This is a genomic window from Mycobacterium sp. 2YAF39, assembly GCF_052114565.1.
Taxonomy (GTDB): domain Bacteria; phylum Actinomycetota; class Actinomycetes; order Mycobacteriales; family Mycobacteriaceae; genus Mycobacterium.
Map to the genome: position 1 here is coordinate 395,192 of NZ_JBFREZ010000005.1, position 56,821 is coordinate 452,012.

The 56,821-nt window shown below is 64.8% G+C and carries 54 protein-coding genes and 2 pseudogenes (2 of these 56 cut by a window edge); 24 read left to right on the top strand and 32 right to left on the bottom strand.

Translation table 11 applies throughout. The features are described 5' to 3' along the window. The 5 genes from AB4Z42_RS17345 to AB4Z42_RS17365 form a co-directional block, all read right to left on the bottom strand. Positions 1-229, bottom strand: partial view of a glycoside hydrolase family 71 protein gene (locus AB4Z42_RS17345; RefSeq protein WP_442010425.1) — the 5' end (the start) only. Its footprint begins 1,223 nt before the window's first position; 229 of the gene's 1,452 nt are visible here — the first part of the coding sequence; it begins with the start codon at positions 227-229; the stop codon falls past the left edge of the window. A gap of 87 nt (positions 230-316) precedes the next feature. Then, positions 317-1,609, bottom strand: a complete 1,293-nt coding sequence (locus tag AB4Z42_RS17350) for a Wzz/FepE/Etk N-terminal domain-containing protein (protein WP_442010426.1) — start codon at positions 1,607-1,609, stop codon at positions 317-319. Further along, complete coding sequence (locus tag AB4Z42_RS17355; protein ID WP_442010427.1) at positions 1,606-2,763, bottom strand: Wzz/FepE/Etk N-terminal domain-containing protein; 1,158 nt, start codon at positions 2,761-2,763, stop codon at positions 1,606-1,608. Before AB4Z42_RS17355 ends, AB4Z42_RS17350 begins: the two co-directional genes overlap by 4 nt. Further along, the gene (locus AB4Z42_RS17360) at positions 2,763-3,545 is read right to left on the bottom strand and encodes an SGNH/GDSL hydrolase family protein (RefSeq protein ID WP_442010428.1); all 783 of its coding nucleotides are present in this window, start codon (positions 3,543-3,545) and stop codon (positions 2,763-2,765) included. Before AB4Z42_RS17360 ends, AB4Z42_RS17355 begins: the two co-directional genes overlap by 1 nt. Then, positions 3,542-4,993, bottom strand: coding sequence for an oligosaccharide repeat unit polymerase (locus AB4Z42_RS17365; protein ID WP_442010429.1), 1,452 nt, complete (start codon positions 4,991-4,993; stop codon positions 3,542-3,544). Before AB4Z42_RS17365 ends, AB4Z42_RS17360 begins: the two co-directional genes overlap by 4 nt. Positions 4,994-5,408: 415 nt before the next feature. Between AB4Z42_RS17365 and AB4Z42_RS17370 the strand changes: the two genes are divergently transcribed. Then, positions 5,409-6,050 carry an SGNH/GDSL hydrolase family protein gene (locus AB4Z42_RS17370; RefSeq protein WP_442010430.1) on the top strand — a complete coding sequence of 214 codons (642 nt, stop codon included), beginning with the start codon at positions 5,409-5,411 and terminating at the stop codon, positions 6,048-6,050. Between the two features lie 13 nt (positions 6,051-6,063). Here the strand turns inward: AB4Z42_RS17370 and AB4Z42_RS17375 are convergent, their stop codons facing one another. From AB4Z42_RS17375 to AB4Z42_RS17415, 9 genes are all read right to left on the bottom strand, one after another. Further along, positions 6,064-7,371, bottom strand: coding sequence for a hypothetical protein (locus tag AB4Z42_RS17375; RefSeq protein ID WP_442010431.1), 1,308 nt, complete (start codon positions 7,369-7,371; stop codon positions 6,064-6,066). Between the two features lies 1 nt (position 7,372). Beyond that, positions 7,373-8,620, bottom strand: coding sequence for a hypothetical protein (locus AB4Z42_RS17380; protein WP_442010432.1), 1,248 nt, complete (start codon positions 8,618-8,620; stop codon positions 7,373-7,375). Further along, positions 8,617-9,795 (bottom strand): beta-ketoacyl synthase N-terminal-like domain-containing protein, encoded by a 1,179-nt coding sequence (locus AB4Z42_RS17385; RefSeq protein WP_442010433.1) that lies wholly within the window; start codon positions 9,793-9,795, stop codon positions 8,617-8,619. The genes AB4Z42_RS17380 and AB4Z42_RS17385 overlap by 4 nt, the downstream gene beginning before the upstream one ends. 81 nt (positions 9,796-9,876) lie before the next feature. Beyond that, positions 9,877-11,424: a sugar transferase gene (locus tag AB4Z42_RS17390; protein ID WP_442010434.1), complete on the bottom strand. Its 1,548-nt coding sequence runs from the start codon at positions 11,422-11,424 to the stop codon at positions 9,877-9,879. Positions 11,425-12,052: 628 nt separating this feature from the next. Then, the gene (locus AB4Z42_RS17395; protein ID WP_442010435.1) at positions 12,053-12,454 is read right to left on the bottom strand and encodes a cupredoxin domain-containing protein; all 402 of its coding nucleotides are present in this window, start codon (positions 12,452-12,454) and stop codon (positions 12,053-12,055) included. Between the two features lie 93 nt (positions 12,455-12,547). Further along, entirely contained in the window at positions 12,548-12,943 is a 396-nt protein-coding gene (locus AB4Z42_RS17400; RefSeq protein WP_442010436.1) for a hypothetical protein, read from the bottom strand. 14 nt (positions 12,944-12,957) lie between these two features. Next, on the bottom strand, positions 12,958-13,647 hold the full coding sequence (locus AB4Z42_RS17405) for a YoaK family protein (protein ID WP_442010437.1): 690 nt from the start codon (positions 13,645-13,647) through the stop codon (positions 12,958-12,960). 33 nt (positions 13,648-13,680) lie between these two features. Next, positions 13,681-14,787: a glycosyltransferase gene (locus AB4Z42_RS17410; RefSeq protein ID WP_442010438.1), complete on the bottom strand. Its 1,107-nt coding sequence runs from the start codon at positions 14,785-14,787 to the stop codon at positions 13,681-13,683. 101 nt (positions 14,788-14,888) lie between these two features. Beyond that, positions 14,889-15,800: a dienelactone hydrolase family protein gene (locus tag AB4Z42_RS17415; protein WP_442010439.1), complete on the bottom strand. Its 912-nt coding sequence runs from the start codon at positions 15,798-15,800 to the stop codon at positions 14,889-14,891. Positions 15,801-15,818: 18 nt separating this feature from the next. Between AB4Z42_RS17415 and AB4Z42_RS17420 the strand changes: the two genes are divergently transcribed. The 3 genes from AB4Z42_RS17420 (at position 15,819) to AB4Z42_RS17430 (ending at position 19,051) form a co-directional block, all read left to right on the top strand. Then, positions 15,819-16,736, top strand: coding sequence for an SDR family oxidoreductase (locus tag AB4Z42_RS17420; RefSeq protein WP_442010440.1), 918 nt, complete (start codon positions 15,819-15,821; stop codon positions 16,734-16,736). Positions 16,737-16,827: 91 nt separating this feature from the next. Continuing rightward, a complete protein-coding gene (locus AB4Z42_RS17425; protein WP_442010441.1) occupies positions 16,828-18,618 on the top strand; it encodes an N-acyl-D-amino-acid deacylase family protein in 1,791 nt (596 codons plus the stop codon). A gap of 16 nt (positions 18,619-18,634) precedes the next feature. Beyond that, complete coding sequence (locus AB4Z42_RS17430; RefSeq protein WP_442010442.1) at positions 18,635-19,051, top strand: nuclear transport factor 2 family protein; 417 nt, start codon at positions 18,635-18,637, stop codon at positions 19,049-19,051. 59 nt (positions 19,052-19,110) lie between these two features. On the opposite strand, the gene AB4Z42_RS17435 is transcribed toward AB4Z42_RS17430, so the two are convergent. The 4 genes from AB4Z42_RS17435 to AB4Z42_RS17450 all read right to left on the bottom strand — a co-directional run bounded on the left by AB4Z42_RS17435 (position 19,111) and on the right by AB4Z42_RS17450 (position 23,209). Next, a complete protein-coding gene (locus AB4Z42_RS17435) occupies positions 19,111-20,472 on the bottom strand; it encodes a glutamine synthetase family protein (protein ID WP_442010443.1) in 1,362 nt (453 codons plus the stop codon). A 30-nt stretch (positions 20,473-20,502) separates the two neighbouring features. Then, the gene (locus AB4Z42_RS17440; protein WP_442010444.1) at positions 20,503-20,985 is read right to left on the bottom strand and encodes a carboxymuconolactone decarboxylase family protein; all 483 of its coding nucleotides are present in this window, start codon (positions 20,983-20,985) and stop codon (positions 20,503-20,505) included. Between the two features lie 77 nt (positions 20,986-21,062). Next, entirely contained in the window at positions 21,063-22,550 is a 1,488-nt protein-coding gene (locus tag AB4Z42_RS17445; RefSeq protein ID WP_442010445.1) for a sugar transferase, read from the bottom strand. Then, positions 22,547-23,209 carry a GAF domain-containing protein gene (locus AB4Z42_RS17450; RefSeq protein ID WP_442010446.1) on the bottom strand — a complete coding sequence of 221 codons (663 nt, stop codon included), beginning with the start codon at positions 23,207-23,209 and terminating at the stop codon, positions 22,547-22,549. The genes AB4Z42_RS17445 and AB4Z42_RS17450 overlap by 4 nt, the downstream gene beginning before the upstream one ends. A 217-nt stretch (positions 23,210-23,426) precedes the next feature. Here AB4Z42_RS17450 and AB4Z42_RS17455 point away from each other — a divergent pair, with 217 nt between their 5' ends. The 4 genes from AB4Z42_RS17455 (at position 23,427) to AB4Z42_RS17470 (ending at position 28,140) form a co-directional block, all read left to right on the top strand. Beyond that, entirely contained in the window at positions 23,427-23,762 is a 336-nt protein-coding gene (locus tag AB4Z42_RS17455; protein ID WP_442010514.1) for an STAS domain-containing protein, read from the top strand. Beyond that, positions 23,755-24,156: an ATP-binding protein gene (locus tag AB4Z42_RS17460; RefSeq protein ID WP_442010447.1), complete on the top strand. Its 402-nt coding sequence runs from the start codon at positions 23,755-23,757 to the stop codon at positions 24,154-24,156. The genes AB4Z42_RS17455 and AB4Z42_RS17460 overlap by 8 nt, the downstream gene beginning before the upstream one ends. Before the next feature lie 51 nt (positions 24,157-24,207). Continuing rightward, the gene (locus AB4Z42_RS17465; RefSeq protein WP_442010448.1) at positions 24,208-26,178 is read left to right on the top strand and encodes a SpoIIE family protein phosphatase; all 1,971 of its coding nucleotides are present in this window, start codon (positions 24,208-24,210) and stop codon (positions 26,176-26,178) included. A gap of 141 nt (positions 26,179-26,319) precedes the next feature. Then, positions 26,320-28,140, top strand: a complete 1,821-nt coding sequence (locus AB4Z42_RS17470) for a CHASE3 domain-containing protein (protein WP_442010449.1) — start codon at positions 26,320-26,322, stop codon at positions 28,138-28,140. 24 nt (positions 28,141-28,164) lie between these two features. Here the strand turns inward: AB4Z42_RS17470 and AB4Z42_RS17475 are convergent, their stop codons facing one another. Further along, positions 28,165-30,219 carry an MDR family MFS transporter gene (locus AB4Z42_RS17475; protein ID WP_442010450.1) on the bottom strand — a complete coding sequence of 685 codons (2,055 nt, stop codon included), beginning with the start codon at positions 30,217-30,219 and terminating at the stop codon, positions 28,165-28,167. Positions 30,220-30,299: 80 nt separating this feature from the next. Further along, positions 30,300-30,785, bottom strand: a complete 486-nt coding sequence (gene bfr, locus AB4Z42_RS17480; protein ID WP_442010451.1) for a bacterioferritin — start codon at positions 30,783-30,785, stop codon at positions 30,300-30,302. A gap of 241 nt (positions 30,786-31,026) precedes the next feature. Here bfr and AB4Z42_RS17485 point away from each other — a divergent pair, with 241 nt between their 5' ends. Next, on the top strand, positions 31,027-31,659 hold the full coding sequence (locus AB4Z42_RS17485; protein WP_442010452.1) for a fatty-acid--CoA ligase: 633 nt from the start codon (positions 31,027-31,029) through the stop codon (positions 31,657-31,659). A 7-nt stretch (positions 31,660-31,666) separates the two neighbouring features. Next, positions 31,667-31,888 carry a (2Fe-2S)-binding protein gene (locus AB4Z42_RS17490; protein ID WP_442010453.1) on the top strand — a complete coding sequence of 74 codons (222 nt, stop codon included), beginning with the start codon at positions 31,667-31,669 and terminating at the stop codon, positions 31,886-31,888. Here AB4Z42_RS17490 and AB4Z42_RS17495 read toward each other — a convergent pair. From AB4Z42_RS17495 to AB4Z42_RS17520, 6 genes are all read right to left on the bottom strand, one after another. Then, positions 31,882-32,640 carry an enoyl-CoA hydratase/isomerase family protein gene (locus AB4Z42_RS17495; protein ID WP_442010454.1) on the bottom strand — a complete coding sequence of 253 codons (759 nt, stop codon included), beginning with the start codon at positions 32,638-32,640 and terminating at the stop codon, positions 31,882-31,884. The genes AB4Z42_RS17490 and AB4Z42_RS17495 overlap by 7 nt on opposite strands. Positions 32,641-32,656: 16 nt before the next feature. Further along, positions 32,657-33,100 (bottom strand): TIGR03618 family F420-dependent PPOX class oxidoreductase, encoded by a 444-nt coding sequence (locus AB4Z42_RS17500; RefSeq protein ID WP_442010455.1) that lies wholly within the window; start codon positions 33,098-33,100, stop codon positions 32,657-32,659. 5 nt (positions 33,101-33,105) lie between these two features. Next, positions 33,106-33,822: an EthD domain-containing protein gene (locus AB4Z42_RS17505; RefSeq protein WP_442010456.1), complete on the bottom strand. Its 717-nt coding sequence runs from the start codon at positions 33,820-33,822 to the stop codon at positions 33,106-33,108. Between the two features lie 26 nt (positions 33,823-33,848). Continuing rightward, positions 33,849-34,211, bottom strand: coding sequence for a thiocyanate hydrolase (locus AB4Z42_RS17510; protein WP_442010457.1), 363 nt, complete (start codon positions 34,209-34,211; stop codon positions 33,849-33,851). Next, positions 34,208-34,873, bottom strand: coding sequence for a thiocyanate hydrolase subunit gamma (gene scnC, locus AB4Z42_RS17515; RefSeq protein ID WP_442010515.1), 666 nt, complete (start codon positions 34,871-34,873; stop codon positions 34,208-34,210). Before scnC ends, AB4Z42_RS17510 begins: the two co-directional genes overlap by 4 nt. An 80-nt stretch (positions 34,874-34,953) precedes the next feature. Further along, the gene (locus tag AB4Z42_RS17520) at positions 34,954-35,790 is read right to left on the bottom strand and encodes an SH3-like domain-containing protein (RefSeq protein WP_442010458.1); all 837 of its coding nucleotides are present in this window, start codon (positions 35,788-35,790) and stop codon (positions 34,954-34,956) included. Between the two features lie 370 nt (positions 35,791-36,160). On the opposite strand from AB4Z42_RS17520, the gene AB4Z42_RS17525 reads away from it, so the two are divergent. Beyond that, positions 36,161-38,146 carry an FUSC family protein gene (locus AB4Z42_RS17525; RefSeq protein ID WP_442010459.1) on the top strand — a complete coding sequence of 662 codons (1,986 nt, stop codon included), beginning with the start codon at positions 36,161-36,163 and terminating at the stop codon, positions 38,144-38,146. Here AB4Z42_RS17525 and AB4Z42_RS17530 read toward each other — a convergent pair. Next, entirely contained in the window at positions 38,112-38,744 is a 633-nt protein-coding gene (locus AB4Z42_RS17530) for a PaaI family thioesterase (RefSeq protein WP_442010460.1), read from the bottom strand. The genes AB4Z42_RS17525 and AB4Z42_RS17530 overlap by 35 nt on opposite strands. 73 nt (positions 38,745-38,817) lie before the next feature. Next, positions 38,818-39,372, bottom strand: a complete 555-nt coding sequence (locus AB4Z42_RS17535; RefSeq protein ID WP_442010461.1) for a TetR/AcrR family transcriptional regulator — start codon at positions 39,370-39,372, stop codon at positions 38,818-38,820. Between the two features lie 78 nt (positions 39,373-39,450). Between AB4Z42_RS17535 and AB4Z42_RS17540 the strand changes: the two are divergent. Further along, positions 39,451-40,083, top strand: a pseudogene (locus tag AB4Z42_RS17540) (alpha/beta fold hydrolase); the annotation flags it as partial. Between the two features lie 93 nt (positions 40,084-40,176). On the opposite strand, the pseudogene AB4Z42_RS17545 reads toward AB4Z42_RS17540, so the two are convergent. Next, positions 40,177-40,737: pseudogene (locus AB4Z42_RS17545) on the bottom strand (DUF5701 family protein); the annotation flags it as partial. A gap of 47 nt (positions 40,738-40,784) precedes the next feature. Further along, positions 40,785-41,426 carry a hypothetical protein gene (locus tag AB4Z42_RS17550; RefSeq protein WP_442010462.1) on the bottom strand — a complete coding sequence of 214 codons (642 nt, stop codon included), beginning with the start codon at positions 41,424-41,426 and terminating at the stop codon, positions 40,785-40,787. 134 nt (positions 41,427-41,560) lie between these two features. Here AB4Z42_RS17550 and AB4Z42_RS17555 point away from each other — a divergent pair, with 134 nt between their 5' ends. The 4 genes from AB4Z42_RS17555 to AB4Z42_RS17570 all read left to right on the top strand — a co-directional run bounded on the left by AB4Z42_RS17555 (position 41,561) and on the right by AB4Z42_RS17570 (position 45,014). Further along, entirely contained in the window at positions 41,561-41,908 is a 348-nt protein-coding gene (locus AB4Z42_RS17555) for a DoxX family protein (RefSeq protein WP_442010463.1), read from the top strand. 95 nt (positions 41,909-42,003) lie between these two features. Next, positions 42,004-42,591 (top strand): TetR/AcrR family transcriptional regulator, encoded by a 588-nt coding sequence (locus AB4Z42_RS17560; RefSeq protein ID WP_442010464.1) that lies wholly within the window; start codon positions 42,004-42,006, stop codon positions 42,589-42,591. Between the two features lie 17 nt (positions 42,592-42,608). After that, complete coding sequence (locus tag AB4Z42_RS17565; protein WP_442010465.1) at positions 42,609-43,703, top strand: hypothetical protein; 1,095 nt, start codon at positions 42,609-42,611, stop codon at positions 43,701-43,703. Positions 43,704-43,721: 18 nt separating this feature from the next. After that, on the top strand, positions 43,722-45,014 hold the full coding sequence (locus AB4Z42_RS17570) for an alpha-amylase family glycosyl hydrolase (protein ID WP_442010466.1): 1,293 nt from the start codon (positions 43,722-43,724) through the stop codon (positions 45,012-45,014). Here the strand turns inward: AB4Z42_RS17570 and AB4Z42_RS17575 are convergent. Continuing rightward, the gene (locus AB4Z42_RS17575; RefSeq protein ID WP_442010467.1) at positions 44,989-45,447 is read right to left on the bottom strand and encodes a DUF1810 domain-containing protein; all 459 of its coding nucleotides are present in this window, start codon (positions 45,445-45,447) and stop codon (positions 44,989-44,991) included. The two genes, AB4Z42_RS17570 and AB4Z42_RS17575, sit on opposite strands and share 26 nt — an antisense overlap. 44 nt (positions 45,448-45,491) lie before the next feature. Here AB4Z42_RS17575 and AB4Z42_RS17580 point away from each other — a divergent pair, with 44 nt between their 5' ends. The 4 genes from AB4Z42_RS17580 (at position 45,492) to AB4Z42_RS17595 (ending at position 51,509) form a co-directional block, all read left to right on the top strand. Next, on the top strand, positions 45,492-47,654 hold the full coding sequence (locus tag AB4Z42_RS17580; protein ID WP_442010468.1) for an adenylate/guanylate cyclase domain-containing protein: 2,163 nt from the start codon (positions 45,492-45,494) through the stop codon (positions 47,652-47,654). Further along, on the top strand, positions 47,654-49,054 hold the full coding sequence (locus AB4Z42_RS17585; protein WP_442010469.1) for a mechanosensitive ion channel domain-containing protein: 1,401 nt from the start codon (positions 47,654-47,656) through the stop codon (positions 49,052-49,054). Before AB4Z42_RS17580 ends, AB4Z42_RS17585 begins: the two co-directional genes overlap by 1 nt. Positions 49,055-49,065: 11 nt before the next feature. Beyond that, on the top strand, positions 49,066-50,298 hold the full coding sequence (locus tag AB4Z42_RS17590; protein ID WP_442010470.1) for an alpha-hydroxy acid oxidase: 1,233 nt from the start codon (positions 49,066-49,068) through the stop codon (positions 50,296-50,298). 215 nt (positions 50,299-50,513) lie between these two features. Then, positions 50,514-51,509 (top strand): esterase family protein, encoded by a 996-nt coding sequence (locus tag AB4Z42_RS17595; protein ID WP_442010471.1) that lies wholly within the window; start codon positions 50,514-50,516, stop codon positions 51,507-51,509. Positions 51,510-51,573: 64 nt separating this feature from the next. Here AB4Z42_RS17595 and AB4Z42_RS17600 read toward each other — a convergent pair whose 3' ends face one another. After that, positions 51,574-52,305, bottom strand: a complete 732-nt coding sequence (locus AB4Z42_RS17600; protein WP_442010472.1) for an SDR family oxidoreductase — start codon at positions 52,303-52,305, stop codon at positions 51,574-51,576. A 95-nt stretch (positions 52,306-52,400) separates the two neighbouring features. On the opposite strand from AB4Z42_RS17600, the gene lon reads away from it, so the two are divergent. The 4 genes in view from lon to AB4Z42_RS17620 are tightly spaced (at most 36 nt apart) and all read left to right on the top strand, a layout consistent with a single transcriptional unit that may run on beyond the window. Next, on the top strand, positions 52,401-54,728 hold the full coding sequence (gene lon, locus AB4Z42_RS17605) for an endopeptidase La (protein ID WP_442010473.1): 2,328 nt from the start codon (positions 52,401-52,403) through the stop codon (positions 54,726-54,728). Positions 54,729-54,762: 34 nt separating this feature from the next. Continuing rightward, the gene (locus tag AB4Z42_RS17610) at positions 54,763-55,095 is read left to right on the top strand and encodes a TfoX/Sxy family protein (protein WP_442010474.1); all 333 of its coding nucleotides are present in this window, start codon (positions 54,763-54,765) and stop codon (positions 55,093-55,095) included. Continuing rightward, positions 55,061-55,819 carry a DUF72 domain-containing protein gene (locus tag AB4Z42_RS17615; RefSeq protein ID WP_442010475.1) on the top strand — a complete coding sequence of 253 codons (759 nt, stop codon included), beginning with the start codon at positions 55,061-55,063 and terminating at the stop codon, positions 55,817-55,819. The genes AB4Z42_RS17610 and AB4Z42_RS17615 overlap by 35 nt, the downstream gene beginning before the upstream one ends. A 36-nt stretch (positions 55,820-55,855) precedes the next feature. Next, on the top strand, positions 55,856-56,821 hold the 5' portion of the coding sequence (locus AB4Z42_RS17620; protein WP_442010476.1) for an NAD(P)/FAD-dependent oxidoreductase. The gene runs 240 nt beyond the window's last position; the window shows 966 of its 1,206 coding nt (coding positions 1-966); its start codon is at positions 55,856-55,858; the stop codon falls past the right edge of the window.

Sequence of the window (56,821 nt, forward strand, 5' to 3'; positions counted from 1 at the left end):
GGCCGTTCAAGCCGTCGGGATTGAGGTAGTTGGCCGAGTAGTAGTCGACGGCAGGGTCGAGATTGTCCAGCGAAATGGGAAACGGCGGGAAGTAATGCGCGAAGACCAGCCGGCTTCCCTTCCCGGTCTGTCCAGGCGGTGCGGCCGCCCGGATGCCCTCGCCCCGTTGCCCGTTCACCGCGGGGCTCGCCACTGAGGTGACAATGAGCAGGGTGAGCAGCGTCGCCACCACGCTGACCCGGCCAGCGATACGCAGCCGTCGTCGGCGCGGGTCGGCTGTACGGGAGCGACGTGCATGGCTTGGCGGCACCTGTAACTACCGCGCCTCGGCGAGAACCGCGCCGACAACCCGGACCCCTACGTTGCTCAGCGCGTCCTTTGCCTGGGCGAGCTCGTCGATCCGGGTCTTCCCGGCAATCGCAACCAGGACGACCTCATCACACGCGAGTCCGACGACGGCCGCATCGGTCGCATCGAGCACGCCGGGCGTGTCGAGGAAAATGTGGTCGAACGACTGCGCAAGGGAGCCAAGAGTTTTCGTCATCTCCTTGGAAGCGAGCAGGTCGCTCGAGGCACCTCTTGGGCTGCCCGCGAACACCACGCGCACGTCGGTTTGGGGCAGCTGGTAGACCGCATCCTCGATGGCGACATCACCCGACAGCACCTCGGAAAGCCCCTTGTCCGAGTTGTCGCCGAGGTACTGTGCCACGCGCGATTCGCGCAGGCCGGCGTCGATGATCACCGGACGGTGATCGATGCTGTCCAGAGCAATGGCAAGGTTCGTCATCGTCGCGGTGGTCGACTTCGCCGATCGCGGTGACGTGAAGGCCACCGTTGCCGCATTCGAATCCCGTTCCGAATACAGGAAATTGGTGCGTAACCGCCGTATCGCTTCGGCATAGGGCGTCGCGGCATCGGCGGTGTTGTCCATGGGGGCCTTCAGGCGGGCCGTGTCACGAGGCAACGTGCCGAGCACCGGTACGCCGGTGGCATCGGCGAGCTGGTCTTCGCTTCGGACGGTCCTGTCCAGCTTGTGGACCAGCCACATCGCCAGCATCGCCACCAAGATCCCTGCCGCAAGGCCGAGCAGGGCGTTCAACACATAGTTCGGCGATACCGGTGAGCTCGCCACTTCGGCCTTCTGGACAACCGTCACGACGGAGCTCGGCTGATTGGAGTCTGTGGGGGTCTCCAGTCTCGCGATGTAGGCAACGAGGTTGTCGGCGTAGGCGTCTGCAAGATTCGCCGCGCCCTGTGCAGACGAGTCCGTCGCCGAGATCTCCATCAACACCGTCTTCGGCACCTGAGCACCGGTGACCTGCGTTGCGAGCGTGTCCGGCGACACCGACAGTCCGAGATCGTCGACGACCTTGACTGCAAGGTCTCGAGAACTCACCAACTGGGCGTAGGTCGCCGCTCTCTGTTGGGAGAACAGGTCTCCGTTGTAGGCACCGGCCGAGTCGGCGCTCGCCGGAGACCCGAGAAACAGTCGTGAACTCGCCTCATAGGTCTGCGGAAGTGCAGAGCTGATCGCAAGCGATGCGCCCAACCCCACCACCGCGCCGGCGACCAGGGGCAATGTACGTCGTGTGATCTGTCGCCAATTCATTCGGCGGTCCTCCTATTAGACGAAATGAGTTGTAGAACACCGCTCTTGGCGGAGCGGATTCCCGGCGTGAACACGGCGCCGAGGATCGAGATCTGCTGCGATTTCAGTCGATCGAGTGCCGCGCGTAGTTCGTTCTCCCGAACCTGCCCGCTCACCACGATCACGACGGCATGAGCGATCGCGCCGCCCAGCCCCTTGTCCGCCTCGGCAGCGTCGCTGCGCCCCAGCATGTTCGAGGCATCGATCACGATGATGTCGGCCGATCGGCGCAGCTCGGCGGCGGTGTCCACCGAAGCGACCAACGATCCGCGCCGCGTCATCGCCGACGTCAACTCACCGACCGCCGCCGCTGATTCGCCGACGTCCCCGTCCGCGGCGGTCACGGCGATATAGGCGGGCCGTTCACCGGGCAGAGCGCGTTCTATCGCCAGCGCGGCCAGATTCCATTCCTGTTCCCGGTCACCGCCCTCACCGCCCAGCACTGCGAGCACGGGCAACCCACCGGCCTGTTCGACCATTCGCGCGTCGGTGATCACCCGCCGGCGGCGGAACAGGGCGACACCCGTGACCCCGGCGAGGAACCCCAGGGATATCCCCAGCAACACGTATACGGCGATGTTGGGGTCGCTCGGCTCGCTCGGCGCCTCGGCAAGCTGCGTTATCACGGGGTCCACGTTGGGAATCCGCATCCCGGCAGGGGTTTCGAGCCGCCGGATGTCGTCGGCGAATGCGACGGTGACCGCGTTGGCCAGGTTCTGCGCATCAACGGGCGAGGAGGCTTTGACCGTCACCGCGATAAGCACGGTGTCGGGCCGGACCCTCGCCGAAATCCCAGCGGCCAGATCCGCAGGGCTCATGGCGAGCTGAAGCTTGTCTACCACCCGCTGTGCCAGATCAGGCCTTGCCGCCAGCTCCACGTAGCTGCGTGCACGCTGTTGTGAGAACGCGTCGGCCTGGAAAGGACTGTTGTCAGCGTTGTCGGTCGAGGCGACGCTGCTGTACCCCGGGGTCGCGAGGAACAGTTCGGCGGTGGCGGCGTACTTCGGAGTGGCCGACAACGCGATGCTCATCGCGATCACGCCTCCGGCAACGGTGGCGATTGCGATCCATTCCCATTGGCTGCGCAGGAAATCGAGATACCGTCGAAAATCCATCAACCCACATCCGTTTCAATGATTCCGTACCGTTGGAGAGCTTCGGCGAGTTTGCGTGCGATCAACTGGTGCCCCAGAGGCGAGGGGTGCATCCCGTCCTCGGCCCTGATGGTCGAGAGGTCGACGTCGTTGTACCAGCCGTCTGCCGCAGGATCGATGAGGATCCCGCGGTGGCGGGCGACGACGTCGCTCATCGCCGCGATGCGCAGCGGGTAGTCGGGCGCCTGCTCGTTGGTCAGCTGCGCAGGCGCGAGCACGACAACCTTTGCATCGGGCCATAACTGGCCGACGCGCGTCAGGTACCGATCAAGCGTGCTGCTCAGCGAAGTCAGGGGTGCCTGCAGATCGTTGCGCCCCGCATCGACGACGACGATATCGACGTTGTACCGCTCGTAGTCGGTCGCCAGGCGATCGATCAGCCGATGCATGCCGGGCGCGTACGTCCGCCCGTCGTTCACCAGGCCGGTGCCGGTCTGAGCGTCGACGTTGCAGTTCACGCCCACCGTATTGCACAGGATGTAGGGGTAGGCGTTTCTCGGGACACCGCCATAGCCGGACGCGTAGTCGTCGCCGACGACGAGAAGAGAAGGACGGCGGGCGAGTTCCATCGAAGCAGGCGGCTGCTGCCCACTGGCGGCCGTGACACTTGCCGCGTGGTCACTGGATGAGCGCCACAACAGGAACGAACCCAGGCAGAGCGCAGCGACGAGGCAACAAGCGCAGACCGCGCGCAACGAACGTGAGCTGGCGGGAGCCAGGGTCAGCTTCTGCAGCCGGTTCATCGGGACGACACCCGCTTCCAGCTGCTGACGAAGATGGTCGACCCGACGATGACGATGAGGTATGACATCGCCTGCAGCAGTGAGCCTCTGAGCAGAATCATCAGGTAGAAGGGCAGGACACAGTCGATGATTCCGGGCGCTCGGGCGCGCTGAAGACTGGCTTCGATGCTCGTGTCACGCGTACGTACCAGCCAGCCCAAACCGGCCATTCCGAGCACCAATGCGACCCAGCCGCCGTTGATGAACAGCTCAGACCATATCGGCGCCGACAGGTTCGAGAAGGTGTACCTGCGACTCTCCGACAGCAGAATGCCGGTATCGCTCGGCTTCTCCTGCCAGAACCTTCTGGGCACCCAGAACAACAGCACGCCGGCAGCCTGGTTGCCGTTCGTGATGCCGTGATTTTCGACGTACAGAAGCGTGTTGTTGATCTGAGCGAAGGCGTCGAAGTCGGGAGAGGTCAGCGATTCGACCACCGAGCCGGACTTGAATTCGGCCGTCGAGGAGTACCGGAACGCATCGGCCAACGGGAACGCGACGATCAGGACCACCACCCACAGGATGGCGATGACCCGGAACCGCTTGGCAGTGGCAAACAATCCGAAGGTGGCCGCCATCGCGAGCGCGACCGTCCCGAACACGTAGCGCGCGCTGCTCAACGGATTGACCGTGATCACCAGGGCCAGCCCGACAGCCACTGTCAACGCGATCAGCGGCCATTCCCGTGTCTGCTGGCGCCGGACGAGATTCACAAGAGCGATGAAGGCCACGAGGAGCGACATTGTGGTCACAGCACTGATGAGTGCCGCGATGGCTCTCTCAGCCCAGATTCCGTCCACCGCTGCCAGGAATTCACCGCGGCTCGAAAGCAGGGTCCCCACGCCGACTTTGGAGATGAAGTATGCGTCGACCAAGAGGGCGAACAATGCCAGCGTCACCGTGCGCGCCAGGTTCGGCCCGTCCGACAAAGTCCAGCCACTCGACCGCGTACGCCGTGGCATGGATACGGCCAGACCTAGGCAGAACGCGGCGATGCCGACCAGCACCACCACCATCGCAGGCAGGTTCAGCGCGGGATCGATGCGTGGCGTGGTGCCCGGATTCTGCTCCGTGCGCAATTGAACCAACGGCGCGAGCCCGAGGAATACATAGACAAAGACCCAGAACGACATCTCGTGCAGCCGGCGCTGCCCGTCGGCGATGATCCACGCGTACCGCAGGCCGGCAATCGTCGTCACCGACAACGCCACCGCCCAGACCGGCTGTCCGTCGGACGGCGTCGAGTAGACGAGACCCACCGGAACGAGAACGACCATCGCGATGGCGACCCAGGTGGCAAGGAGCCATGCGGACAGCGGTCGCCGGTCGACGCCGGAGACACCGACGGCACCGCCGTCGGCTACATCCGACGCATTCCGGTCGGAGACCAGACCGACTGAACCTGCCACCCCAGAAATCCCCTCATCGACTGGACGGAATCACGCACGCGATCTGCGGCTCCGAAGACAATTTAGTAACCAGCGCTGATCCTAGCAAATAAATCGGGTCCGCACATCTCGCGCACGGCCAGTTCATGCACTCCGCAGAGATCCGCCGCATGTTCACAGGTCCCGGCAAGGCGGCGCCCAGTTCGATAGGCGGGATCGCGCTGAAGTATTTTGGGCCTTATAGTGCATATATTGACGTCGAACCAGGGATTCGTCCGCGGTGCGACAGCCCGTACGGATCAGCGGTGGCACCACTCGGCGGGCACCGGAAGAACGTCGAAACGGACAGGGGATCAAGGGGATGACGAGGAAACGCTTGCGAATTTTTGTCGCGTTGCTTGTTTTGTCGCTTGCCGTCACGTTTGCCATCGCGGCCATGAAAACCGACACCAAGGCAGAGGTCGCGCACCGGGACAGCCCGCCGTCTCTACTGGTGATCGGTGACAGCTTTGTCGCGGGTGCGGGCGTGACCGATCCCGGGCAGTCCTATCCCGCGGTTTTGGCGCAGGCCACCGGTATGCGGCTGTCCGTCGACGGACAGGGGGGCACCGGCTTCGTCAACGACGCCCACGGCACCGGCAACGGAGACACCTCGAAAATGATCGACAGACTGGATGCCGACGGACAAAGGTTCCCAGACGCCTCGGTCGTCGTGATCGATGCGGGCAGGAACGACCTCCGCTATCCGGTCGATCAGGTGGGCAGTGAGGTGTCCGAATACCTCGACCGCGCCAGGGCTCAATGGCCGACGGCCGACATCGTGGTCGTCGTTCCGGCCTTCATCAAGGAGCAGCCGTTCGACGGATATCGGGACGTACTGAACCGCTTCGAGAACAGTGCATCGAAGGTGGGCGCGACGTTGATCGATCCCACCGCCGAAGGCTGGTACCAGAACGTCGACGTCGCAACGCTGGTGTCCGCCGACAAAGTGCACCCGAACGCGGACGGAGCCCGACTCATTGCGGAGCGTATGGAGCAGTCGCTGCGTTCGCACGGTCTGGTGCCCACGACTGCATGACGACCCCGGACCGTCACGACGTCGCGGCCAGGGATCCCGTCTTGTAGCGGTGATAGAGCACGGCGGCGGGCACGGAGAAGAACAACGGATTGGCGATGGCGCCGGCGATGAAGCCGTAGATCAGGCTCGAATCCGTACCACCGACGTGGTAGCCCCACACATACGCCGCACCCGTCGCGACGACTAAGAGGATGCGACCCACGGTAGGGCCTGCGTGATGGCCGAGCAGTCGCACCACAAACGTGTCGACGAGCCCCAGGCCGGACGTCGTGAAAAGCGCGCCGACGAGGGCCACTCCGACCACCAGTGAGTGATTGTCGACGCCGCGGAAGCTGAAGCCGGTGGTCATCAAGAACGCAAGGAGGACGAGAACCAGCGCCGGCGAGAGGATTCCGAGCCCCAGCGCCAGCCGCCGCCCACGGCGGATCAGTTCTTTGGGATCGGCATGGGATTCCTTGGTCGCGCCGTCAGCAAGGAGATTCACGGCCGCAGCGGAGAGCACCATGTTCAGTGGCCCGAGCAGAGTCTGCGCCAGCCGTAGCCCACCGATGTACACCGACGGGCCGAAGCCGCCGAGCACCAACAGCGGAATCGTCGAGACCGCCTGCCCGAACGAGAAATCTGCCAACTGAGCCGTCGCTGGGCGCCAGAACGCGAGCGGAGAGACGTGTGCCGACACTGCAGGCAACCGCATCACAAGGTAAACGATGGTGGTCAGGTACGTCAGGTTGATGAAGAGTGTGAACACCAACGCATCGATGCTGAAGAACAGAACTGCAATACCCAAAAGAGTTGCGGCGAAACGCAATGCGTCACCACGCGCGACTGTCACACGTTCGTCCAGCGCCATCCCCCGAATCCGCAGCCATTCCGCCAGGATCGGCAGAACAGTGGTGAGCGCCAGGACCACCAGCCAGCCCGGTTGGCGAACGCCGAGCGCGAACGCCGAAATCGCGAAGATGCCCGATGCGATGAGGGCGGCGGTGACCGCCGCGCGGACGTGGATGTGCGAGTCGCTGTTCTGCCGCATCTCGATGAGGGCGGGCTGAAAGAGCACCGACCGAACAGCCCCGATGAGTGTGACGGTGATCAGGGTGAGCAGCGAGAACTGCACGAACGCGTCGGCGTGCATGGCCGCCGCGGCCATCACCATCGCGCCGGCGCCGGAAGCGCTCATGAACATCTGCGCGACTAGCAGGGGCTGAGACGATATCAGCCCAGTGACTTTCCGCAGCAGACCCTTCGGCGGGGTTGCCGTGGTGACCCCGCCCGCCAGAGCGTTGTCCGCCAAAACCTTGTCCTCCAACACGTTCTCGGTCATGTCAGGTGACGACAGCCGACTGGAGGTATCGAGTTGGTTGAGCTGCAACGTCTTCGAGTATCGAGTCGATGACAGCGCGGTCGAACGATCCCGAGTAGTACGAGGCGGTGATGTTCAGCCGCCCTTGGGCGTCCCACATCGTCGTGATGGGAATCTGATGCGGAACGCCGGGATCATTGATCAGGATGTACATGCAGCCGTTGCCGCGGTCGATCCAGCGGATCTTCTTCATCGCCGGATGAAGCGAGGGATCCGAGAACACCGTCCTGGCCCCGTCCGGGTACTCGGCCGACTGCACGGCCGCCTTCTTCGTGGGCAGGATCCGCTTCTTCAACAGGGAAGCCGCCAGCCGCACCACGGGTGCCGGGGTGGAAACCGCTGCGTTGTATGCCTTTCCGTACTCTTCGAGTGTGCACGTCGCGCGCGCGGAGACCTCCGCGATACCGGGGAGATTCGCCAGGGTGACCTGGCCTTCCGGCAGGAACCGCCGCAAGTCGACGACCACGCCGAGGTCATCGGTGAGAGGCACACCGTGTTCGGCGAACGCACGCCTGATCAGGAACGAGACGGCCGCGCTCATGCTGACGTCGGGGAACGACTCCTTGCGCAGTGCCCGGATGACGTTGAACGTGCCCGGTTCGCTGCGGACGAACGACTTCACGATGTTGCGGACATCCGCCTCAGGGTAGGAACGGGTGCCGGGTGCATTCTCCGACGGGGAAGCCGGCTGTGCACGAAGAGACTTCAGAGCGTCGCTCGGCGACTTCGAGACGACGGCGTTGACCGCGGCCTTCAGCGGTCGGTCGTTGTTGGACACCGGGTAGTCGGCGACATCCGCACCGGAGGCGACCGCGGCCAGCTCCAGGCACGCGGTCGCATCGCCGAAACCGTGGTCGGCACTGAACATCAGGTAATCCCCGCAGAACACCAGCACCATCGGGTGATTTCCCACCGACGCCTCGGCAGTGATCTCCTCGTAGTGCCGAAGCATCTCGGCTTCGGGAAGGGTATCGATGGTCCAGATTCGGGCGAACGCGTCCGGGTCGAAGGACCATTTGTTGGTGGTCGCGGACGGAATCAGGCCGACACGGGCGGACGGACCGCGCATCGCGACCGCGCGGATCACCGATTTCGCGTAGTCCTCGCCCTTGTGGTCCAACGGTCCTGCCAACAGTGACGTCCTGGTGCCCGCGAAGGCGACGTCCGCCCAGCCGACCTTGACCTTGTTCGTCGAGACCATTGCGGTCATACCTCGCCTTCGTGTCGTGATCCGAGGATCGCTGCTGTGTTGTATCCGCCCATGCCCATCGAGAGTTTCAGCGTCAGACCGTCTTTCATCGCGGTCGGCCCGTCGATCAGCCGGGGATGGTGCTCCGAGACTGCCGGAGCGGCGGGAATCGTCTTGTGCTGTTGCGCGAGCGCCGCGCCTGCGATTTCGATCGTGGCCGCCGAGGTGAGGCAGTGCCCGACCAGCGGCTTGAGGGCATAGATGTCCAGATCACCGTCGAAGAGATCGTCGAGCACTGTCACTTCGGCTGCGGTGCATTGTTCGGTGCCGGTGCCGTGGGCGTTGAGGTAACGAATGTCGGAACTATCGACACCGGCATTCGCCATCGCGCTGACAACGCTTTCCTTGACCATTTCGAAGGACGGGTTCATCCCCGTCGGGTGGTAGCCGTCGGCCGTCATGGCGCCGCCGAGCAGCTGCATGTACGGATCGTCGACGCGATTCGACATCACGAACGTGATCGCCGACTCGCCGGGCGAGAACCCTCGCGACCCCGACTGGAACGGCCGGCACGCGACCAGCGGCTCGTCGTCGATGACCGCCGCGCCGAGATTGACGAATCCGGAAAGGATTTCGGGTGTGAATGACAGGTCGGTCGTCGACACGATGACGTCGTCGACCATGCCCGCCTCGATCCACATCTTCGCGGTGATGAGCGCGACCAGGCCTGTCGAGCACGTCGCGCTGACCTCGGTGGCCGGCCCGTGAAAGTCATTCTCCTTCATCAGCATCGAGATCGCCGTCGACGTCAGGATGCCGCCGACGAATTGGCGGCGGCTGCCGTTGTAATTCCGGTAGAAGTCGCGGAAGACATAGCTGTCACCGAAGGTGGTACCGCGGATCACGCCGACGCGCTTGCCAGGAACCCAGCCCCGCCCACGCGCGTCCGCGATCGCCTCGCGGCACGACGACAGGTAGGAGCGGATGAACAGGCCGTCCCCGTCGGCCGGGTCGCCGCCCTCGGGAATGCGTGCCAGCCAGCCCATCTCGTCGCTGCCGTCGTCATCCACCCGGGTGAGCCGGGCGGCGGGCTTGCTGCTCATCAGGCCGCTCCACAGCGCGTCCTTGCCCCAGCCGTAACCGGTTACCGCCCCGAGCCCTGCGAAGGACACTCCCGTTGAAACTGTATTCCCCATTGCACTACTCCTTGTCAGACTGAATGTTGGTGATCGGAAGGCCTTGAGCCAGCCGAAGATTGTCGATCATCGGCGCCACTGTCAGTACGCGCCTTTCTTCTGCACGACCGCGCCGACTGTCTTGGCGATGAGCAGCAGGTCGCCGATCATGGACCAGTTGTCGACATAGGACAGATCGAGTCGCACGGCAGCGTTCCACGACAGATCGGAACGGCCGCTGACCTGCCACAGACCGGTGACGCCCGGTTTGACGAGCAACCTGCGCAAGACCTCGCAGTCATAGGCCTCGACTTCGCGCCGCAGCGGTGGGCGGGGCCCCACGACGCTCATGTCGTCGAAGAGCACGTTGATGAACTGCGGCAGCTCGTCAAGGCTGTACCGCCGCAAGAACGAGCCGACCCTTGTGATCCGGGGATCCTCTTTCATCTTGAAGAGCACCCCGTCGCTCTCATTCGATGCCAGCAAGGTCGCGAGCTGCCGATCGGCGTCCTGGACCATGGTGCGGAACTTCACCATCGAGAACGGCCGGCCGTCGATGCCGATTCGTTCCGATGTGTAGAAGACCGACCCTTTACTGTCCAGCTTGATGGCGATCGCGATCGCAAGAAGGACTGGCGATGTCACGACCAGCACCGCGAGTGCGAAGCACAGGTCGAATGCTCTCTTCTGGAATTTTTTCGACCCTCGGTACTGCGGTCCCTCGATCTGGAGCAGCGGGATCCCCGCGGTGGGGCGCATCACCAGCCTGGACAGCGCGACGTCCATGACCCCGGTCGAGACCACGAGGTCCACGCCCATGGGCTCGAGATCCCATATCAGTCTGCGGATTCCGCGCACGCCGAAGTGCTCGGTCCCGGCGATGGCCACCGTGTCGGCACCGTAGGTCCGAATCGCGCGAAGCAATTCGGGTTCGCCACCCACGATCGGGATCGCGTGGCCACTGACCGTGACATGCTCGCCGCGCGAGACACCATGGCCCGGAACGGCGATGCCGACAACCTGGTAGCCCTCGGTCGGATCCTGCATCAGTTCCTCGACCAGATGTTCTACCGCGTCGAGCTCACCGAAAGCGAGAACCGCCGTTTGACAATGTCCTTTGGCACGTTTGCTGATGATCTGGCGGTGCCACGCCCATCTGGTAAGCACCAATCCGACCGCTCCGACGGGCAGAGCCAGGGCGAGGTAGCCACGGGAGATGTCGAGCTTGAGGAGCAGCGAAACGATCGCGATGACGCCGAAGGTGCTCAGCGAGGCAGTGAGGACGCGTCGATACTCCTCCACGCCGGTGCCGATAAGCCGCGGGGATCTGGTGCGGAATGCCGCCAGCGCGCACAGCCAGGCGGTGATGAACAGCGCCGAGTACGTCGTGACGTAGTACGGCGGATAGTCGGCCGGCGTCCAGGTCGGACCGAACCGGACATATTGGCTGAGCAGCACAGCGGCGGACACCACGAAAAAATCGCTGACACGCACAGTGGCGGCGTACCTGCGCTGCCACGTCGATCGCGCGAAGACACCGGTGGGCATCCCCACCGCATCACTCGGTGCGCTCTGCTCAACCGGTCTGACCAGATGGACCTTGCCGCCGAGTGCCGGCGCCACTTCAAACGAATCCAGTGAGCTGCTCATCGGGCGTCCCGGAACTCGGGCGCCCGACCTAAGCCAGCGCTACCTTCTCTCAACACGGCGCCCCTCCCGGACGAAATACGACACGAAGATGCTGGTTTAGCAAAGCATCCTGATTTTCCTGTAGCAGGACTTCCCCGGCCCACTGTTTGCTGTGACCGCACGGTATCACCCACACCGGGAACCGCACAAGCTATTCATGAGACTTCTCAGTCAAGATCAGTTTTTAGAGTGTCGACAACTTGTTGCCAGCTTGTGAACGAACACGTTAATTAGCGTGTTGAACTGTAGATATAGGCAGGTTCATGATCGGTACCAAAGTTATTAAGCGTTGTGGTGACTGGCACAAAATGTGCAATATGCCGCAGTTTTAGCAAACACAATTTCGGACAGGCTACCGACAGCGGAGCCTCCTTGCCAGCACCCACTAGGGGTGCTATACACGTCGCTCCGTCAGATTTAGCAATGCACATTCAGCGGTTTTGGGCGTTCAGCCAGCCACTATCGGCGCTGGTTGCGCCACGTGCCGAGACCTCGTCCCCCCAGCAGCCGACCAGGGCGGATGCCATATGAAACCCGGATTGATCTCCTGCGACCGCAATCAGTCGGGGAAGCCGAACGCCCGCGAGGGCTACTTGACGATCAACGTGCCCTTCATCGACGGGTGGTACACGCAGTGAAACGCGTACTCGCCCGGCTTGGTCGGCGCGGTCAAGGTGCCCTGTTCACCGGCGTCGACGTGCACATCGAACATGCCTTCGGTCTGCGACGTCACCGAGTGTTCGGCGGAATCGTCGTTCTTGATGGTGATCTGTGCTCCCGGCGCGACGGTGATCGGGGCGCTGAAGCTCATGTCTGCCATCGTGATCGTCGGGCCGGTGGCCTCGGGAGCCGCGCTGGAGGTTTCCGGGCTGGCGGTGGCGGTGGCCGTGCCGGTGTCGCCCTCCGAAGTGGAGTAGTTGGATTCGCTGCCACACGCGGCGACGGCGGTGACAAGGCATACGGTCGCGCACAACAGCAGGAACTTCTTCATCGCGCCTCCTGAGGATTGTCTCCCGATGACACGATTATCGACTGGATACGGTTCGACCAAGCCGCTTTGTCCAACCGTGCCGATCACGGCCGATCACAACGTAGCGGTGAAGGGCCCGACTGGCGTACACACCGGCTGCGGCGGGTTCCCGGTGTTGGCGCATCCCCGCCCGGTGGAGACGTAGGTGGCACCCGGGCGGAACGGCGCGTAGAAGACCTGCGCGGTCAGCACCCCATTGTTCTGCTCGCATTTGGGCGGCTCGGGGCTGCCCTGCATCTGGACACATGCCACCGACAGGTAGGCGTTGGATCGTTCGCATGCGCCCGGCGACAGCGTGGCGGTGACCATGTCCGTGCCGGAAACGCCGACGACCTGCGGCGGTGACAGGTTGTACGTACACGTGGGCGGGGGGTCGGCGACGGCGACGGCGGCCGTTGTCGCGACGGGCAGAGTCGCGGCGGCGATGAGGCATACCAGCGACCGGACCATTGGTGGATCGTAGTTCACCGCAGGTGGTCCTCATCGATGATGAACAGAACGAGCGTGACTGCCAGGAATCCCGCAGGCAGCCAGATCGCATGCACCCCCCAGGCCACGCTCGCGAACGAGCCAACGAGAGCACCTAGGCCGAACACGGAAATCAGCGCGCCGTAGACGCCGAACGCTCGCCGCGATTCCACGTTCTTCTCGACGAACGCGTCGTACCAGGACTCCATCAACCGCATCAAGTTGCCCGTGGTCGCAACGGGCATGTATGCGAGGTCACCGATATTGCGGAACAGCCCGATTTGCATCGCCGCGAGAAACGAGATCGGCACGGTGACATAGCTGTGGGGCACGTCGGCAGGGACGAAACCGATGRCGCCCAGCGCGACGGCCTGCACACCAATCGTCCAGCGCAATGCGTGTGGGATGAAGCGTTCGACGCGGCCGGACTTGATATGTGATGCGAGCGCCATGCCGGCGATGAACGCCAGCAACGGCCAGACGTGGTTGAGCGCCGCGGACCATTTGCCCTCCGATGTGTCGATCGCACCGAAGATGACGTTGGCGGTCTGGACGTTGGCGAACACGCCACCGCGGGCGATGTAGGTGTGCGCGTCGAGAAATCCGTTGGCCAGCGTGAGCAGCAGCGCGAACCACAGCGTCCGCGTTCGCTCCATGTCCTGTGGGCCGGTCGGCGGGTGACCCATGCCGACAACCTAACCCTGTGCCGTGTTCGGCTCCTAACCCGCGCCCAGAGCGTCGAGCATTCCTGCCGCCGCCCGTGGCCAGGTGAACTGTTCGGCACGGCGTCGTGCGTCGTTGCGGCGCAGCAGTTCTGGGCGACTGATGATCGACGCTACCGCCTGCGCGATGGCGTCGGGGTCGTTGTCGGCGGCGGCACCGCTGTCGGCGGTGAGAATCTCGGCGAGAGCGGACGTGCGGGAAACCACCGCGGGCGTGCCGCATGCAAGGGCTTCCAGGGCTGCCAGACCGAACGTCTCGTGTGGGCCGGGGGCGAGTGCGACGTCCGCAGTCGCCAGGATGGTGGCGACGGTGTCGCGGCACCCGATGTAACCGGTGAAGTCGACAGGCAGGCGCGCGGCCTGGCGCTCGAGCCGGGCACGCATCGGTCCCTCGCCGACGACGACCAGCCTCGCATCGACACCCGAATCTCGCAGGGAGGCAACGGTGTCGACACTGCGGTGGGCGTGCTTCTCCACCGAGAGCCTGCCGCAATGCACCAACAGCGTCTGTTCCGGGCTCGCCCACTGTTGCCGAACGGAGGTTGACCGCCTGCTGGGATGGAATTGGTCGAGGTCGACCCCGAGCGGCACGGTGACCACATTCGCGGCGTCGATTCTGTCGAACTCCTCCCGCGCGAACGCCGTCGTGCAGACCACGGCGTCGTACGTCTCTGCGGTGCGCCGGTTGGCGGCGTCGGCGATCGAACGGGCCGCGCGCGACGGAAGTACCTGTCCGACAAGGCGATCGAGTCGCTCATGGGAGATCATCACGGTTGCGACGTTGCGGCGGCTCCCCCACTCCCCGAGCGAGCGAAGGGTGAGTCGGTCCGACACTTCCAGCGCGTCGGGCGCGAGCTGAGCCAGCAGGTCGGTGACGGGCCGGGGCAGCACCGCACGGTAGCCGCCGGTGAATGGGATCAGGCGCGCAGGCAAAGAGATTCGAACGACTCCCGACGCGAGCCCATGCACTTCGGAGCTCTGGCCCGGCACCACCAGAAAGACTTCGTGGCCGCGGGCACAGTACTCCGCGCCCAGCCGATCCACTGCCGTGCGCAGGCCGCCCGAACGCGGACCGTAGAAGTTCGCGACCTGCACCACCCGCATGAACTGAATTTGACCTGGACGCATGTGCGGTCAACAACGCGACACCAACGGGCAGCTGAACTGCGCGCGAATTCGGTCCCCCGCGACCGAAAAAGGCGAGGTCAGGTCAGGTGCTCGCCGAACCAGTCCTGTACCCGGCGCCAGGCGTCGTCGGCGGCGGTGGGGTTGTAGCGGTCGCCGGTGTCGTTGAAGAACGCGTGGTTGGCGTCGGGCTCGGTGACCAGTTCGAATACCAGGCCCGCTTTTTCCAGTGCCGCCCGCGCCGCGGGCTCTCCCGCGTTGACGCGTTGGTCCTGGGCGGCGTAAATACCCAGCACTGCAACGTCTTTGGAACCGGCGAAGTCCGGATTGTCGGGAGTCGGTCCGTAGAACGGCACAGCGGCGGCCAATCGCGGCTCACCGGAGGCCAGCAGCTGCCAGACGAAGCCGCCGCCCATGCAGAAGCCGACCGCGGCGACCTTCTTTCCGGGAACCCGGCGCAGCAGTTCGTCGACTCCCGACTTCAGATCGGCAATCGCCTGTTCGGGCGGCACCTTGCCCAGAGCCGCGGTGGCTTCGGCGGGGTCGGCGAACGTAGCCGTACCGCCCTGGGCCGACAGCAGGTCGATCGCCAGCGCGGAGTAGCCGATGCCGGCGAAGCGCCCGGCCACCGAGCGGATGTAGTCGTTGAGTCCCTTGTTCTCGTGGATGACCAGCACCCCGCCACGCGGGTCGGTCGCCGGCGCCCAGGCCGCTTGTAGCTCGCCGCCGGGGCCGGCCCAGGTGATCGGTTGGGTCGGGACGGTGTTCTCCGATCCCGGCGGCGGTGCGCTCACGGTGGCGGGCTCGTTCGACGTCACCGGGGCGTCAGAAGTCGGCTGCTTGTTCTCACCGCACGCCGCGATCAACGCGGTGGCCGCCGCGGTGCCGACCCCGAGCAATGCTAGCCGACGCAGGGCTTCGCGTCTCGACAGCAACCCGTCAACGTGATCAGTTGCGATTTCTTCGGCGATATACCGCTGTAAGGGGGTCACATTCGCGAGTATGCCCTCATGGACTGGACGCCGGACACGGATGCGTTGCGCGGCAAGGTGGCCGTGGTGGCCGGGGCGACGCGTGGAGCCGGGCGGGGCATCGCGGCTGCGCTCGGTGAGGCCGGAGCGACGGTGGTCTGCACGGGTCGCAGCAGCGTGTCCGGTAACGAGCAGTCCGACTATGACCGGCCGGAGACGATCGAAGAGACGGCCGAACTCGTCACCCGACTGGGCGGCACTGGGATTGCATTGCAGGTCGACCACCTCGATATCGCGGCGGTCGGCCGCCTTGCCGACCGAATCCGCGCCGACCATGGCGCCATCGACATCCTGGTCAACGACATCTGGGGCGCGGAGGTGCTCAAGGGCGGGCCACCGCAGTGGAACAGGCCGATCTGGGAGCACGATATCTCCGACGGGCTCCGCATCCTGCGGCTCGGCATCGACACCCACCTGATCACGTCGCACTACCTGTTGCCCCTGCTGGTCGCCAGGCCGGGCGGCCTACTCGTCGAAGTGACCGACGGGACAAAGGATTTCAACGACCTCAACTACCGGCTGTCGGTGTTCTACGACCTTGCCAAGACCGCGGTGAACCGGCTGGCCTACAGCCAGGGGCACGAACTGGAGGGCTTCGGTGGTACCGCGGTGGCCGTGACACCGGGCTGGCTGCGATCGGAGATGATGCTCGACAACTGGGGCGTCACCGAAGAGACCTGGCATCACGCCCTCGACCCGCGCCGGTCCGACGGCCCCGTGGCTCCCCCGGGCTTCGCCGAATCCGAGACGCCGCGCTACGTCGGGCGCGGTGTCGCCGCAATCGCCGCAGACGCGCGCCGGTCGCGGTTCAACCAGCAGTCCGTCACGTCTGCCGACCTCGCGCGCGAGTACGGCTTCACCGACACCGACGGTCGCCAGCCAGACGCCTGGACATAGAAAGACCAGCTCAGAACCAAAAGTAGACAATAATCAAAATCTGTTCACCAATATCGTTGACACCCGCCAACCGGGGCTGTTCTATGACCTGGTGACGTACGACACGATCATCATGAACGGCCGTTGGTTCGACGGCACCGGCGCGCCATCGGCGGTGCGGAACATTGGCCTGCGCGACGGTCACGTCGTCGCGATAACGCCCGCCGATCTCGACACGACCGGTTGCCCGCAGGTCATCGACGCGACAGGCAAATGGGTACTGCCCGGCATGGTCGACATCCACACCCACTACGACGTCGAGGTGCTGGTCGGGCCCGCGCTGACGGAGTCACTTCGCCACGGCGTCACCACCGTGATGCTCGGATCGTGCTCACTGTCCACCGTGCACGTCGGCGGTGTCGACGCCGGCGACATCTTCGGACGCGTCGAGGCGATCCCCCGCGAACACGTGATCGGCGCAGTCGATGACAACAAGACCTGGACCAACTGCGAGGAGTACATCGCGGCGCTGGAGGCGCGTCCGCTCGGCCCCAACGTGGCGGCGTTCATCGGGCACTCCGATATGCGTGCCGCCACCATGGGGTTGGACCGTGCGACTCAAAAAAAGCAACGGCCGACCAGAAGCGAACAGGCACAGATGGAGAAGTGGCTCGACGAGGCACTTCGTGCCGGGTTCGTCGGAATGTCCTCTCAGCAATTGCTTTTCGACAAGCTCGACGGAGAGGTTTGCCGGTCGCGGACGCTGCCTTCGACCTATGCCAAGCCGCGGGAACTGCGTCGCCTCAAGTCCCGGCTACGGACGGCAGGCAGGGTCCTGCAGTCCGGACCCGATATCGGCAACCCGCTGAATCTCGGGTCGCAGGTGTTCCAGTCGCTCGGTGTCTTCCGCAATCCGCTGAAGACGAGCCTGCTTTCGGCCGCCGACGTCAAGTCGAACCCGTACGCGATCAAATTGCTGGGACCGCTGGCGCGGTTGGCCAACCGCCTCGGCGGCAACTTCCGCTGGCAGCACCTCCCGGTGCCGTTCGAGGTCTACGCCGACGGCATCGACCTGGTGGTCTTCGAGGAATTCGGGGCGGGCGCCGCAGCACTGCACCTACGCGACGAGGTCGAACGCAACGAACTCCTTCGCGACGAGACATATCGCCGTCAGTTCCGCAAGGAATACGAGAGCAAGTTCGGAATGCGGGTGTGGCAGCGCGACTTCTTCGACGCCGAGATCGTCGCCTGCCCCGACGAGTCGGTGGTCGGTAGATCGTTCGGGCAGGTGGGCCTCGACCGCGGCGGTCTGCACCCCGTCGACACCTTCCTGGACCTGGTGCTCGAGCACGGCACGGCGCTGCGGTGGCGCACCACGATCTCCAACCACCGGCCCGAGGTGCTCAAGAAGCTGGCCCGCGACCCGGGCATCCAGATGGGCTTCTCCGATGCGGGCGCCCACCTTCGCAACATGGCGTTCTACAACATGGGCCTGCGACTGCTGCGCCATGTCAACGAGTCGCAGAAGGCGGGCAGACCGTTCATGACCGTCGAGCAGGCGGTCCACCGGCTCACGGGTGAACTCGCCGACTGGTACCGCATCGACGCGGGCCATCTGCGCATCGGCGACCGTGCCGACATCATCGTCATCGATCCCGAACGGCTGGACGAATCGCTGGACGGCTACGCCGAGGCGCCGGTCGAGCAGTACGGCGGTCTTTCACGGATGGTCAACCGCAACGACGACACGGTGCGCGCCGTGTTCGTGGGCGGACGCGCGGTTTTCCTCGACGCCGAGGCGACCGACGCCGTCGGTACTGCGCGCACCGGTAGGTTCCTGCGGGCCGCGCACAAGGCGCCGGCCCAGACGATCAAACAATCGGAGTTATCAAGTGTCAGTTGAGGATACAGTTCTGGGCATGTGGAAAGCGCTGTCCGCACGAGATTGGGAGTCGCTGACGACATTTCTGTCGGATGACTGTATCTATTGCGACATGCCGCTCGGGCCAGCACTTTCCACGCGCGGACCCGAAGACATCATCGCGAAACTCAGGATCGGGCTCGAACCGTTGGCATCGTATGAAAACCACGACGGGGTACTGGTGAGCAACGGCGGCGACGTAATGTACGAGCATTCCGAGACGTGGCAATGGACCACCGGTGAGACGGCGGTGCTCCGGTTCGTCACGGTACACAAGGTCGTCGACGGCAAAATCACCGTATGGAAAGACTATTGGGACATGGGCGGACTGACCAACACCGCGCCGGCGACGTGGCTCCAGGATGTGACGGCGGCGTACACGGTACCGATGTTCGACGCCAGCGGTCTGATCTAAGCGTCAGCTCAGCGTGTAGTCGCGCTGCGCATTGCCGATGGCCTTGCGGGCATACCCGCTCAAACGCTCCAGGCCAACCGAAACTTTTCTGCCAGCTCGTCGGGCGCCAGATTGCCGTAGTTCTGCTGCTCGTACCGCCGTACCGCGACAACTGCGTCGACGACCTCGTCACCGAGAAGCCTACGCAGCAAGTAAGATTGGTCCAGTGCGTCGATCGCATCGGCCTGGTTCTGCGCCAACAGCGCGACGCCGGACTCCGCACGCTGGGCATCGCTCAACGAGTCGGGGTCGACGGTTACCTCCGGTGGCAGGGTCAGCTCACGCTGGATGCCGTCGAGCGAGAGGCCGAGTACCGCGGCCGTCGCGAGATATGGATTAGCCGACGGGTCGATGACCTTGACCTCCACATTGGCACCTTCCGGATTACTGGGCCCGCCGACCAGGAAGCGAACTGCCGCTTCCCGGTTTTCAATTCCCCAGCAGACATAGGCACCCGACCAGTGGCCGGGCTGCATGCGCACTCCGGACAGCACCGAGCCACACAGGATGCCCTGTGCTTCGGACAACCCAGCCACCAGGCCGCCGACCGCGGACTCCCCTTCCGACGTCATCCCTCCAGCACCCGAGCCGCCCGAGAAGAGCGGCACACCGTCGCGTGTCATCGAAAAGTGTTGGTGGGAACCGGATCCGACGCTACCCGCGAACGGCACCGGCGAGAGGCTGACCCGCATCCCGTATCGCCGTGCGATTCGGCCGACGATGATGCGCGCCAGCACCAGAGCGTCGGCCGCTGCCACCGGTGGCTGAGGGGACAACGAGATCTCGAACTGATTGAGGCCGTACTCGGGGTGGAACTGTTCGATCACAACACCTGAGCTCGTCGCGGCGTCCGTGACGTCGCGGACGAACCCTTCGAACTCGAGCACTCCCGCCAGCCCGTACTGCGCCCACATGTGTGAGGGAAGTTCGCCACCGTCCGGTCCGACGAGCACAAACTCCATCTCGTGGCCGACCACCGCATCGATGCCTGCTTCGGAGAGACGTTCGGTAACCCTGCGTAGTGTGCCGCGACCGCAATAGGGGTCCGGCGAGCCGTCCTGATTGAAGAAAGCGCCGGGCGCCCAGCACAATCCGTCGCCGAGAATGCGCAGTGCGTCCAGATCAATCCGAATCCGCTGATCTCCCACCACGCCGAGGACGTCACTGAACACGACGCCGGTCTGATCAATGGCGAAGGCGTGAAAGACCGGGCTGGCGCCGAGGCCGGGGTCGGCGAAGGCACTCATCCGACGCAGCGGAACGGTCTTTGCGTGTGTGAGACCCGCCGGATTGACGACCGTGCCGATCAACGTGACGACACCGTCGGCCTCGAGTTGCGCGATGGCGGCTGCGGCCAGGGGTTTCGCGGCCTTCGACGTCATAGCCGCCATTGTGCGCGGTGGCGCGCCGGACTACAGCGTGATCTTGCAGGATTGGCCGATGTCGAGCGTCCGCAGCATCCGGCCCATGCCCAGCCACATCGCGCACGACAGCGCGAGGTCGGTCAGCAGCTCGTCGTCGAATTCCTGTTTGCAGCGGTCCCAGAAGTCCTCGTCGTCGCGCAGCCCGGTGTGGTCGCTGGCGAAGCGCTCGGCGAACTCGGCGGCGACCCGCTCCTGCGCGCTGTACCCGGGCCACGTCCGCCACTCGGCAGCGTGGTCATAGAGGTCCTCGTCGACACCGGCGGCGATGCCGTCGGAGTCGCGGGTGTTCTGGCACACCACGCACTCGTTGTCGAGCGCGATGACCATCCGCGCCAGCTCGCGAACCCGCATCGGCAGGCGGTTCTTGTTGTAGACCGCATGGGTGAACCCGGCCATCGCGACGCCGATATCAGGCGACTTCGCCACCCAGGCAGCGGCGTCGTCGTCGGCGAAAGGTCCAATTCGGCTCATGACGGCATCGTACGCCGGAAGCTCCCCGAATTGGAACACGTTCTAGTTTCTGGTTGTGGCGGTCGAGAGGACGGTGGTTATTCGGCACCACGCATGACGGCCACCACCGTCAGCGCGAGGATCTTAAGATCGAGCGCGAGCGACCAGTTCTCGATGTAGTAGTTGTCCCATTCGACACGGTCTGCGATCGAGGTTTGACCGCGCAGCCCGTGCACCTGTGCCCAACCGGTGATGCCGGCCTTCACGCGGTGGCGTTCGCCGTAACGATGAATCTGTATTTCGAAGAACTCAACGAATTGCGGCCGCTCCGGACGGGGGCCGACCAGGCTCATCTCCCCCTTGAGAACGTTGATCAGTTGGGGTAACTCATCCAGGGATGTCGACCGCATGATCTTGCCGATGGCAGTCCGTCTGTCGAGGCCTTCGACGCCGCCCGGGGCCGAACTCGACTTCAATTCGAAGTCGGCGTCTGACGCCCGAACCGGCCGCATAGTTCGGAATTTGAGGCATTGGAAGACTCGTCCGTCTCGTCCGATCCGGTCCTGCTTGAAGAAGATCGTTCCCGGCGAGCTGAGCCGGACCAACACGGCCAGGGTGATGAGCAACGGGGAGATCGCAAGCAGTCCAAGGCCCGCCGCGACGCGATCGCCGATGTGTTTGGCGTTGAACTGCCAGCCGTGCGGGTCGGCGCTCGGGAGCGACATCAGCGGAAGACCGCCCAGGTGATCGACCGTTGCCCGATCGCCGACGACGTCGAACATGCGCGGCACCACCCACACCCGCGCCTTATACCGGTGAGCAACCCGGACAACGCGGGTCAAAGACTCGTCGCGGATGTGGGAGAAGGCTATGAGAACGGCTGCCGCCCCGGTCATCTCGATCGCTGCACCAATATTCTCCGGCGGTCCGATGATCGGAATGTCGGGGTTTGCACCCGGTCTCGCTTGCGCACCCTCGGCGTCGAGGAGGCCGATCGGTTCCAGGCCGTATTCGGGGTTGGCCCGCAAACGTTCAACGATTCGGTTGGCGACCTCCCCACTCCCGATGATGAGGGTGGGAGCCATGAAGTGGTGATTCTTCCTCAGCCGCTTCTGAATCATGGAGTGGATGAAGCGCGGTATCGGCATCAGGACGGCGGCACACACCCACGTCTTGGACACCACGGTGCCGGCAAGTTGCCCCGTGTGGGTGAGGGTCATGATCCCCAACACGAGAACGGCGGCAAGTGCGACGTTGGTCTCGATCGGCCCGATCTCGTCGATGAAGTTTCGGCCCAGTCTGTGCCGGTACAGCGATTGCACGGCGAACAGCACCACGACGAAGGGGACGAACAGGGCGATCAGCCGCAATGACCTTGCAAGTTCTTCCGACGCGGACGCTGAAGACCACCACACACCAACGGCGACTGCCGCCGACGCGGAAACGATGTCAATGGTGACGGCGATGACCGTGCCGATTGGGCCAACACGAACCAACCCGGCCAGTGCCCTACTTTTCTCCTGCGCGCCGGGCATCTGTCGATCGCCGTGTTCGTCGGGGGCCGCCAGAACAGTCGATTTCGTCATATCGGTCGGTGAAATATTTTTGCGCCCGCAAGGTCGGCCATGTCCTGCAGGACCAGAATCTGACCGCCTGACCAACTGAGCGGGCGAGTATCCCAGCTGAAGAGCGAGCCGATCGCGTCGTCGTCGTCGCTGAAGATGGGAACGCCTGCGTAGGCGCCGACCTCACCGCTGAGCACGAGCGGATGGTTGGCCAGCAACGGGTGATCGGTGGCATCGTCGACGATGAACGGAATGCCGCTCACGACAGTGAACTTGCCGATCGACAGTTCGGCCGGGCGCAACCTTTCGAAGCCACCATTGACGTTGCATCCGGCGAGCAATTCCGTGTTGTCGTCGATCAGTGATACCGCCGCGAAAGGCGTCGCGAGCGCTTCCGCTGTCAACAGAGCAACGGTGTCGAGCATGCTGCTCGGGCCACTTTCCAGCAGTCCGGTGCTGCGCAGAGCGGCCAGCCGTGCGGGGTCACTCAACGAAAGCTGGATCAGGGGGTCCAGCGCGGCAGGGTTGGTCGAAAGCTGTTGAATCAACACGCTGGAGGCGTCGTCATCCACTCCGACGCCGACAACAGCCGCGATCAGCCCTTCTTTGAGTTCGCGTCTTTCGGCATCGGAGAGCCCCCTCGCAGCTTGCCCCCCGTCTGACGGCATTGCGTCATCCACCGGCCTAGCGTAGGTCGCGGCGACTCTCCCGGGGGTGAAGAGCGAAATCTCGTATTGACGTTGTCGTCGGAATCTACGGCGCACCGGTGTGTTTTTCGCGCTTTGATCCCAATATTCAGTGCACATGGCAAGCTGAACCGGTGCCTTGCCTGGCCGTTGGTTCCTGCATCTAATGCAAGCGGCGCCAACGGCGGCTACGGCGAAGGAGGAGGACGTGATGGGTGACTTTTCTACTCGCACAACGGAGTCGGGTGTCGTCGTGGTTCAGCCGACCGGGCGACTGAATATGGTCGCCGCGCCGACGTTGCGCAAACAGCTGAACGAAATTGTTGACGGTGGCGTCAGTAAAATCGTCGTCGATCTCAGCGATACGGAATTCATCGATTCGTCGGGTTTGGGCGCCCTGATCGCGGCACTGAAGATTGCCCGCAAGGCGGGTGGCGATCTGCGCATAGCGGCTCCCACACAGCAGGTTTGCACCGTTCTGGAGTTGAGCAACCTCGACCGCGTGCTGCGTACCTACGCCTCAGCGGACAGCGCTTTCGATGAGTGAGTACTCGATGGAGGCCCAGACCGGTCCCGAGACGCTCGAGGAGATCCAGCGAACACTTGAACAGGCATGGTCCGAGGGAGACATTCCCGAGAACACGAAGATGTGCATCGAACTCGCGGTCAGCGAGATCGGAACGAACATCATCGCGTACTCGGGTGACGGCAAACCCGTGCGATTGCGCATGGTGGTCGACGTGGGCCCGGAAAGCGTGGCCGTCACTTTCACCGATGACGGCCATCCCGCGCCGGTCGACCTGTCCCGGATAACCATGGCCGACGAGGCCGCCGAGAGCGGCCGCGGACTGGCACTCGCGCATCGTGTCCTCGACGAGCTGTCGTACTGGCGCGATCAACAGGGCAATCACTGGACGCTGATCCGACGTCGATCCGAATGACCACGAGCGGGCATTGGAATTGCGCCTGTCGCGGCGATGGGGCGGTGGGTGATGGCCACCGCTGAATCGCCGGTCGGGGTCAATGAATGGGGAACCAGCGTCAAGGTTCCGGACTCCGCATTCATCGGGCTCTCGTTGCTGGGTCTGGCCGTGGCGACTGTCCTTTCGGTCAAAATCCAGCCATCGGAATTGGCGGTGTCAGCATGGTCGCCTAACGCCGGCATCGCACTGGGTCTGGGGATTTGTTATCGGCGGCGCTATGCGTGGATGCTCGCGCTCGCAGTTGCCGCGGTGACGCTGCCGGTCCTGCTGTGGTCGGGACGTCCGGTCCTGTTGGCCATCGCGTTGGCCGTGTGCACTGCGATCGAGATGTTGGTCGGCACGGTGCTCCTACGCGGCAGGCGGGATCGGCTGCCGACCCTGTCGTCCCCGAAAGATCTGGGCACCTTCCTGGGGATCGTGATCGCCACGTCGGTGCTTTTCGCTGTCATCGCCTCCGGTGTGTCCTTTGCGCTCAGTGATCCCGCTGCGTGGGGGCGGCTCGTGACGTCTGCGCCCAAGCATGTTGCGGGGATGGTGCTACTCACTCCGCTGTTCATGGGGGTCCCAGGCCGGAAACAACTGGCGGGATATGCCGAATCGGTGGCACACGCTGTCGCGGCGCTCGCGGTGGCCGCGGCGGTATTCGTGGTCAACGACTCACTACCGTTGGCGTTCTTACCTTTTCTACCGTTGACGGTGGCGGCGCTCCGGATGTCGACGCGGCAGCTGTCCCTGCTCATGTTGGGCATCGCGATCATCTCGTCGGGCGCCAGCGCGGCAGGCATGGGCCCGTTCGCGTTCGATCGGCTCGGAGCAGCGACCGGCGTCATCGTCTTGCAGGTCTTTCAACTATCCATGGTGATGGTTTTCCTCGCGCTGTCCGTCGTCGTCGGGTCCGAGCGGGAAACGTCATCACGGCTCTACGAGAGCCAGGAGTTGTTGGGCAAGAGCTTCAATTCGTCGGTCGCGGGCCAGCTGATGGTCATCCGCGGATCGACGCAGTGGACTGTCGAGCGCGCCAACCCGGCGGGCCAGGATCTGCTGCCTGGGATCCGGGATGGCGTCACCACGCTGGAAACGCTGCTGGGTGACGACGCCACGGCCAGCCTTTCCGAGGTCGCCGATTCTCTGGTCGACGGAAATGCGCGATTCACGATGACGTTGGCCGATGGACGCAGCCTCAATGTGAGTATCGCGGTGATCGCGGACCAGCCGAACGGAACGCTGTTCGCGCTGCACTTCCACGACGTCACCGAATCGGAGCGGTTGCGTCAGCTCGAGCAAGAGGAGCTGCAACGCGCCGTCGAGGTTCAACGCGCGCTGCTTCCCGGCAATCTGCCGGATACCCCGGGGTGGACGTTCGGCACCTCCATCAGCCCGGCCCGACAGGTCGGCGGCGACTTCTACGACGTGCGCGTGCATCGACCGTCCATCGTGCTCAGCCTCGGCGACGTGATGGGCAAGGGCATGGACGCGGGAATGCTCGCCGCCGCGACGCGCACCGCGTTACGGTCCCAAGATCCCGCAACGACCCCGTCGGCGGTCGTCACCAGTGCGGCGGACATCCTTGCGGGCGACCTGCGCCGCATCAGCGCGTTCGTCACGCTCGCCTACGTCCTGGTCGATACCGACTCGGGTGACTTCCGATTCGCGGACGCGGGTCACGGCTTGCACTATGTCATCCGGACCAGTTCTGGCCGGGTCGAACGGCTTTCGTCCAACGACATGCCCGTGGGACTGGGCGACCAGTGGCGCGAACTCTCCGATCGCCTGGCCCCCGGGGACATGATCCTGCTCGTCAGCGACGGGGTGCTCGACCTGTGGGGCGGTTCGCTCGAGGGACTTCACGACGCAATCTCGCTGTGCGCCAACAGCAATCGGACGGGGCCACAGGCGGTCGTCGACTATCTGTGTGCGAATGCGGGCGAATTACTCGATGGTGACGACGTCACCGCGGTGGCCTTACGCCGTGCCGGGTGACCGAAACACATGCCTCACACTTCGGATAGCGCCCACTCGGTAAGCACCTCCGCAGGGCACACCGGTGATGCGATCCCACGTCGTCGGCGCATTGATTCGCGCCTGACGGTGCAGGGTTGGTTGACAGTCGCATTGAGCGTGATGGGTGTGATTGTCATCGTCAGTTCGGTGGCCGTCGCCATGCTGCTTCACCGCACCGACACCGCCACTGACCAGCTGGCAGACAGTATTCAGCCAGCACGTTCTGCCGCCTTCCAACTGCAAGCGGCACTGCGCGACCAGGAGACCGGCGTGCGCGGCTACGTCATCACTGGAGACCCCCAGTTCCTCGAGCCGTATTACACCGGTAAGCAGGGCGAGCAGGCCGCCGTCGCTCAGCTGCGTCAAAACTTAAGTGATCATGACGATCTGCTGGCCGATGTCACCGCGATCGAATCGGTTGCCGAGCAGTGGCGCACCAGCTACATCCAACCGCTGATCGCAAGAGTTTCGCCCGGTCAACCCTATCCGCTCAGCGTCGCTGAGGCTGACCAAGGCAAGGCGGAGTTCGATGAACTGCGCGCCCTGTTCGACACACAGAATGCTGACATTTATTCGGCGAGAGACGTCGCCCGCGCTGAAGTGCGAGAGGCCCAGACGTGGCGCAACCGGGAGCTGATCGCCGTGTTGGTGGTGATCCTGGGCGCCGCGTTGGCGCTGACTCTCTGGGTCCGCCGCGCGGTCACCGGACCGGTGGCCGACGTTGCGGCGGCATGCAGGCGGATCGCGAAGGGTGATTTCGCAGCCACGATCCCAGCCGAGGGGCCCGGCGATATTCGGGGCATTGCACTGGATGCCAACGATATGCGGCGGCGTATCGTCAACGAGCTCGAGACAACGCGAGCAGCACGGGCCGAGCTCTATGAGAGCGAGGAGTTGTTCCGCAAGAGCTTCAATTCCTCGGTCGCCGGCAAGTTGATGGTTGTCCGGACCTCCACCCAATGGATTGTGGAGCGCGCCAACGCCTCAGCACAGGACCTGCTGCCCGGGCTGCGGGAGGGAGAAACGAACCTTGACAGGTTGATGGGTCAGGATGGCATGGCCGAGCTTTCGGCCGTCGCCGATTCTCTCGCTGACGACAACGCGCGTCTGACCTTGCGGCTGGCCGATGGCCGCAGCCTCAATGTGAGTATCGCCGTCATCGGCGAGAAGCCTGAGGGAACCCAGTTCGCCATGCACTTCCACGACGTCACCGAATCGGAGCGGCTACGTCAGCTCGAGCAGGACGAAATGGATCGGGCTGCCGCGGTTCAACGGGCACTGGTGCCGGGCATCCTGCCCGCGACCCCAGGTTGGACCTTCGGCACGTCCACCAGCCCGGCCCGACAGGTCAGCGGCGACTTCTACGACGTTCGAGTGCATCGGCCTTTCATCGTGCTCAGCCTCGGCGACGTCATGGGCAAGGGAATGGACGCGGGAATGCTCGCCGCCGCGACGCGCACGGCGCTGCGCTCCCATGATCCCGGCAGCACCCCTTCAGATGTCGTCAACGATGCTTGCGGCATCCTCGACGGTGATCTGCGCCGGATCAGCGCATTCGTCACGCTCGCCTACGTTCGGGTCGACATGGAGACGGGCGACTTCCGATTCGCAGACGCGGGTCACGGCTTGCACTTCGTCGTCCGGACCAGTTCTGGTCAGGTCGAACGGCTTTCGTCCGACGATATGCCGATGGGATTGGGCCACCACTGGCAGGAACTCTCCGACCACATGGCCCCGGGGGACATGATCCTGCTCGTCAGTGACGGAGTGCTCGACCTGTGGGGCGGTTCGGTGGAGGGTCTCGAGGACGCAATAGCGCGGTGCGCCAACGGCAATGGAGTGAGCCCGCAGGAGTTCGTGGACGCTCTGTGCGCGGATGCGGGCGACATGGTCGAAGCCGACGACGTCACCGCGGTAGCCCTGCGCCGTAACGGTAAGTGAAGCACGCACACCCCGCTTCGTGCGTCAGCGGGCGGCGATCAATTCGCCTCGGTCCTCCGTCCAGCCCCGTTGCACCAGCATCCGGTGCACGATGCGCTCGAGAGCGGCCTCCACCTGATCGCGGTCTGGTCGCCCCTCGAACGATGACGACGTGGCCAACTTGTCGATGATGCGCCCGACGATCAACGCGGATATCGCATTGACCTGTTTCATTCCGGACTGCGTGAGCCACAGCCGGTCACCGGTCCGCAGTGCCAGACCATTGGTGACCAGACCGTCGAAGGTCGGTGCGATGATCTCGTATGGCACCCGCAGACGTTGGGCGATATCGGTCAGCGTGACCGAACCGAACACCTGGTTCTGGCGGTATATCTGCAGTAGCGCCCACATCTGCGTGACGTCGAGTTGGCATCCGGGAAGTTGGGCGAGACTGCGCAGTCGAAGATCCGGTGAATCGCGGAAGATCCGTCCGATCGCCACCTCGAGGATCTGCTCGGGCGACTCCGTGCTCGGCATGCCGAATCCCTCGCCGAGGTCGGTCGCCGAGACCGTCTCGATTTCGCGCAGCCGCACCTCCTTGAGGAATAGCGAAACAACGAAGCCGACAATCGCCACAGGCACCCCGCACAAGAACACCGTGCCGAGCGAGTCCGCATAGGCATCGACAATCGGTGCGGCCATCTCCGGCGACAACGCGTGCAGTGCCTGCGGAGAATCCGCAGCACGGGCGGGCGCACCGGCTGCTGCCAACGCAGACGGGATCCGGCTGGCGAGGAAGTTAGCGAACAGCGAGCCGAAAATCGCTGCACCGAAAGAACTTCCGATGGTCCGGAAGAACGTGACGCCCGACGTCGCAACGCCGAGGTCCGCGAAGCCGGAGGTGTTCTGGACAACCAGAATCAGGACCTGCATGCAGAGACCGATGCCCGCGCCGAGGATGAACAGATAGACCGACTGCTGCCAGATCGGTGTCGCCGCACTCATCTGTGAGAGCAGCAGGAAGCCCAGCGCCATCGTCGCGGTACCCACGACGGGGAACACCTTGTAGCGGCCGGTGCGACCGACGATGTTTCCGCTACCGATCGAGGTGATGAGCATGCCCGCCACCATCGGCAGGGTGTGCAAGCCGGACTCGGTCGCCGAGACACCGTTGACGAACTGCATGAACGTTGGCAGGAACGTCAGCGCACCCAGCATCGCGAACCCTACGACGAATCCCAGGATGCAACACACGGTGAACACCGGGCTCGCGAACAGCCGGATCGGCAGAATCGGCTCTGCGACATGGGATTCCACCCATACGAAAATCGCCAGTGCGAGCGTCGATCCGGCGAAAAGGCCGATGATCATTGGTGAGGACCACGCGTAGGTGCTGCCGCCCCAACTGGTGGCCAGCGTCAGGCCCGAAGCGGCGACACCGATGAAAAAGATGCCGGCGTAATCGATCACCGGCTTGGAGCCCTTGGCCAACGACGGGATGGCCACGGTGCCGACCACGAGCACGAGCACCGCGATGGGAACGTTGATCCAGAACGCCCATCGCCAGGTGAGATGGTCGGTGAAGAAGCCGCCGAGCAACGGGCCTATGACGGTGGTGACTCCGAAAACGGCACCGAGCGCGCCCTGATACCGGCCTCGTTCGCGCAACGGGATGACTTCGCCGATGACGGCCATCGCCGTGACCATCATCGCGCCGCCGCCGACGCCCTGCAGCGCGCGCGAGGCCACCAGCATCGTCATCGAGCCGGCCAAGCCGCACAGCACGGAACCGGCAAGGAAGAACAGGATCGACGCCTGGAAGACGGCCTTGCGCCCGAACAGGTCGCCGAGCTTGCCGACGACCGCCGTGACGATCGTGGACGCCAGCAGGTAACTGGTCACCACCCACGACTGATGGCCCGCTCCTCCGAGGTCTGCGACGACAGTCGGCAGCGCGGTGGCCACGATCGTCTGGTCCAGGGCGGCCAACAACATGCCGAGCAGCACCGCGACGAAGATGACGTTGCGGCGCCCACCACTGACCAGCGCGCTGGGAGAATCGTGATCGGCGACAGCCGCATCGATTGATGTGCTCGACATACCCACCTTCCGTTGATGACGTATTCACCGCGCTTATCGTTAGATAAGCTATGAAAGTTACGCCATCAAGGCGGGAGGTGTTAAGCGCTGGTGGGCGGCCTGGACACGCACTGGGCCGAGTACAGCTCGACGCCGAGCTTGTCCATCAGCTCGAGCTGGGTCTCGAGGTAGTCGATGTGCTCTTCCTCGTTGCCGAGGATGCCCTCGAGCAGGTTCGCCGAGGTGGCGTCCTCCTTCTCGCGGCACATGACGATGCCAGGACGCAGGCGGGCGACCACCTCGTATTCGATCGCCAGGTCGGCCTCGAACTGTTCGCGCAGCGTCTGGCCGATTCGCAGGGAGAACAGCCGCTGATAGTTCGGGAGCCCGTCGAGAAGCAGAATCCGGTCGGTGATCGACTCGGCGTGCTGCATTTCTTCGAATGACTCTTTGCGCGTATATTCGGCCAGTTCGGTGAATCCCCAATTTGCCTGCATCTTCGAGTGCAGGAAATACTGATTAATGGCCGTGAGTTCGCTCGTCAATTGCTCGTTCAGCAATTTCAGAACGTCGGGATCCCCTTGCATCATCGCTCCTAAGCAACTTGAGGGCCGTCAGTTGTCGCCGTCGGTAGTGCACTGACCAACCTAGTGCAGAAATGCGTGTCAGCGCATCTTTCGTGTTGCGCGAGGCGTGTTTTCGTGCCGATGGCGAGCAATCGAGGTTTCCGCAGGCGCAGATCAGGCCCCTGCTCTGGACTGCCTAGGCTAAGTAAGGTTAGACTGCGCTAACGGTTGCTAGGCTCGCCTAACGGACAGGGAATAGGAAATGAGTGATTTCGATCTGCACTCACTTATTCTCGCTTGCGATTACCGCGTCGACGATGTCGACCACATGTGGAAGTGGCTCAAAAAACATTCCGACGGACTGGCATCAATAGGTGCCCACCATGTTGTCCTCTACACATCCATTTGGGAGCCCGACCGGGTATTGGTGACCATCGGCATTCGGCATGTCCGGTCAATGCGTGACGTTTTGCGGTCGCCGGCGATCTTCGAGTGGTTCAACATTTCGGGCGTTGACGACATTCCGCCGATATTCGGCGGCGAGGTGGTCGAGAAGATCGACCTGTACCCCCCGTCGCCCGACGAACACGTCGGTCGCGTCGTCGTCGGCGTCATGTCCTCCGTCGAAGACGTGTCCGCGCTGATGGTCAAGCTGCACGACGGGCTCGACCGTTTCAAGCGCGGCGGTGTTCGCAAGATCTGGGTGTACCGCGCACTCGACGACGGGCACGAAGTGATGATCCTGCAGGAAATCGAGGATGAGGGGGCCGCCCGGCACTGGATCGACCACCCGGATGCCGCAGCCGAGTGGATGTCGAATGCGGGCCTAGGGCCCTACCCCACCCAGTTTGTGGGCAGGTTCGCCCACATCATGAGCGTCGACGAGCAGAGCTGAGCCGCCGATGTTCGTCTGTCTGTGCATGGGAGTGACGAGTCACGACGTCGACAAGGCCGTGGCCAACGGCGCCTGCACGTCCAAGCAGATCACCGAAGCCTGCGGGGCAGGCGGTGAATGCGGGCGGTGCCGCCGAACGCTGCGCGCCATCATCGCCACCCATCACGAGGTCGCAGGCTGCCCATCGAAGAGCGGCTGCCCGAAGACGAAGAAGAGCGTGAGCTACTGACTCCGCTTGCCGGTGAATTCGGCAAGGGCGGCGGCGTTGGCGGCGGCGCCCATCAGCACGGCGAACTGCTCGATTTCTCTGGCGGTCGCCGCGGCAATCCCGTCCCGGGTGGGCGCAATGATTGTCTGTTTCACCGCCATCAGACTCGAAATCGGCCGGGCGGCAAGAACTTCGGCGTGACGCCTCGCCTCGGGCAACAGGTCGTCAGGCTTGCACACCTTCCACGCCAGCCCCATTCGTTGGGCTTCGCCGGCGTCCACCCACTCCGAGGACATCAGCAACCAGGCGGCGTTCTGACGGCCCATCAAGCGCGGCAGCAGGTACGACGACGCCGCTTCCGGTGCGACGCCGAGGCTGGTGAACGGGGTCTTCAGCCGTGCGGTCGAGGACATGAACACCAGATCCGCGTAACCGAGGATGGTCGCGCCGATTCCCACACCCACTCCGTTGACCGCACAGATCAGCGGTTTGGCGAAGTCTGCGAGCGCCTCGATCATCGTCGAGAAGTGGCTGCCCTGCTCATTGAACGCGGGATCGGTGATGCGCCTTTGCATCTCGTTGAGGTCGTTGCCCGCGCTGAAGGCTCTGCCCTCACCGGTCAGCAGTACCACGGCGACCTCAGGGTCGGCCGCCGCTTCGTTCAACGCCGTCGCGGTGGCGTGGTACAGCTCTTCGTTGAACGCGTTGAGCACCTCGGGCCGATTGAGGGTCAGCGTCCGCACCCGCTGCTCGTCGGCTATCTGGAGAATCACGCCAGCAGCGTATGCGCTAACCGTTGCTGTACACCCGGGTGGGTGCGATAAGCACGATGGTGCGGCGCTGCTCGGCCATCACCCGGTCGTATTCGTCCCAATCGCTGTGTGTTCCACCGGCTGCGGTGAACACCTCGCGCAAGAGCAGGCGAAGCTGCTGGGCACCCGTCAGCCACGCCTGCGCATCATCGGGCCCCGCCAGCTCGGCGCTGCCTTCCACGGTGGCCCACTGCCACCCGTCGCGGAACGTCACCGCGAGTTGCGGTCGCGCCCGCAGGTTGGCCAGCTTCACCTTGCCGTAGGTGACGAACCCCAGAGCGGGTTCACCGGTCGCGGGATGCGGCAGCAGGCCGACGTTGACCAGCGATGCCTGGACGGTCGAGTCGGCGCGCACGGTCGAAATCACGGCAAGGCCACTGTCATCGGCAGCCAGGGCGACTGCCTCGTCGAGAGTCGTCATCTTCCTCACCCCATCCTGTTGTCGGTAACGAACGGCGTCCGGTACACATACCGGCTCGTCGGCACCGTGTCGACGTCACGATTCGCGCCGAATGCTGAGGTACTGGCGACCATTCGGTCCATCCGGCGGCCCAGTTCGGCGTCGTCGGCAGCGCCGAAGAACGCATGCAGATCGGTGACCGCCGCTTCGGGGAAGAGTTCTTCGACGATCGCGTCGATCGCAGGCGCCGCCGGCGTCAGCGCGCGCACCACCGCGTTCTGGGTGTAGCCGAAGGTCGACTGGGTTTCGATGGCCACCGGCGTGTGGTCGATGTGCCACCGCTGCCGCCAGGTCTCGTCGTCCAGGTCGGCCGGCCTGCGGAGCAGTGCGATGTTGGCGAAGCCGTCCGTGCGGGCTCCGGGAGCCGTGACCGGTGGCGGAAGCGGCACCGATTCGGTGACCAGGTATGCGGCGACCTGATCGGCCTTGGCCGTCAGCCGGGTGAGCGCCGCCGTCACCGGCTCGCCGTACGACTGATGTGCCCACACGGTGACGAACCCGACGACGGGCGGGTCAAGTGTCGTCAGCGTCATCAGCGAGTTGCGCACGACGTCGTCGCGCACATTGAGGGCGAGCCCCGGCAATTCGAGCTCGAGCAGGTCGGCCACGACCTCGGTACGCATTCTGGTGCACCATGCGTCATCCGCATGGGCACGCCGCAGCGCGATGATGACTTTCTCCACGGGTCGAACCTAGCGCGTGGACGCGGTCAGGCTTCCAGCCTCGCGCGGATGTTCGCCAGGCGCTCTCTGAGTTCTGCTTCGTCGATGACGCCGCGAGCGACCAGCGAGTGCGCCAGTGACATCAGCTGGTTCTCCGGGTACGGCAGGTCGGAGTACAGCGAGGCAGACAACGCATCTTCTTCATCGCGACGTGCCTTGAAGTCGGGGATGTTCTCGTCACACGAGGCCCGGTCGAGCGCGTCGCACATGCCGTCCAGGCTCGTCTTCCACGGCGGCACCGGATTTTCGACGCCCCACTTCGCAGCCATGCGCGACCAGACCTGATCGCGCTCGACGATCTCCTCCAGCGGTGCGATGCGCACCGCCGAGGGATCCTGCGCTGCGCTCATCCGGCGTTGCCCGGGTGGATCGCGGGGCGGGTGTCGACGATCATGTTGGTGGTGACGCCGGCCTTCGGCAGCGCCACCCCGATCAGCGTGTCGCGGGTGAGGATCTCGACGAGCTGATCCTCGGTCCAGTCCTCGGTGCCCTCGGGCTGCAGCGGCATCACCATGAAGCGGTGCTTCTGGTTGGAATCCTGTACGTGGACCGTGATTTCGTCGGGTAGGTAGAGCCCGAACTCGGCCAGCACCTGACGCGGCCAGCGGACCAGGCGCCGACGGTAATTGGGTGTCCGGTACCACTCGGGTGAGTTGCCCAGAATCGGCCGGGGATAGCACGAGCACAGGGCGCAGACGATCACGTTGTGCACCGTCGGGGTATCGGCGAGGATCTGGAACGCCGTGAAGTCGCTGGGTGTGCCCCATCCCGTGGGATGCAGCCAGTCGACACCGACCTCCTTGCTCGCCGTCATCGGTTCGGCGAGTGCGAGTTCCTTGAACTTCGGATCGAGCCACGACTTGGCCACCAGGCGGGCGGCGGGGGTCGGGCCGATCTGCTCGGCGAACTCGGTCATGAGGCGGTGTTCCTCGGCGGTGAAGATCCCCTTCTCGATGCACAGCTCGCGCAGGGCGATCTCCAACACCTCGAAGTCGGTGATCTCGTCGACCATCGGAGCGACGGTCCGCTCGTGGTCGTGGTCGTGGTCGTGGTCAGACAACGCGAACTCCTTTCGGGGCCTGTTTCGTGGAGCTATTTCGCGGCTTCGAGCCAGTGTTCGGGAATCTCGGTCGAGATGACGTCGTCCGCGGTTCCGGTGTAGCCGTACCAGAGTTCGGCCATGTTGAACTTGACGACGTAGAACCATTCCGGTCGCGCAGGACGGTCCCAGGTTTCGTCTTCGGCGGCCGGGCTCTCATATGCGACGGCTTCGATTTCGCCCGTCGCACCGCGCACATATTCAGGGGTGCGGGTGTAGAAGATCACCGGAAGTTCGCGGACCACGACCGGGTCGCCGACCTTGAACTTCGCCGCGGCCGCCTGGCCGGCGTAGCACTGCGGATCGCCCTTACCGTCCGCTTCCTCGGCGTGCTGGTTGCGCTTGACTTGCGATCCGTCGCCCTCGGACTTCGGCAGGGCCTCGAGCGTCTTGCCGTCCAGTCCACCGGCATAGCGCTGCTGGACCTCGGCCATCCGCTCGCTCAACTCGGTCAGTCCGATGTGGTGCTTTTCCACCAGCACGCGCGCTACCGCTATCAGCCAGCGGCCGTAATAGGGCAGCCCCAGGTATTCCGCACGCCCGACATCGACATTGCCGATCCGTCGTCGTTCCTCCGACAGCCAGATGCCGCGCCACCCCAGGACTTCACAGATGACGTAGGTCATGTGCTCCCAGAGTTCGTACTGCTTGTTCTCGTACTTCATCGGTGCGTCGGGTTCGCCACCGACATCGTGGACGGGCTTCAGGTACGCGGTGATACGACCGTGGTCCAACATGTCGGGAGTCGGCGCGTCCGGGAGTTCGGGATAGGCCGATTTCAGTCGCGAGGTCAGTTCGAGTTGAGCGGCGCGCTCTGCTGCTGTGCTCATCCAGGGTCCCTTCGTCGGTCGGACACGTCAGTGCGCATTGCTGATCGGCGGGAAATCAAGCGGAATCCAGAACAGCGGCCGGAGTCGCGCAACGCCGTCGGATACGACAGCATTGCTGGTCATCGGCACCTCCGACTGCTCTGTTGACCCAACGCTGACTCTATCGGTGACCTTGAATTCATACAGCCTAATCGAAAACGAACAGCGCCGAAATGATTGACGTATCCGTAACTGGATCCCGCTATATCCTGTGCCGCAGGCGATCTGACGGCGCCGCAGCCTGAGAGGTTGCCGAGATTTACGTGAGATTGCAGTGCGATTCGGGCCAAGTTGGACCATCGAGCGAGGTCGTTGAGGTCAGAATGAGTGAGTGACGACCGGCAGCAGGATGTTCGACGCCTTGAAGCCGCCGACGCCGGACATCGGCGCGGTGGCTCGCAGTCACGTCGCTGTCCTGGCGATGGCGATCCTCGCCCTGGCCGTCGACAGCGGCGCGGCAGCGGTCTGGGCGGCCGGCGCCGGAGTGGTCTGCTCCGCCATCGCCTTGCAGGACAGTCCTGGCGGACGCGTGCAACTCGTCGTCATCGTGGCGCTGCAAATGGGTGCCGCCGTCCTCGTCGGATCGCTGACCTCGGCCTACACCGTCCTGTTCCTGATCGTTATCGCGCTCTGGTGCCTGGGGTCGGGAATGCAGTGGGCGCTCGGAAGCCATGCGGGCCTCGTCGGGGCCGCGAGCAGCGCATTGATCGTCATTGCACCGCCGGACGTGCCGTCGGTGACAACCGTCGCGCTGCCCACGCTCCTGACGATCGCGGCGGGCTTTGTGCAGGCCGCGTTGATCGCCGTCTGGCCGCCGCAACGGTGGCGGACCCAGAGCGATGCGTTGGCATGGGCTTATCGGTCCCTGGCCGCCGACGCCCGGCGTATCGCCACGGATCGCGACTCCCCGCTGGAGGCGGCCCAGCTGACGTGGCTCCGGGATGCATTCGCCGACACCCAGGCCACCAGACGACCGGAGGCCTACCACGGCGGGCACCGGCTGCCTGAACGCTTGATGGCAACGCTGATTGCGCTGCGTGGCACCCAAGGCGATGAGCGTGACCGCATTTCGCGCATGCTCAGCGACGCGGCGGTGGCCCTCGACGCGATCGCCGAGAACAAGCACAACGCCCGGCGCGAAGCCGAGCACGCCCTTGTCCGCGTCGACACCGCGGTTACGACTTTGACTGGACCGGAATCCACAGCAGCACAACGCTTCTCGAAACAGCTCCAGGAGGCGGCCGAGTTCCGGTTCCCGGATCTCCTCCAACCCGACGTGATGAACCCGTTGCGGTCGGCACTCATCGAAGTCCGCAAGCATCTGACGTGGGCGTCGCCGATTCTTCGTCATGCTGTGCGATTGTCCGTCGCGGTAGCGCTGGCGATCGCCGTCCGGTTCGCGCCGATCGCACACGGTGACTGGATCGCACTGACCGTCCTCTTCGTCCTGCGGCCGGAAACGGCGCACACCTACACCCGCTGCGTCGGGCGCGTGGGTGGCGCCGCGGGCGGGATCATCGTGGCGTCGCTCGTCACCACGATCTGGCAGCCATCGGGCGCGGCCGCCGCGGTGATCACCGTGATGTGCCTCGCGATCACGTTCTGGGTCATGCGGTTCGGCTACATCGCGGCGAGCGCAGTGGTCGCTGCAGCGGTGGTGTTCATGCTCGACATCAACGCCGTGGTGGCCGGCGCGACGGTGGAGGACCGACTGTTCTCGGTGGTGATAGGCGGCGGCCTTGCAGTGGTGGCACATGTGGTGTTGCCCGACCACGCGTTGACTCGGCTGCAACAGCGGGCGGGCGAACTACTGAAGACCGAAATCGATTATGCAGCAACGGTGGTCAGAGCATTTGTCCATGAACTGGACCATCCCGCCGATGCAATGGCGGCGGCGTGGCAGCGCGCGTTCCGCGCGCGCGCAGCGTTCGAAGCCGCGTCCGGCGCAGCGCGGATGGACTCGCGGAAGCTACGCCGATGGCTGCGGTCCTACCGCGCGGCACTCAACGCGGTCACGAGTGCCTGCACGTCGCTGGAACGAAGCCTGCCTGCGGAGTCGCCGTCCGCGCTGACACCCGATTTCATCGCGGCGGTCGACGACTACGTCGAAGCGCTGCGGGGCGCACCGCCGAATCCCGCTCTGCCGTGGACAGTCGACGTCGCCGCACTGACGGCGACCGAAAAGCAGGTGCGCGAGCACGCGGCGCTGATCCCCGGTGACAACGGCGCAGGACGGGTGCTCGTCTCCGAGATCGCCACGATCACGCGCAGCCTCGTCAGCATCATCCCTGACCGCGAGCCCACTTCGGCTGGATGAACACGCCCTGCGCCTCGACCGTGATCCCTTCGTCGTCGGCGAGATGGCCTGACGCGTAAGCCTTTACTCCGTCGGTCCTCGTGATCTCCGCCTCGGCGTGTAGCCGACCCAGGCGGGTGGGGCGCAGGTAGCGCAGCGTGATCGTGCCGGTGAACCGTGGATTCTCCCCGTCGGCCGCCATTTCCCCGAGCACATGGTCGAGTACAAGCGCCGAGACACCGCCGTGGACGTGTCCCGGGGGGCCTTCGTATGCCGCACCCAGGTCGAAGTCGGTGAAAACCCGTCCGCCGGCGTCTCGCTGCAGGGTCAGCGGCGGTGCGATCGGATTGCGGATCCCGATCACCGGGTTTCCCCACGCCATGCGATCACCACCGGTGGTGAAGCGCACCCCGAACGGTCCATCGGACTGCGCCGTCCGCAGCCGTGCCGTCGCCGCGTCGATCTCGGCTTTCACCGCGGCCACTGTGCCCGCGTCGACCTCAGTGCGGATCGTCGCGTCGATGAGCGCGCGCACCGATTCGGCGAGGGGCGCGTACACGCCGCGCATCTGCTCGACCTCCGCGGAGGAGACGTCCCCGATATCGGTGTACTGCACCATCTGTGCACTAGAACACGTTCTAGCCGACGTTGTCGAATCAGCTCCGATGACCGACCGCCACGCGGTCGATGCGTCATCCGACCAGATCCGACAGCGCCGCGCGGGCGGCGCTGTCGCGACGGCCCCGCTCGAGTTCGATCAGCGCGCATTCCGCGGTCGCGGCGACCCACAGCCGCGCCGATTCGCGGGGATGGGTCCAGCCGAGCGCGGTGAAGTCGGCGGCCACGATGTCGACATTCATTCGATTACGCCGCATCACCTCGTCGGCGATGGGGAGATGCCCGCGGGCTTCCAACAGGAGGGCCTTGACACCGCGGTCACGAAGGCAGGCATCGAGGTAGGCCCGTGCGGCGGCGTCCAGTCGCGCCTTGCCCGGTTCGAGATCGCCGATGACCGACATCACCTCGCCGAAGAGCACGTCGTGGAACCGGCGGTGAAGGGCGACCAGATAGGACACCCGGTCCGGGAAATGATGGAAGAACGTGCCTTTCGATACGCCCGCGGCCGCGACGACGGCGTTGACACTCAGACCCTCGAGCCCGAGTTCCTCGGCGAGCACCAGGCCCGTCTCTATGAGGTTGGCTCGGGTCTGCAGGGCCGCGGCCACCCGCTTGTTGGCTACCTCCACGTTGCCTCCTCTTGCCATGGCGTCGACTCCCGCCTAGTGTAATTGACCGACCGCCCGGTCAATGAAAAGAGTATCCCGATGCCCCTTCTGCAGACCTCACTGGGAACCGTCTCCTACACCGACGAAGGGTCGGGTCCGCCGATCCTGTTGTTGCACGCCGCTCTTCACGACCACACCGATTTCGACACGGTACGCCCTGCCCTCGCCGACGGACGCCGCGTGCTCACTCTCGACTGGCCAGGCCACGGCACCTCTCCCCTGCCCCAGGAACCGCTGCGCGCCGTCCAATTCGGCGATCTGCTCGTCGAACTCGCCGACCTGCTCGACCTGCGCAACCTCGTCGTGGTCGGGAACTCCGTCGGTGGATATGCGGCCTGCCGACTCGCGCTCGAACGACAAGATCGAGTGGCGGGGGTGGTCCTGGTCAACACGGGCGGCTTCACGCCGCACAGCATGTTCACCCGCTTGCTCTGCGCGGTGATGGGACGACCGGCGGTCGTCGGCGCGGTCTTCGGAGTGTTCGTGCGCGGTTACATGAAGGCCAAGAATCCCACCGACAAGGCCGTCGTAACGCGCGTGGTTGGCCGTGCCAGAACCTCTGACGGCGCGAAAACCGCTGCGGCGCTGTGGAAAAGCTTCACCGACCCCGGACATGACCTGCGGGCGCGCGCCTCCGGAATCACCGCGCCCGTGCTGATCACCTGGGGCGCCGAAGACCCGACAGCGCCCACGCGTTGGGGTAAGGCGATCGCCGCCGCCATACCGGGCTCGACGTTCCAGACGTTTTCGACGGACCTTCGGTGCGTCGCGGTTCGCCCTTCCGTCCCTGCCGGTGCCATTGCTGATCCACACCGCGGGCGTCCTGGCGTCCAGGGCACCCGAGGGCTTGCGCAACCGGGATCCGATCGTCATGAAGCAACGCCCTCGTTCGAGCACGTCCGGCTGCTGCAGCAGCCAGTGCACCGCCTCGGTCAGCGTCAACGGTGTCCGTCCCGCTCCGACGATCGCCGGCAGCGCCTCCTCAGGGCTCCAGTTCGACATCGCGTCACCACGATCGAGGTCGTGGAGCAGGTACAAAGGCGCATCCGGAACGTCGATCGACGCGATCGGCGTGAAGGCGTCGACGTCGGACATATCGCTCACCACGAAACCCGGTTTTCCGGAGCAGGTCAGCAAGGGTGCCAACGCCGACGCCGGCGCGGCGCTGTGGTGAACGACGAGCAGCGCCGGCCCGCCAACCTGGTGACGGGTGGCCGCCCGCACCTGATCCGCGGACAGACCCGCAATCCGGTGGACGCCGAGTTCGATCAGTCGCTGCGCCTGGTCGGGCAGGTTCGGCAGGGTGGCTGCGGCAATGGCGGGCATCCGTCCACAACGCAGCCACCCCGTCCCGAAGTTCCTACGGCCGGCCGCTACTCGACCGGCAGACCCGCCGCGACGGCAGCGGCCTGCTTCGTAGCGATGTCGGTGGCAACCTCCGGTGGCACCGGGTCACCCGGCGCGCTCTCGAAGCTCAGATTCACCAGCGCCCTGTCGACGGTGAACAGGTATTCAGTCACCGCTTTGCTGCCGTCGGGCGAAGTGCCCGTGGCCATCACTCCGTTGTCACCGATGTCCACCGGCCCCGGCGCGCCGGTCACCTCGGTGTTCATCGTCGCCGAATTGCTTTGGAAATTCGATTCAGCGGTCGCGACATCCGGGAACACCAGAATGGTGTCGATGATCTTCCGGGCGCCATCGGGACTTGCATAGACCTGGGCCGCGCCCGGGTTGCCGCCGGGATTCAGCTGGATGCCGCCCGGGGTTTGGGTGTTGTCGCCGACATCGGCGGGGGGAATGAGGAGCGAACCGTAGTCCTCAGGCGCAGCCGGGGGTGCGCTGGTTTCCTCCGTGGAGCTCTCCTCCGAGGAAGACGCCGCGGCAGAAGTGCTCGATGATGCCGACGAGGTCGACGACTCCGGCTTGTCTTCGCTCTTGCTGCAGCCGGTGGCGGTGATGCCGACGACCAGAGCCGCGACGGCCAGGCTCGTGGCGGACAAACGCGCAATTTCCATGGATTCCCTTTCAGAGAATTGAACGGTCCACAGGAGACCGGCGGATCTATAGATACCGCACCCCCATACATTTGGTATCTCGTTCGTAGGATTGAGGTCTGTCGCTGCGCGCCCGCCTCTAACGTGAACGAATCATGGCGATGGCAACGGTGATCGTGTCGATCCTGCTCGCGGCGCTGTTCTTGTTCGCGGCCTCGATCAAACTGCTCGGCGTCAGGCAGTCACTCGCGATCCGGGACCACCTGAGGATCTCCCCCGCCCTCTGGCGGTCCATCGGACTTCTCGAACTCGCAGGCGTCGTCGGAGTGCTGGCCGGGCTCAAATGGCCGCCCCTCGGCATCGTCGCCGCGGCGGGTCTCGCGCTGCTGTCGCTGGGGGCCATCATGAGCCATGTTCGTTCGTCGGACAGCGTCGGCGATACGGCGTCGTCCGTGATCGGGCTTGGGCTCGCCGTGGCGACGGTTGTACTGCACACTCGGTGACCTCTTGAGGCGGGCATCACACCAGCTCGCGATGGTGCCTTAGCTAACCTATGTTTTCGTAGTCAGTTGTCTATGAAATGGCTTAGGCTCTATCCGTGGCCACCCGCACCCAAAGCGCCGACCCGCGCGCCGAACGCGTCCGCGCCAAGTTGCACGACGCGGCGTTCACCCTGGCGCACGAACGCCCGGTCGATCAGCTGACCGTCGGGGACCTCGTTGCGCGGGCAGGCGTCAGCAGGCAGGTCTTCTACCGGCACTTCACCGACCGCGACGACGCGGTCGCCACGGCGTTCACCATCGCCTTCGCGGCCGCGGCCGCCGATCTGGACGGCGAGCCGCGCTCGAGGATCCTGCGGATCTTCGGGCTCGCCGCCGAACACCGCGCGATGTACCGCAACGTCGTGCCCAGCGCGGTGGCCCAGCGGGTGGTGGCGGCGTTCCGCGCCGAACTCCTCCCAGCCTGTCAGGAGTTGGCCACGCGGGCTCTACCCGTCGTCGGACCCATCGCGGGCCTTGAACCCGATGCGGTCAGCCGATTCCTGGTGGGCGGATTCCAAGAGGTACTGCGGTCCTGGATGGAAGACCCCAGCGAATCGGGACACGGCACCGATCTTCTCGACCGGGTGACCGCCGCGCTCGACACCGTCGACGCGCTGCTGACTCGCCCCGACATCACGACCTGAAACAGAAAGGATCCCCCGTGGGCAAACACCGCGCTCCCCTCATCGAGGCAACCGATATCAGGCCCTCCCGCAACGACGTTCGCAATATGGCACTGGTCATGGCGGCGCTCGCGGTGTTCGTCATCGCGATGATCGCCAGCTATTCGGGCGCCTTCGCCAAACCGACTCTGCGCCACCTCAACGTGGCCGTCGCAGCACCACAGCAGCTCGTGGACGGCCTGCACGGGCAGGACACGCTCGCGGTCACCCAGGTTGCCGACGCTGCCGCCGCACACGATCAGGTGTTCGGCCGCAAGGCGGACGCCGCTTTCGTCATCGACGCTCCCGGCCACCTGGACATCTATGTGGCAGGTGGCGGCGGCCGAAGCGTCGCGGCCGCCGCCGAGACAGTCGGGCGCGGCGTCGCCGCGAAAGCCGGGCTGGCAGCCGATGTCACCGACGTCGCCCCGACCAACGCGGCCGACCCGCAGGGCACGGTCGTGTTCTACGCCGTCATATTCCTGTCGATCGGCGCGTCGGTGGGCGCCACGATCTTCGGCCGGATGATGGGCAGCGTGCACAAACCGTCCACGTTCGCCTGGCGCACACTGAGTCTGGCTGCGTACTCGGTGGTGCTGGCGGGTGGTGTGACGCTGTATGTCGACGTGATCCTCGGAGCACTCACCGGACACACCTGGCAGGTATTCGGCGCGCTGTTCGTTTATGCGATGGCCGTCGCCGGAGCGGTGACCGGCGTCGCAGCCGCGTTCGGCACCATCGCGTCTGCCGCGCTCACGGCGTTTCTCGTGATCATCGGCAACGCCGCTGCGGCAGGCCCTGTCGGCAAGCCACTGCTGTCGGGCTTCTATACGACGTTCAACGCGATCGTGCCCCAAGGCTCCGGCGTCGCGTTGCTGCGCAGTGTCGAGTACTTCGGAACCAACGGTGCAATGGCCCCGCTGCTCACCCTGCTCGGCTGGGCCGCGGCCGGATGCGTGCTGGCCGTCAGTGCCGCCATGATCCGATCCGGCACGTTCCGGTCGGTGCTGAATTATCCTGCGAGCCATGACAGTAGCCAGCCAGACCGATCCGGGACTGCACTACGACCTCGGGTCCTATCATTGGTCGACTGAGCCATTGAAGTTCGGTTCATGACGGAACCGTCCTGGGTCGAGCACGCGATCTGGTGGCAGGTCTACCCACTGGGATTCGTCGGCGCCTATCCCGCGGACCCGCCGCCGGGGCCCGGCCAGCACCGGCTGCGCCGCGTCAGCGACTGGTTCGACCACGCCATCGAACTCGGTGCGTCGGGCCTGGCGCTCGGGCCGATATTCGCATCGCGCACGCACGGTTACGACACCACCGATCACTATCGCATCGACCCGCGACTGGGCGACGACGGTGACTTCGACCACCTGATCGCCGAGGCACGACAACGTGGACTGCGGGTTCTGCTCGACGGCGTCTTCAACCACGTCGGCGCCGACTTCGCCACCACCGAGTGGTTTCGCAAGCAGGGCAACGATTCTGACTTCGACACCTTCGAGGGTCACGGCGAGCTGATCGCGCTCGACCACGACAACCCTGAAGTCGTCGATTACGTCGTCGACGTGATGACGCACTGGCTGGAGCGCGGTGCCGATGGTTGGCGTCTGGACGCGGCGTACTCGGTGGCAGAACGGTTCTGGGCGCAGGTGCTGCCCAGGGTTCGCACGAAATTTCCCGACGCCTGGATCGTCGGTGAGGTCATCCATGGCGACTACGCCGCAACGGTGCGCGCCGCCACCTTCGACTCGGTGACCCAGTACGAACTGTGGAAGGCGATCTGGAGCAGCCTCAATGACGGGAACCTCCACGAACTCGACTGGGCACTGGTGCGCCACAACGACTTTCTCGACGCCTTCGTGCCCATGACCTTCGTGGGCAATCACGACGTCACCCGGATAGCCAGCCGACTGGAGAACACCCGCCACCTGGCGCACGCGCTGGTGCTTCTGCTGACCACCGGCGGGACGCCGAGCGTGTACGCGGGCGACGAATCCGCATATGAAGGTGTCAAGGAGGAGCGGTTCGGGGGCGATGACGCGGTGCGGCCCGAATTCGGTTCTCCGCTAATGGGAGTCGACCAGCACGGGCAGGACATCTTCCGGCTGCACCAGTACCTGATCGGTCTGCGACGACGACACCCGTGGCTGCACACGGCGCGTACGTCGCCGTTGCAGCTGACCAACCGCCAGTACGTCTACCAGACCCGCAACGGGTCCGATGCGCTGGTCGTGGCGCTCAACATCGACGACGAACCACTGCGCGTCTCGCTTCCGGACCTCGGCGTCGACGAAGGCCAGATCGTCGCCGGGTCGGGCGCGCCGCCGTCCACTGTCGTGTCTCGAGCCGAGGTCGAACCGCACGGCTGGCTGATCATCGCGCCAGCTGCTCGAGTGTGAGGGGATCCTCGACTCCGTCGTAGAGCCTGTCGAGCACCGCCCGGAAATCTGCCTGCACGTCGGGGGCGTCGGCGGCGTGCACGAACAACGTCATCGACGAACGCACCTTGAGGTTGTCAGGCCAGCCGAAGATGTCGTCGGCCGAGGCGCCCCTGATGCCGGCCACAGCCTGTGTGCATTCCCGCAGCCGCGGCCCGAGCACGTCGTGATCGAGATACGCCTTGGCCTCGGCGAGTGACGTGATGCCGTAACGGATCGCCGTCGGACTGTGCCCGAGCTCCTGCAGCTGCGGAAACACGAACCAGATCCAGTGGCTGCGTTTGCGGCCGTTGCGCAGTTCGGTGAGCACCGTGTCGTAGACGCGATCCTGGGCGTCGACGAAGCGCCGTAGATCGAACGGATCGGCACGATCGGATGACAACAATTTGCCCACAGCCCCCTCATTTGCAAGTTTCGCAAGATAGTCTTTGCGATTCAATGACGACATCGAACGATTCGGAGGCGTCGGACCCGCCTGACCCCGCGCCGAAGCCCCGCGGTCTGCGGCGTCGCGTCACATCCCGGATCAGCATTCAGAGCAAGCTGCTGATGATGCTCCTCGCTACGAGCGTCTTATCGGCGGCGGTGGTCGGTGCGATCGGATACCAGTCGGGTAGGTCGTCGTTGCGGGAGTCGGTGTTCGATCGACTGACCGAGATCCGCCAATCACAGAGCCGCCAGCTGCAAGAAGGCATCGGTGACTTGAAGGATTCTCTGGTGATCTACTCGCGGGGGGCCACGGCGACCCAGGCCATCGAGGCATTCACCGCCGGATTCGATCAGCTCAACACTGCCACGATCAGCCCGGCTCAGCAGCAGTCCATCGTCGACTACTACACCACGCAGTTCGCACCGACGAAGAAGGAAGCCGGCGAGGAGGTGGAAATCGATGCGGTGCTGCCGTCCACCAACGCGCAGCGCTACCTGCAGGCCTACTACACGGCGCCGTTCTCAGACTTTGATCTGGCGATCAAGTTCGACGACGCGCGCGACGGCAGCGCCTGGTCGGCCGCCAACGCCCGCTACAACGACTTCTTCCGGGAGATCGTCACGCGGTTCGAGTTCGAGGACGCGCTGTTGTTCGACACCAGGGGCAACGTCATCTACTCCGCCTACAAGGGCGTGGATCTCGGCACGAACGTGTTCACCGGTCCGTTCAAGGGCGGCAACATCGCAACGGCGTACAAGGACGCTCTCGATTCGAACGCTGTCGACTACGTCGGCATCACCGACTTCGGAGAGTACGAACCGGCCGACGAGCCGACCGCATGGTTCATGTCGCCGGTGGGCCCGCAGGGCAGGGTCGAGGGTGTGTTGGCCCTGCAGTTTCCGATATCCAAGATCAACCGCCTGATGACGATGGACCGACGCTGGCCGGAGTCCGGCATGGGACAGACGGGTGAGACGTTCATCGTCGGCCCCGACGACTTGATGCGGTCAGACTCCCGGCTGTTCCTCGAGGATCCCGCGGCGTACAAGCGCGACGTCGTCGATGCGGGCACGCCACCGGACATCGCACAGGAAGCGATCGACCGCGGCGGCACGACCTTGATACAGCCGGTGCCCACAGAGGCGACCAAACTCGCGCAGCGCGGACAATCGGGCACGCTGATCGCCCTGGACTATCTGGGTCACGAAACGTTGCAGGCCTACGCCCCTGCCGACATCGAGGGCCTGCGGTGGAATGTGATCGCCAAGATCAACACCTCGGAGGCGTTCGCCCCGGTTGCGGCGTTCACCCGGACGCTGGTGCTCTCCACGGTTGCCATCATCTTCGTCGTCTGTCTCGCCGCGATGCTGCTCGCGCGATTGTTCGTGCGCCCCATCCGTCGGCTCGAGACCGGCGCCCAGAAGATCAGTTCCGGGGACTACAACATCACCCTGCCCGTGCGTTCACGCGACGAGTTCGGCGACCTCACCGTCGCGTTCAACGCCATGAGCCGCAACCTCACCATCAAAGAGGAACTGCTCGCCGAGCAGCGCCGCGAGAACGACAGGCTGATGTTGTCCCTTATGCCCCAGCCGGTGGTACAGCGCTACCGGGAAGGCGAGGAAACGATCGCACAGGACCACCAGGACGTCACGGTGATCTTCGCCGACGTCGTCGGTCTGGACGATCTGTCCTCGGAGCTGAACTCCGACGAGCTGCTGGCGATCGTCAACAAGCTGACGCGCCAATTCGACGCCGCGGCAGAGAATCTCGGCATCGAGCAGGTGCGCACCCTGCACAACGGCTACCTGGCCAGTTGCGGGCTCAGTGTGCCGCGGCTCGACAACGTCAGGCGTACCGTCGATTTCGCCATCGAAATGCAGCGCATCATCGAACGGTTCAATGCCGAAACCGGACACGACCTGGAGCTGCGGGCGGGCATCGACACCGGCAAGGTGACCAGTGGACTGGTCGCCAGGTCCACCCTGGCCTACGACATGTGGGGGGCGGCCGTCAACCTCGCGTATCAGGTGCAGAGCGGCTCGCCACAACCCGGCGTCTACGTCACGTCGAAGGTGTACGACGCGATGCGCGACAGCCGCACCTTCACCTCGGCCGGTGTCGTCACGGTTGACGGTGAAGAACAGCCCGTCTGGCGGCTGGCGCAGTAATGAGCACCGTGTTCGATTCCCCGTGGTTCTACTGGGCCATCGGGGTGGCCGTCGGCTTCCCCGTCTGTCTGGTGATCCTCACCGAAGTGCACAACGCGCTGCTGCGCCGCGGCAACGCGCTTGCCCGCCCGGTGCATCTGGTGCGCAACTACATCCTGCCGCTCGGCGCACTGCTGATCCTGCTGGTGCAGGCGATTCAGGTCTCCGGCGAGGCGACACCCGTGCGGGTCGTCGCGACCGTGTTCGGTTTCGTCGTGCTGGTCCTTCTGCTGTCCGGTCTGAACGCCACGCTGTTCCAAGGTGCACCGGAGGGCAGCTGGCGCAAGCGAATTCCGTCGATCTTCCTCGACGTCGCCAGATTCGCGGTGATCGCCGTCGGCCTCGCCATCATGCTCGCCTACATCTGGGGCGCGAACGTCGGTGGCCTGTTCACCGCGCTCGGCGTGACGTCCATCGTGATCGGACTCGCGCTGCAGAACTCCGTGGGGCAGATCATCTCCGGCCTGCTTCTCTTGTTCGAGCAGCCATTTCAACTGGGCGACTGGATCGACGCCCCGACAGCGCGTGGCCGTGTTGTCGAAGTCAACTGGCGTGCAACACATATCAATACCGGCGGTGGCATGATGATCATGCCCAACTCGGCGCTGGCCGCCGCGTCGTTCAAGAACCTCAGCCGGCCTGCCGGGGCCCACTCTCTCAGCGTCGGCACGGTCTTCTCGGTGGACGACCCGCCTGACGACGTCATCGCGATGCTGAACCGAGTGGCCACCATGCTCCCGCAGCTACGGCCGGAGGCGAGGCCGTCGAGTGTCAGTGCCGGCTCCCTGCAATACAGCACGGGGATTCCGCTGCGCTCCCCCGCGGACGACTTCGCCGCCAAATCGCAGTTTCTGCGCTGGGTCTGGTACGCATCCCGGCGAGCGGGTCTGCATCTCGACGAGGCTGAGGACGAATTCGCGACGCCGGAACGCGTGCAGACCTCACTGCGGATCATCGCGCCGACGCTGCGGCTGAGCCATGAGGACCAGGAGCATCTGCTCGACCGGGTCCGACTCACGCGCTACGGCGCCGAGGAGTACATCCAGTACACCGGGCAGATCCCCAAGCGGATGACGTTCATCGTCAACGGAAAGGTCAGGCTCGCGGCGACCGACCGTGCGGGTGGCATCATCCCCGTCCGAACACTCGAATCGGGCGATTTTCTGGGACAGACAGCGCTGACACTCGAAGCCGTCACCGCGGCGGCGTATGCGCTCGAGGAAGTGACTGTTCTCCAGTTCGATCGCGAGGTCGTCGAGGACCTGGTGTCGCGAAAGCCGGTGTTGTTGCAGGACTTCGGTCGTGCCATCGAAGAACGGCGGGACAGCCTGCGGCGGGCATTGGCCGCGGTCGAGGACTGAGCGCAACAGCGATGAAACGCCGCCTGCCCCGACCACAGGAACTGGCGGCCCTATTGCAGTTCCGCACGCCGCAACTGAGCCTCAAACGTCGTCGGCTCGACACCGCGCTGACGATCGAAGATTTGCGCCGCGTCGCCAAACGCCGCACACCCAAGGCAGCGTTCGACTACACCGATGGTGCCGCCGAAGAGGAGTTGTCGTTGGCGCGGGCGCGGCAGGCGTTCCGCGACATCGAATTCCACCCGACGATCCTGCGCGATGTCGCCAAGGTCGACACGGGCGCCACCGTGCTTGGGGATCGGGTGGCCCTGCCGTTCGGCATCGCGCCGACCGGGTTCACCCGGTTGATGCAAACCGAAGGCGAGATCGCGGGCGCACACGCCGCCGCCCGCGCGGGCATCCCGTTCTCGCTGTCCACGCTGGGCACGACCTCCATCGAAGATGTCAAGGCCGCAAACCCGCATGGCCGCAACTGGTTTCAGCTGTACATGTGGAAAGACCGGGACCGGTCGATGGCACTGGTCGAGCGGGCGTCCGCCGCGGGATTCGACACTCTGCTGGTCACCGTCGACGTGCCGGTCGCCGGAGCGCGCCTGCGCGACACCCGCAACGGAATGTCGATTCCGCCGGCGTTGACGCTGCGCACCGTACTCGACGCGGTGCCGCACCCCCGCTGGTGGTTCGACCTGTTGAGCACCGAGCCGCTGTCGTTCGCGTCGCTGGACCGGTGGCCCGGCACCGTCGCCGAGTATCTGGACACCATGTTCGACCCGACCGTGACGTTCGACGACCTGGCGTGGATCAAGTCGCAGTGGCCGAACAATTTGGTGGTCAAGGGAATTCAGACCCTCGAAGACGCGAAATCCGTTGTCGACCTCGGCGTCGACGGCATCGTGCTGTCCAATCACGGCGGCCGCCAACTGGACCGTGCCCCGGTGCCGTTCCACCTGCTGCCACGCGTCGCCACAGAACTCGGACGCGATACCGAGGTTTTGCTGGACACGGGCATCATGTCCGGCGCGGATGTCGTGGCCGCCATTGCACTGGGAGCGCGGTTCACATTGGTGGGCCGCGCGTACCTGTATGGGCTGATGGCGGGTGGCGAGGCGGGTGTCGATCGCGCAATCGAGATCCTGTCGGGGCAGGTCAGCCGCACGATGCGGCTGCTCGGGGTGACGTCGCTGGAGGAATTGGAGCCGCGACACGTGACACAGCTGCGCAGGCTCGCACCCGGCGTGTCCTAGCGGCCGCGGTATTTCACTCGAGTCACATCGTTCACACTGGTCACATCGGAAATTCGTGGTCGGTGAGTCCTCGCCGAGTCGGAATCGTTAGCCAACCGCGATATCGCAACCGGGTGTTGAGCACGGGGAGTCGCCCGATCCACGTGTTTCATTACGCAGGCAGAGCAACGGCAAATGTTTTGCGCCAGGTGATGAAAGGTGGGTTGGTTGCCGTTATGAAGTTCAAAGAGAGGTTTCGAGGTAAGTGGTTGCGCCGGCTGGCGGCTAGCGCCGTTGCAGCGGCGACGCTGCCCGGCCTGATCGGCTTCGTCGGGGGTTCGGCGACTGCTGGTGCGTTTTCCCGGCCGGGTCTGCCCGTCGAGTATCTAGATGTGTTCTCTCCATCGATGAACCGCAACATCAAGATTCAATTCCAGGGCGGCGGTCCGCACGCTGTGTATCTGCTCGACGGTCTGCGCGCGCAGGACGACTTCAACGGCTGGGACATCAACACCCCGGCGTTCGAGTGGTACTACGGGTCGGGGTTGTCGACGGTCATGCCCGTCGGCGGCATGTCGAGCTTCTACACCGACTGGTACCAGCCGTCGCGGGGCAACGGCCAGGACTACACGTACAAGTGGGAGACCTTCCTGACGCAGGAGCTTCCCGCGTGGCTGGAAGCCAACAAGGGCGTGTCGCAGCTCGGCAACGCCGTGGTCGGTATTTCGATGGCCGGCGCCGCGGCGCTGAACTACGCGATCTACAACCCGCAGAAGTTCATCTACGCCGCTTCACTGTCAGGCTTCCTGAACCCCTCCGAGGGTTGGTGGCCGATGCTGATCGGACTCGCGATGAACGACGCAGGCGGCTACAACGCCGAGAGCATGTGGGGTCCGTCTTCTGACCCGGCATGGAAGCGCAACGACCCGATGGTCAACATCAATCAGCTGGTGGCCAACAACACCCGCGTCTGGATCTACTGCGGGTCGGGCACTCCGTCGGATCTGGACACCTCCGGTGGCGGTGGCAACCTGATGGCCGCGCAGTTCCTCGAGGGCCTGACGTTGCGCACCAACGTCAGCTTCAAGGACAACTACGTCGCCGCCGGTGGCACCAACGGTGTGTTCAACTTCCCGCAGCAGGGCACGCACAGCTGGGGCTACTGGGGTCAGCAGCTGGAGATGATGAAGCCCGATATCCAGCGGGTGCTGGGGGCTCAAGCGACAACCTGAGTTCCACCCACAAAACAGAGAGCCTGCCGTACCCCCCGACGGCAGGCTCTCTGTCATTGTTGGATCAGTCCTGAACGGTGGGCCGGATCGTGATCTCGCCGATCTCGACGTCGTGGGGTTGTTCGATGGCGAACGCGATCGCCCGGGCGACAGCTTCCGGCGCCAGTCCGAAGGCGTCCATATTGCTCTGTATCGCGGCCCGGATCTGCGGGGCGTCGATGCTGTTTCCGAGTTCGGTCGAGACGAACCCCGGGTTGATCGACGTGGTCCGGATGACGCCGTCGGTGGACTCCTGCCGAAGCGTTTCCATCACCGTGCGGACAGCGTTCTTGGTTGCGGCGTAGATGCCCATGGTCGGCGTGATCTTCATCCCGGCCGTCGACACCGTCGTCACGAAGTGCCCCCTACCCTGGCGCGTGAAAACCGGCATCGCGGCGGCGATGCCGTTCAGCACCCCGTTCACGTTGACGTCGATCATGGCCGACCAGCCCGCGACATCACCCTCGGCGAGCGCACCGAGACGGCTGATGCCCGCGTTGCTCACCAGCACGTCGAGCCGACCGAACCTGTCGACGGCGGTGCTGACCAGCCGGTCGAGATCGTCGCGGCGGGTCACGTCGGTCGTGACGGTGACGACGTCGACCCCGTCGAGGTCGCCCGCGATCTTTTCGAGGCGCTCTTTACGGCGGGCGCCAAGGACCAGAGCGGCGCCGCCGGACCCGAGTAGCCGGGCGGTGGCTTCCCCGATACCGCTGCTTGCGCCTGTGATCGCGATGACTTTGCGCGTGTCGTCCATGCCCGGACACTATTCGCACAGCGAACGCGCATCGAGCCGGGAACAAAGGGGGCGGCCCCAAGGTTGAGTCGATCTGACTGAACTTTGGAGGAACCATGGCTGAAGCCAAATCGGTGCCGGTGTTGTTTCTGAGCGAATCGATCGTGCTGCCCGGCATGGTGGTGCCGATCGAGCTGGACGACGCGGCCCGTGCCGCCGTCGACGCGGCACAGGCCACCGAATCCGGTGAGCTGCTCATCGCTCCCCGTCTGGAGGACCGATACGCCTCGTACGGCGTGCTCGCCACGATCGTGCAGGTCGGCCGCATCGCAGGCGGCAACGGGACCGCAGCGGTCGTGCGCGGCACCAAGCGCGCTCACATCGGCGCGGGTGGCAACGGCCCCGGTGCCGCGTTGTGGGTGGAGGTGACCGAGGTCGAAGAAGTCGACCCGACCGACGAGGTCCGCACCCAGGCCGCCGAGTACAAGAAGCTGCTGCTGGCGATGCTGCAGCGCCGTGAGGCCTGGCAGATCATCGACTTCGTCAACCAGCTGACCGACCCGTCCGCGCTTGCGGACACGGCCGGTTACGCGTCGTACCTGACGCAGGTGCAGAAGCGGCAGCTGTTGGAGACCCCCGACGTGAGCGAACGCCTCAAGCTGCTCATCGACTGGACCGGCGACCACCTGGCCGAGGTCGAGGTCACCGACAAGATCGCCGACGACGTCCGCGAAGGCATGGAGAAGACGCAGAAGGAATTCCTGCTGCGTCAGCAACTCGCCGCGATTCGCAAGGAGCTGGGCGAAGGTGAGCCCGACGGGTCCGAGGATTACCGGGCCCGCGTCGAGGCCGCCGATCTACCGGACAAGGTCCGCGAGGCCGCACTGCGCGAGGTCGGCAAGCTGGAACGCTCCAGCGAGCAGAGCCCCGAGGGCGGCTGGATCCGTACGTGGCTGGACACCGTCTTGGACCTGCCGTGGAACGTCACCACCGAGGACTCGACCGACCTGAAGTCGGCTCGCGAAATCCTTGACGCCGACCACCACGGGCTGGACGACGTGAAGGACCGCATCGTCGAGTACCTGGCGGTGCGGGCGCGTCGGGCCGAACGCGGGTTGCAGGTTGTCGGCGGCCGCGGCTCCGGCGCTGTCATGGCGTTGGCAGGCCCTCCCGGTGTCGGCAAGACATCGCTCGGTGAGAGCGTGGCTCGGGCATTGGGCCGTAAGTTCGTTCGCGTCGCCCTCGGTGGCGTGCGCGACGAGGCCGAGATCCGTGGTCACCGTCGCACCTATGTCGGTGCGCTGCCCGGCCGCATCGTGCGCGCGATCGGCGAGGCGGGATCGATGAATCCCGTCGTGCTCCTCGACGAGATAGACAAGGTCGGCTCCGACTACCGCGGCGATCCGTCTGCCGCGCTGCTCGAGGTGCTCGACCCGGCGCAGAATCACACGTTCCGCGACCACTACCTGGAGCTGGATCTGGACCTGTCCGACGTCGTGTTCCTTGCGACGGCCAACGTGATCGAGAACATCCCGTCGGCGCTGCTGGACCGCATGGAGCTGATCCAGATCGACGGGTACACCGAGGACGACAAGGTCGCCATCGCACGGGACTTCCTGCTGCCCCGGCAGCGCGAGCGTGCGGCGCTGACCGAGGCCGAGGTGACGGTGACCGAGGACGCGCTGCGCAAGATCGCGGCCGACTACACCCGCGAGCCCGGTGTGCGGCAGTTCGAACGGCTGCTGGCCAAGGCATTGCGCAAGGCCACGACCAAGTTGGCCGCCGACCAGTCCCCGTTGACCATCGACGAACCCGAACTCGCTGACTACCTGGGCCGTCCGCGGTTCATTCCGGAATCGGCGGAACGCACGGCGGTGCCGGGCGTGGCCACCGGGCTGGCCGTGACGGGTCTCGGCGGCGATGTGCTCTACATCGAGGCCGGCGCGACCGACGGTGAAGCCGGACTGCAGCTGACCGGTCAACTCGGCGACGTCATGAAGGAGTCGGCGCAGATCGCGCTGTCCTACGTGCGTGCGCACGCCACGCAGCTGGGCGTCGACCCGAAGTCCCTGGACCGCCGGATCCACGTGCACGTGCCCGCGGGCGCGGTGCCCAAGGACGGCCCGTCGGCCGGCGTGACGATGGTGACGGCGCTGGTGTCGATGGCCACCGGACGGCAGGTTCGCTCAGATGTCGGCATGACCGGTGAGGTGACACTCAACGGCCGCGTGCTGCCGATCGGCGGGGTCAAGCAGAAGCTGCTGGCCGCGCAGAGGGCTGGCCTGTCAACGGTCTTCATCCCCCAACGCAACGAGGCCGACCTGGACGACGTCCCGGCCGACGTGCTCGAGGCGCTGGAGGTCAAGCCGATGGTCGACGTCGCGGACATCATCGCGCTGGCGCTGGAGCCTGCGGCGGCCGACGCCGCGACCGTCGCGGCCTGACCCGTGTGTCGGTCGCCGGGTTTACCGTCGAGGCATGGCCTATGACGAAGACCTGGCTGACCGCATCCGCGAACTCCTCGGCGCCCAGCGTGGCGTCGAGGAGAAGCGGATGTTCGGCGGCCTGGCGTTCCTGCTCAACGGCAACATGTCTGTGTGCGTCAGCGGTCAGGGCGGCTTGATGGTCCGCGTGCCACCCGATGAGACAGCCAAGCTGCTCTCCCGTGAGCACGTCGAGCCGATGGTGATGGCGGGACGCGAGACCCGCGGCTGGTTGCGGGTATCCGTAGCGGGTGTCAAGACCAAACGCCAGCTACAGGGCTGGGTGACCCGGGGTGTCGACTACGCCAAAAGCCTCCCGCCGAAGTGACGAAATTCGCATCGGCACGTCCGGATGGTCCTACGACCACTGGACGGGCGTCCTGTATCCGCCGAAACTTCCGGTGGCCAAGCGGCTGGCGAGATACGTCGAGGAATTCGACACGGTCGAGCTGAACGCCAGCTTCTATCGATGGCCGAAGGACAGCACCTTCGAGGGCTGGCGCAACCGGTTGCCCGACGGCTTCACCATGACGGTCAAGGCCCAGCGCGGACTCACCCACTACCGCAGACTGCGTGACCCGCAACCGTGGGTGGAGAGGTTCGAGCGCAGCTGGACCGCGCTCGGCGAAAGGCGGGAGGCTCTGCTCGTACAGCTGCATCCCGACATGGAGCGCAACGACGAGCGGCTTGATCATTTCCTCACACTGATGCCCGACCGGATTGCGGTGGCCATGGAGTTGCGTCATCCGTCCTGGGACGACGATGCCGTCTACGCCATCCTCGAACGACACAACGCCGCATATGTGGTGATGAGCGGCGCCGGGATGACGTGCGTTCCGCGGGCGACCGGCGATCTCGTCTACATCCGCCTGCATGGTCCGCCGCAGGCATCGCTCTATGCGGGTTCCTACACCGACGACGAGCTGAGCGAATGGGCCGCGATGGCGTCCGGTTGGCGCGATGAGGGCAGGCGGGTGCTGGTCTACTTCAACAATGACCTGGGCGGACACGCCATCCACAACGCGCGAAAACTCAAGGAGCTGTTGGCCTGACCCCGGCGTACCTCGTCGCGAGTAAGCTCGGGTGCCATGACAACGTCGTCGACATTCGCCATCGTGGGCGGCGGCCTGGCCGGGGCCAAGGCCGCAGAAGCATTGCGTGACAAGGATTTCGACGGGCACATCGTGCTGTATGCCGCCGAGGAGCACCTGCCCTACGAACGTCCTCCGCTGTCGAAGGATTTTCTGCTCGGCAAGAAGCAACTCGCAGAATTCACGGCCGCCTCGTCCGCCTGGTACCGCGACCACCATGTCGACCTGCAGCTGGGTACCGAGATATCCGCGGTCGACGCCGCGGCCCACACCCTGACGCTGCCCGACGGCACCACCGCGAGCTACGACAAGCTCCTCCTGGCGACCGGGTCCAGTCCGCGCCGGCCACCGATACCCGGCGCGGACGCCGACGGCGTGCACTATCTACGCACCATCGACGATGCGGAAACTCTGAATTCTCTTCTCACAGAGGGTGCTTCACTTGCCATCGTCGGCGCGGGATGGATCGGTCTCGAAGTCGCCGCAGGCGCTCGGGAACGCGGTGTGTCTGTCACGGTCGTTGAAACAGCGGAACTGCCGTTGATGGGCGCCCTCGGCCGCGAGGCCGGTGAGGTTTTCGCCGCGCTGCACCGAGAGCACGGCGTGGACCTTCGGCTCAGTACGACGGTCGACGAGGTCACCACATCCGGCGACAGGGCGACCGGGCTGAAGCTCGGCGACGGCTCAACGGTCGCCGCCGATGCAGTTCTGGTGGCCGTCGGTGCCGCCGCCAACATCGGACTGGCCGAGCGCGCCGGTCTGGCCACCGGGAATGGTGGAGTGCTCGTCGATGCGTCGCTGCGCACCAGCGACCCCGACATCTTCGCGGTCGGCGACATCGCCGCGGCCGAGCATCCGCTGTTCGGCACACGGATACGCACCGAGCATTGGGCGAATGCGCTCAAACAGCCCACCACCGCGGCCGCGGGGATGCTCGGCAAGCCGCAGGAGTACACCGAACTG

Excerpts from the sequence above, each read along its gene's own strand:
- AB4Z42_RS17400 (WP_442010436.1), bottom strand. The coding sequence starts at position 12,943 with ATGGTCCGGTCGCTGGTATGCCTCATCGCCGCCGCGACTCTGCCCGTC.
- AB4Z42_RS17350 (WP_442010426.1), bottom strand. The coding sequence starts at position 1,609 with ATGAATTGGCGACAGATCACACGACGTACATTGCCCCTGGTCGCCGGC.
- AB4Z42_RS17375 (WP_442010431.1), bottom strand. The coding sequence starts at position 7,371 with ATGACCGAGAACGTGTTGGAGGACAAGGTTTTGGCGGACAACGCTCTG.
- AB4Z42_RS17465 (WP_442010448.1), top strand. The coding sequence starts at position 24,208 with ATGGCCACCGCTGAATCGCCGGTCGGGGTCAATGAATGGGGAACCAGC.
- AB4Z42_RS17590 (WP_442010470.1), top strand. The coding sequence starts at position 49,066 with ATGAAACGCCGCCTGCCCCGACCACAGGAACTGGCGGCCCTATTGCAG.
- AB4Z42_RS17500 (WP_442010455.1), bottom strand. The coding sequence starts at position 33,100 with ATGACGACTCTCGACGAGGCAGTCGCCCTGGCTGCCGATGACAGTGGC.
- AB4Z42_RS17360 (WP_442010428.1), bottom strand. The coding sequence starts at position 3,545 with ATGAACCGGCTGCAGAAGCTGACCCTGGCTCCCGCCAGCTCACGTTCG.
- AB4Z42_RS17355 (WP_442010427.1), bottom strand. The coding sequence starts at position 2,763 with ATGGATTTTCGACGGTATCTCGATTTCCTGCGCAGCCAATGGGAATGG.
- AB4Z42_RS17490 (WP_442010453.1), top strand. The coding sequence starts at position 31,667 with ATGTTCGTCTGTCTGTGCATGGGAGTGACGAGTCACGACGTCGACAAG.
- AB4Z42_RS17600 (WP_442010472.1), bottom strand. The coding sequence starts at position 52,305 with ATGGACGACACGCGCAAAGTCATCGCGATCACAGGCGCAAGCAGCGGT.
- AB4Z42_RS17550 (WP_442010462.1), bottom strand. The coding sequence starts at position 41,426 with ATGGAAATTGCGCGTTTGTCCGCCACGAGCCTGGCCGTCGCGGCTCTG.
- AB4Z42_RS17485 (WP_442010452.1), top strand. The coding sequence starts at position 31,027 with ATGAGTGATTTCGATCTGCACTCACTTATTCTCGCTTGCGATTACCGC.
- AB4Z42_RS17430 (WP_442010442.1), top strand. The coding sequence starts at position 18,635 with ATGTGGAAAGCGCTGTCCGCACGAGATTGGGAGTCGCTGACGACATTT.
- AB4Z42_RS17460 (WP_442010447.1), top strand. The coding sequence starts at position 23,755 with ATGAGTGAGTACTCGATGGAGGCCCAGACCGGTCCCGAGACGCTCGAG.
- AB4Z42_RS17370 (WP_442010430.1), top strand. The coding sequence starts at position 5,409 with ATGAAAACCGACACCAAGGCAGAGGTCGCGCACCGGGACAGCCCGCCG.
- AB4Z42_RS17420 (WP_442010440.1), top strand. The coding sequence starts at position 15,819 with ATGGACTGGACGCCGGACACGGATGCGTTGCGCGGCAAGGTGGCCGTG.
- AB4Z42_RS17580 (WP_442010468.1), top strand. The coding sequence starts at position 45,492 with ATGACGACATCGAACGATTCGGAGGCGTCGGACCCGCCTGACCCCGCG.
- AB4Z42_RS17390 (WP_442010434.1), bottom strand. The coding sequence starts at position 11,424 with ATGAGCAGCTCACTGGATTCGTTTGAAGTGGCGCCGGCACTCGGCGGC.
- AB4Z42_RS17470 (WP_442010449.1), top strand. The coding sequence starts at position 26,320 with ATGGGTGTGATTGTCATCGTCAGTTCGGTGGCCGTCGCCATGCTGCTT.
- AB4Z42_RS17530 (WP_442010460.1), bottom strand. The coding sequence starts at position 38,744 with ATGGTGCAGTACACCGATATCGGGGACGTCTCCTCCGCGGAGGTCGAG.
- AB4Z42_RS17410 (WP_442010438.1), bottom strand. The coding sequence starts at position 14,787 with ATGCGGGTGGTGCAGGTCGCGAACTTCTACGGTCCGCGTTCGGGCGGC.
- AB4Z42_RS17570 (WP_442010466.1), top strand. The coding sequence starts at position 43,722 with ATGACGGAACCGTCCTGGGTCGAGCACGCGATCTGGTGGCAGGTCTAC.
- AB4Z42_RS17385 (WP_442010433.1), bottom strand. The coding sequence starts at position 9,795 with ATGGGGAATACAGTTTCAACGGGAGTGTCCTTCGCAGGGCTCGGGGCG.
- AB4Z42_RS17475 (WP_442010450.1), bottom strand. The coding sequence starts at position 30,219 with ATGTCGAGCACATCAATCGATGCGGCTGTCGCCGATCACGATTCTCCC.
- AB4Z42_RS17435 (WP_442010443.1), bottom strand. The coding sequence starts at position 20,472 with ATGACGTCGAAGGCCGCGAAACCCCTGGCCGCAGCCGCCATCGCGCAA.
- scnC (WP_442010515.1), bottom strand. The coding sequence starts at position 34,873 with ATGGTCGACGAGATCACCGACTTCGAGGTGTTGGAGATCGCCCTGCGC.
- AB4Z42_RS17380 (WP_442010432.1), bottom strand. The coding sequence starts at position 8,620 with ATGACCGCAATGGTCTCGACGAACAAGGTCAAGGTCGGCTGGGCGGAC.
- bfr (WP_442010451.1), bottom strand. The coding sequence starts at position 30,785 with ATGCAAGGGGATCCCGACGTTCTGAAATTGCTGAACGAGCAATTGACG.
- lon (WP_442010473.1), top strand. The coding sequence starts at position 52,401 with ATGGCTGAAGCCAAATCGGTGCCGGTGTTGTTTCTGAGCGAATCGATC.
- AB4Z42_RS17395 (WP_442010435.1), bottom strand. The coding sequence starts at position 12,454 with ATGAAGAAGTTCCTGCTGTTGTGCGCGACCGTATGCCTTGTCACCGCC.
- AB4Z42_RS17445 (WP_442010445.1), bottom strand. The coding sequence starts at position 22,550 with ATGACGAAATCGACTGTTCTGGCGGCCCCCGACGAACACGGCGATCGA.
- AB4Z42_RS17595 (WP_442010471.1), top strand. The coding sequence starts at position 50,514 with ATGAAGTTCAAAGAGAGGTTTCGAGGTAAGTGGTTGCGCCGGCTGGCG.
- AB4Z42_RS17455 (WP_442010514.1), top strand. The coding sequence starts at position 23,427 with ATGGGTGACTTTTCTACTCGCACAACGGAGTCGGGTGTCGTCGTGGTT.
- AB4Z42_RS17510 (WP_442010457.1), bottom strand. The coding sequence starts at position 34,211 with ATGAGCGCAGCGCAGGATCCCTCGGCGGTGCGCATCGCACCGCTGGAG.
- AB4Z42_RS17520 (WP_442010458.1), bottom strand. The coding sequence starts at position 35,790 with ATGAGCACAGCAGCAGAGCGCGCCGCTCAACTCGAACTGACCTCGCGA.
- AB4Z42_RS17555 (WP_442010463.1), top strand. The coding sequence starts at position 41,561 with ATGGCGATGGCAACGGTGATCGTGTCGATCCTGCTCGCGGCGCTGTTC.
- AB4Z42_RS17585 (WP_442010469.1), top strand. The coding sequence starts at position 47,654 with ATGAGCACCGTGTTCGATTCCCCGTGGTTCTACTGGGCCATCGGGGTG.
- AB4Z42_RS17440 (WP_442010444.1), bottom strand. The coding sequence starts at position 20,985 with ATGAGCCGAATTGGACCTTTCGCCGACGACGACGCCGCTGCCTGGGTG.
- AB4Z42_RS17610 (WP_442010474.1), top strand. The coding sequence starts at position 54,763 with ATGGCCTATGACGAAGACCTGGCTGACCGCATCCGCGAACTCCTCGGC.